56 protein-coding genes and 1 riboswitch (1 of these 57 only partly in view) are annotated in these 55,979 nt (G+C 61.4%); of the genes, 30 read left to right on the top strand and 26 right to left on the bottom strand.

The window, feature by feature from the left end; all coding sequences use genetic code 11:
* Nucleotides 1-87: the 5' portion of a biotin--[acetyl-CoA-carboxylase] ligase gene (locus tag VDP81_RS08835; RefSeq protein WP_323012079.1), read on the bottom strand. The gene continues 795 nt to the left of window position 1, outside the view; the window shows 87 of its 882 coding nt (coding positions 1-87); it begins with the start codon at nt 85-87; the stop codon falls past the left edge of the window.
* Between the two features lie 43 nt (nt 88-130).
* Here VDP81_RS08835 and VDP81_RS08840 point away from each other — a divergent pair, with 43 nt between their 5' ends.
* From VDP81_RS08840 to VDP81_RS08870, 7 genes are all read left to right on the top strand, one after another.
* On the top strand, nt 131-784 hold the full coding sequence (locus tag VDP81_RS08840; protein WP_323012080.1) for an alpha/beta hydrolase: 654 nt from the start codon (nt 131-133) through the stop codon (nt 782-784).
* Nucleotides 785-945: 161 nt separating this feature from the next.
* Nucleotides 946-2,172, top strand: coding sequence for a D-alanyl-D-alanine carboxypeptidase family protein (locus VDP81_RS08845; protein ID WP_416233246.1), 1,227 nt, complete (start codon nt 946-948; stop codon nt 2,170-2,172).
* 9 nt (nt 2,173-2,181) lie between these two features.
* Nucleotides 2,182-2,457 (top strand): DUF493 family protein, encoded by a 276-nt coding sequence (locus VDP81_RS08850; protein WP_322995974.1) that lies wholly within the window; start codon nt 2,182-2,184, stop codon nt 2,455-2,457.
* Between the two features lie 22 nt (nt 2,458-2,479).
* Nucleotides 2,480-3,121: a lipoyl(octanoyl) transferase LipB gene (lipB, locus tag VDP81_RS08855; RefSeq protein WP_322996428.1), complete on the top strand. Its 642-nt coding sequence runs from the start codon at nt 2,480-2,482 to the stop codon at nt 3,119-3,121.
* A 63-nt stretch (nt 3,122-3,184) separates the two neighbouring features.
* A complete protein-coding gene (locus VDP81_RS08860) occupies nt 3,185-4,009 on the top strand; it encodes a formylglycine-generating enzyme family protein (protein WP_322995975.1) in 825 nt (274 codons plus the stop codon).
* Nucleotides 4,010-4,183: 174 nt separating this feature from the next.
* Nucleotides 4,184-5,281 carry a copper-containing nitrite reductase gene (gene nirK, locus VDP81_RS08865; RefSeq protein WP_322995976.1) on the top strand — a complete coding sequence of 366 codons (1,098 nt, stop codon included), beginning with the start codon at nt 4,184-4,186 and terminating at the stop codon, nt 5,279-5,281.
* Nucleotides 5,282-5,413: 132 nt separating this feature from the next.
* Complete coding sequence (locus VDP81_RS08870; RefSeq protein WP_322995977.1) at nt 5,414-5,731, top strand: c-type cytochrome; 318 nt, start codon at nt 5,414-5,416, stop codon at nt 5,729-5,731.
* A 5-nt stretch (nt 5,732-5,736) separates the two neighbouring features.
* Here VDP81_RS08870 and VDP81_RS08875 read toward each other — a convergent pair whose 3' ends face one another.
* Nucleotides 5,737-6,774, bottom strand: a complete 1,038-nt coding sequence (locus VDP81_RS08875; RefSeq protein WP_322995978.1) for a C45 family peptidase — start codon at nt 6,772-6,774, stop codon at nt 5,737-5,739.
* A gap of 7 nt (nt 6,775-6,781) precedes the next feature.
* Nucleotides 6,782-7,648, bottom strand: coding sequence for a MurR/RpiR family transcriptional regulator (locus tag VDP81_RS08880; RefSeq protein ID WP_322995979.1), 867 nt, complete (start codon nt 7,646-7,648; stop codon nt 6,782-6,784).
* Between the two features lie 118 nt (nt 7,649-7,766).
* On the opposite strand from VDP81_RS08880, the gene VDP81_RS08885 reads away from it, so the two are divergent.
* Both VDP81_RS08885 and VDP81_RS08890 read left to right on the top strand, forming a co-directional pair.
* Entirely contained in the window at nt 7,767-9,092 is a 1,326-nt protein-coding gene (locus VDP81_RS08885; protein ID WP_322995980.1) for an aspartate aminotransferase family protein, read from the top strand.
* Between the two features lie 28 nt (nt 9,093-9,120).
* The gene (locus VDP81_RS08890) at nt 9,121-9,648 is read left to right on the top strand and encodes a carboxymuconolactone decarboxylase family protein (RefSeq protein ID WP_322995981.1); all 528 of its coding nucleotides are present in this window, start codon (nt 9,121-9,123) and stop codon (nt 9,646-9,648) included.
* On the opposite strand, the gene VDP81_RS08895 is transcribed toward VDP81_RS08890, so the two are convergent.
* Complete coding sequence (locus VDP81_RS08895) at nt 9,645-10,184, bottom strand: cob(I)yrinic acid a,c-diamide adenosyltransferase (RefSeq protein ID WP_322995982.1); 540 nt, start codon at nt 10,182-10,184, stop codon at nt 9,645-9,647. The genes VDP81_RS08890 and VDP81_RS08895 overlap by 4 nt on opposite strands.
* A gap of 12 nt (nt 10,185-10,196) precedes the next feature.
* Nucleotides 10,197-10,631, bottom strand: a complete 435-nt coding sequence (locus tag VDP81_RS08900; protein ID WP_416233247.1) for a GNAT family N-acetyltransferase — start codon at nt 10,629-10,631, stop codon at nt 10,197-10,199.
* Nucleotides 10,632-10,806: 175 nt separating this feature from the next.
* Between VDP81_RS08900 and VDP81_RS08905 the strand changes: the two genes are divergently transcribed.
* Nucleotides 10,807-11,112 (top strand): copper-binding protein, encoded by a 306-nt coding sequence (locus VDP81_RS08905; RefSeq protein ID WP_322995984.1) that lies wholly within the window; start codon nt 10,807-10,809, stop codon nt 11,110-11,112.
* Between the two features lies 1 nt (nt 11,113).
* Here the strand turns inward: VDP81_RS08905 and hslU are convergent, their stop codons facing one another.
* The 5 genes from hslU to VDP81_RS08930 form a co-directional block, all read right to left on the bottom strand.
* A complete protein-coding gene (hslU, locus tag VDP81_RS08910) occupies nt 11,114-12,445 on the bottom strand; it encodes an ATP-dependent protease ATPase subunit HslU (protein ID WP_323012082.1) in 1,332 nt (443 codons plus the stop codon).
* An 8-nt stretch (nt 12,446-12,453) separates the two neighbouring features.
* The gene (gene hslV / locus VDP81_RS08915; RefSeq protein ID WP_322995986.1) at nt 12,454-12,987 is read right to left on the bottom strand and encodes an ATP-dependent protease subunit HslV; all 534 of its coding nucleotides are present in this window, start codon (nt 12,985-12,987) and stop codon (nt 12,454-12,456) included.
* A 76-nt stretch (nt 12,988-13,063) separates the two neighbouring features.
* Nucleotides 13,064-13,504: an RNA polymerase-binding protein DksA gene (dksA, locus tag VDP81_RS08920; RefSeq protein ID WP_322995987.1), complete on the bottom strand. Its 441-nt coding sequence runs from the start codon at nt 13,502-13,504 to the stop codon at nt 13,064-13,066.
* Nucleotides 13,505-13,582: 78 nt separating this feature from the next.
* Nucleotides 13,583-14,683 (bottom strand): GTP-binding protein, encoded by a 1,101-nt coding sequence (locus VDP81_RS08925; protein ID WP_323012083.1) that lies wholly within the window; start codon nt 14,681-14,683, stop codon nt 13,583-13,585.
* A gap of 97 nt (nt 14,684-14,780) precedes the next feature.
* Nucleotides 14,781-15,251 carry a Fur family transcriptional regulator gene (locus VDP81_RS08930; RefSeq protein WP_322995989.1) on the bottom strand — a complete coding sequence of 157 codons (471 nt, stop codon included), beginning with the start codon at nt 15,249-15,251 and terminating at the stop codon, nt 14,781-14,783.
* A 49-nt stretch (nt 15,252-15,300) separates the two neighbouring features.
* Here VDP81_RS08930 and VDP81_RS08935 point away from each other — a divergent pair, with 49 nt between their 5' ends.
* From VDP81_RS08935 to VDP81_RS08950, 4 genes are read left to right on the top strand one after another with little or no spacing between them, the layout of a single operon-like run.
* Complete coding sequence (locus tag VDP81_RS08935; RefSeq protein WP_323012084.1) at nt 15,301-15,438, top strand: hypothetical protein; 138 nt, start codon at nt 15,301-15,303, stop codon at nt 15,436-15,438.
* Entirely contained in the window at nt 15,429-16,199 is a 771-nt protein-coding gene (locus tag VDP81_RS08940; protein WP_323012085.1) for an ABC transporter ATP-binding protein, read from the top strand. The genes VDP81_RS08935 and VDP81_RS08940 overlap by 10 nt, the downstream gene beginning before the upstream one ends.
* Entirely contained in the window at nt 16,199-17,101 is a 903-nt protein-coding gene (locus tag VDP81_RS08945; RefSeq protein WP_322996429.1) for a metal ABC transporter permease, read from the top strand. Before VDP81_RS08940 ends, VDP81_RS08945 begins: the two co-directional genes overlap by 1 nt.
* A complete protein-coding gene (locus tag VDP81_RS08950) occupies nt 17,098-18,129 on the top strand; it encodes a metal ABC transporter solute-binding protein, Zn/Mn family (RefSeq protein WP_323012086.1) in 1,032 nt (343 codons plus the stop codon). Before VDP81_RS08945 ends, VDP81_RS08950 begins: the two co-directional genes overlap by 4 nt.
* A 4-nt stretch (nt 18,130-18,133) precedes the next feature.
* On the opposite strand, the gene xerC is transcribed toward VDP81_RS08950, so the two are convergent.
* The 5 genes from xerC to VDP81_RS08975 all read right to left on the bottom strand — a co-directional run bounded on the left by xerC (nt 18,134) and on the right by VDP81_RS08975 (nt 22,928).
* A complete protein-coding gene (gene xerC, locus VDP81_RS08955; RefSeq protein ID WP_323012087.1) occupies nt 18,134-19,093 on the bottom strand; it encodes a tyrosine recombinase XerC in 960 nt (319 codons plus the stop codon).
* A gap of 13 nt (nt 19,094-19,106) precedes the next feature.
* Nucleotides 19,107-19,787: a DUF484 family protein gene (locus VDP81_RS08960; protein ID WP_323012088.1), complete on the bottom strand. Its 681-nt coding sequence runs from the start codon at nt 19,785-19,787 to the stop codon at nt 19,107-19,109.
* A 66-nt stretch (nt 19,788-19,853) separates the two neighbouring features.
* Nucleotides 19,854-20,735, bottom strand: a complete 882-nt coding sequence (gene dapF / locus VDP81_RS08965; protein ID WP_416233223.1) for a diaminopimelate epimerase — start codon at nt 20,733-20,735, stop codon at nt 19,854-19,856.
* A gap of 10 nt (nt 20,736-20,745) precedes the next feature.
* Complete coding sequence (locus tag VDP81_RS08970; protein WP_322995994.1) at nt 20,746-21,636, bottom strand: lysophospholipid acyltransferase family protein; 891 nt, start codon at nt 21,634-21,636, stop codon at nt 20,746-20,748.
* A gap of 434 nt (nt 21,637-22,070) precedes the next feature.
* Nucleotides 22,071-22,928 (bottom strand): lysophospholipid acyltransferase family protein, encoded by an 858-nt coding sequence (locus VDP81_RS08975; RefSeq protein ID WP_323012089.1) that lies wholly within the window; start codon nt 22,926-22,928, stop codon nt 22,071-22,073.
* Between the two features lie 228 nt (nt 22,929-23,156).
* Between VDP81_RS08975 and metK the strand changes: the two genes are divergently transcribed.
* Nucleotides 23,157-24,320, top strand: a complete 1,164-nt coding sequence (metK, locus tag VDP81_RS08980; RefSeq protein ID WP_323012090.1) for a methionine adenosyltransferase — start codon at nt 23,157-23,159, stop codon at nt 24,318-24,320.
* A 57-nt stretch (nt 24,321-24,377) separates the two neighbouring features.
* On the opposite strand, the gene VDP81_RS08985 is transcribed toward metK, so the two are convergent.
* A complete protein-coding gene (locus VDP81_RS08985; protein ID WP_323012091.1) occupies nt 24,378-26,033 on the bottom strand; it encodes a methyl-accepting chemotaxis protein in 1,656 nt (551 codons plus the stop codon).
* 243 nt (nt 26,034-26,276) lie between these two features.
* A riboswitch (S-adenosyl-L-homocysteine riboswitch) is annotated at nt 26,277-26,374 on the top strand.
* A gap of 63 nt (nt 26,375-26,437) precedes the next feature.
* On the opposite strand from VDP81_RS08985, the gene ahcY reads away from it, so the two are divergent.
* The 3 genes from ahcY to metF all read left to right on the top strand — a co-directional run bounded on the left by ahcY (nt 26,438) and on the right by metF (nt 29,140).
* Nucleotides 26,438-27,844 (top strand): adenosylhomocysteinase, encoded by a 1,407-nt coding sequence (ahcY, locus tag VDP81_RS08990; protein WP_323012092.1) that lies wholly within the window; start codon nt 26,438-26,440, stop codon nt 27,842-27,844.
* 17 nt (nt 27,845-27,861) lie between these two features.
* Nucleotides 27,862-28,206, top strand: coding sequence for a phage holin family protein (locus VDP81_RS08995; RefSeq protein ID WP_322996431.1), 345 nt, complete (start codon nt 27,862-27,864; stop codon nt 28,204-28,206).
* A gap of 79 nt (nt 28,207-28,285) precedes the next feature.
* A complete protein-coding gene (gene metF, locus VDP81_RS09000; RefSeq protein ID WP_323012093.1) occupies nt 28,286-29,140 on the top strand; it encodes a methylenetetrahydrofolate reductase [NAD(P)H] in 855 nt (284 codons plus the stop codon).
* A gap of 92 nt (nt 29,141-29,232) precedes the next feature.
* Here metF and VDP81_RS09005 read toward each other — a convergent pair whose 3' ends face one another.
* The gene (locus VDP81_RS09005; protein WP_323012094.1) at nt 29,233-29,862 is read right to left on the bottom strand and encodes a 5-formyltetrahydrofolate cyclo-ligase; all 630 of its coding nucleotides are present in this window, start codon (nt 29,860-29,862) and stop codon (nt 29,233-29,235) included.
* 26 nt (nt 29,863-29,888) lie between these two features.
* Here VDP81_RS09005 and VDP81_RS09010 point away from each other — a divergent pair, with 26 nt between their 5' ends.
* From VDP81_RS09010 to murI, 3 genes are read left to right on the top strand one after another with little or no spacing between them, the layout of a single operon-like run.
* Entirely contained in the window at nt 29,889-31,997 is a 2,109-nt protein-coding gene (locus VDP81_RS09010; protein WP_323012095.1) for a transglycosylase SLT domain-containing protein, read from the top strand.
* Nucleotides 31,994-33,238: a hypothetical protein gene (locus VDP81_RS09015; protein ID WP_323012096.1), complete on the top strand. Its 1,245-nt coding sequence runs from the start codon at nt 31,994-31,996 to the stop codon at nt 33,236-33,238. The genes VDP81_RS09010 and VDP81_RS09015 overlap by 4 nt, the downstream gene beginning before the upstream one ends.
* A gap of 26 nt (nt 33,239-33,264) precedes the next feature.
* The gene (murI, locus tag VDP81_RS09020) at nt 33,265-34,065 is read left to right on the top strand and encodes a glutamate racemase (RefSeq protein WP_322996004.1); all 801 of its coding nucleotides are present in this window, start codon (nt 33,265-33,267) and stop codon (nt 34,063-34,065) included.
* A gap of 53 nt (nt 34,066-34,118) precedes the next feature.
* Here murI and VDP81_RS09025 read toward each other — a convergent pair whose 3' ends face one another.
* The 3 genes from VDP81_RS09025 to VDP81_RS09035 form a co-directional block, all read right to left on the bottom strand.
* Nucleotides 34,119-35,306, bottom strand: coding sequence for a class I SAM-dependent methyltransferase (locus tag VDP81_RS09025; protein WP_322996005.1), 1,188 nt, complete (start codon nt 35,304-35,306; stop codon nt 34,119-34,121).
* Between the two features lie 3 nt (nt 35,307-35,309).
* On the bottom strand, nt 35,310-37,037 hold the full coding sequence (locus tag VDP81_RS09030) for a DEAD/DEAH box helicase (protein ID WP_323012097.1): 1,728 nt from the start codon (nt 37,035-37,037) through the stop codon (nt 35,310-35,312).
* A 283-nt stretch (nt 37,038-37,320) separates the two neighbouring features.
* Entirely contained in the window at nt 37,321-37,788 is a 468-nt protein-coding gene (locus tag VDP81_RS09035; RefSeq protein ID WP_323012098.1) for an Lrp/AsnC family transcriptional regulator, read from the bottom strand.
* A 124-nt stretch (nt 37,789-37,912) separates the two neighbouring features.
* Here VDP81_RS09035 and glmS point away from each other — a divergent pair, with 124 nt between their 5' ends.
* Nucleotides 37,913-39,745 (top strand): glutamine--fructose-6-phosphate transaminase (isomerizing), encoded by a 1,833-nt coding sequence (gene glmS, locus VDP81_RS09040; protein WP_322996008.1) that lies wholly within the window; start codon nt 37,913-37,915, stop codon nt 39,743-39,745.
* A gap of 24 nt (nt 39,746-39,769) precedes the next feature.
* Here glmS and VDP81_RS09045 read toward each other — a convergent pair whose 3' ends face one another.
* The gene (locus tag VDP81_RS09045) at nt 39,770-40,675 is read right to left on the bottom strand and encodes a LysR family transcriptional regulator (protein ID WP_323012099.1); all 906 of its coding nucleotides are present in this window, start codon (nt 40,673-40,675) and stop codon (nt 39,770-39,772) included.
* Between the two features lie 116 nt (nt 40,676-40,791).
* On the opposite strand from VDP81_RS09045, the gene VDP81_RS09050 reads away from it, so the two are divergent.
* From VDP81_RS09050 to maiA, 5 genes are read left to right on the top strand one after another with little or no spacing between them, the layout of a single operon-like run.
* Nucleotides 40,792-41,388 (top strand): TRAP transporter small permease, encoded by a 597-nt coding sequence (locus tag VDP81_RS09050; protein ID WP_323012100.1) that lies wholly within the window; start codon nt 40,792-40,794, stop codon nt 41,386-41,388.
* Nucleotides 41,385-42,662 (top strand): TRAP transporter large permease subunit, encoded by a 1,278-nt coding sequence (locus VDP81_RS09055; protein WP_323012101.1) that lies wholly within the window; start codon nt 41,385-41,387, stop codon nt 42,660-42,662. Before VDP81_RS09050 ends, VDP81_RS09055 begins: the two co-directional genes overlap by 4 nt.
* A 53-nt stretch (nt 42,663-42,715) precedes the next feature.
* Entirely contained in the window at nt 42,716-43,696 is a 981-nt protein-coding gene (locus tag VDP81_RS09060) for a TRAP transporter substrate-binding protein (protein ID WP_323012102.1), read from the top strand.
* 44 nt (nt 43,697-43,740) lie between these two features.
* Nucleotides 43,741-44,760 (top strand): fumarylacetoacetate hydrolase family protein, encoded by a 1,020-nt coding sequence (locus VDP81_RS09065; RefSeq protein ID WP_323012103.1) that lies wholly within the window; start codon nt 43,741-43,743, stop codon nt 44,758-44,760.
* Between the two features lie 4 nt (nt 44,761-44,764).
* Nucleotides 44,765-45,409, top strand: a complete 645-nt coding sequence (gene maiA, locus VDP81_RS09070; protein ID WP_322996014.1) for a maleylacetoacetate isomerase — start codon at nt 44,765-44,767, stop codon at nt 45,407-45,409.
* Nucleotides 45,410-45,472: 63 nt separating this feature from the next.
* Here the strand turns inward: maiA and VDP81_RS09075 are convergent, their stop codons facing one another.
* The gene (locus VDP81_RS09075) at nt 45,473-46,603 is read right to left on the bottom strand and encodes a homogentisate 1,2-dioxygenase (RefSeq protein WP_323012104.1); all 1,131 of its coding nucleotides are present in this window, start codon (nt 46,601-46,603) and stop codon (nt 45,473-45,475) included.
* Nucleotides 46,604-46,725: 122 nt separating this feature from the next.
* Between VDP81_RS09075 and VDP81_RS09080 the strand changes: the two genes are divergently transcribed.
* Nucleotides 46,726-47,475 carry an IclR family transcriptional regulator gene (locus VDP81_RS09080; RefSeq protein WP_323012105.1) on the top strand — a complete coding sequence of 250 codons (750 nt, stop codon included), beginning with the start codon at nt 46,726-46,728 and terminating at the stop codon, nt 47,473-47,475.
* Here VDP81_RS09080 and VDP81_RS09085 read toward each other — a convergent pair.
* The 3 genes from VDP81_RS09085 to VDP81_RS09095 form a co-directional block, all read right to left on the bottom strand.
* Nucleotides 47,470-48,009 (bottom strand): cytochrome b, encoded by a 540-nt coding sequence (locus tag VDP81_RS09085; RefSeq protein ID WP_323012106.1) that lies wholly within the window; start codon nt 48,007-48,009, stop codon nt 47,470-47,472. The genes VDP81_RS09080 and VDP81_RS09085 overlap by 6 nt on opposite strands.
* A 130-nt stretch (nt 48,010-48,139) precedes the next feature.
* Nucleotides 48,140-48,733: a phosphatase PAP2 family protein gene (locus VDP81_RS09090; protein WP_322996018.1), complete on the bottom strand. Its 594-nt coding sequence runs from the start codon at nt 48,731-48,733 to the stop codon at nt 48,140-48,142.
* Nucleotides 48,734-48,851: 118 nt separating this feature from the next.
* A complete protein-coding gene (locus tag VDP81_RS09095; protein WP_416233224.1) occupies nt 48,852-50,216 on the bottom strand; it encodes a nucleobase:cation symporter-2 family protein in 1,365 nt (454 codons plus the stop codon).
* 351 nt (nt 50,217-50,567) lie between these two features.
* Between VDP81_RS09095 and VDP81_RS09100 the strand changes: the two genes are divergently transcribed.
* Complete coding sequence (locus VDP81_RS09100; protein WP_323012107.1) at nt 50,568-52,064, top strand: sensor domain-containing diguanylate cyclase; 1,497 nt, start codon at nt 50,568-50,570, stop codon at nt 52,062-52,064.
* Here VDP81_RS09100 and VDP81_RS09105 read toward each other — a convergent pair.
* Nucleotides 52,051-52,650: an FmdE family protein gene (locus VDP81_RS09105; protein ID WP_323012108.1), complete on the bottom strand. Its 600-nt coding sequence runs from the start codon at nt 52,648-52,650 to the stop codon at nt 52,051-52,053. The two genes, VDP81_RS09100 and VDP81_RS09105, sit on opposite strands and share 14 nt — an antisense overlap.
* A gap of 301 nt (nt 52,651-52,951) precedes the next feature.
* Here VDP81_RS09105 and acnA point away from each other — a divergent pair, with 301 nt between their 5' ends.
* Complete coding sequence (acnA, locus tag VDP81_RS09110; RefSeq protein WP_323012109.1) at nt 52,952-55,627, top strand: aconitate hydratase AcnA; 2,676 nt, start codon at nt 52,952-52,954, stop codon at nt 55,625-55,627.
* Nucleotides 55,628-55,979 lie beyond the last annotated feature (352 nt).

A 55,979-nucleotide genomic window follows, 5' to 3' on the forward strand; every position in this document is an offset into this window, starting at 1 on the left:
AAACTGGGGGAGGGCAGCCCGCAACGCCGTCGTCATGTCGGCGGGATCAAGCAGCACTGGGCAGGGGCCGGAATCAGGACCTGTCATATGGTTAGAATGGGGGTTGAAAATTTGATTGGAAATCCGGATCATGAGTTTGCTGACCAAACAATCCACTTTTCAGGGTTTGTCCGGTACGGTTGAATATACCGTGGACTACCCCGAGCAGTCACCTGTTGGCTGGGCGCTGGTGCTGCATCCGCACCCGCTGCATGGTGGCACCCGGGATAATAAGATCGTCACGACGGTGGCGCGCACCTGTGTCCAAAACGGCCTGATGGCCATCCGGCCAAACTTCAGGGGGGTGGGCGAATCCTCCGGAGAGTTCGACCAGGCGGTGGGCGAGACTGCCGATATGCAGGCCTGTGTCCAGCATATTGCACAGACCTGGCCGCAGCTGGCTCAGGCGCCCTGGGTGTTGGCGGGGTTCTCCTTTGGATCGGCCGTAGCCGCCCAATTGTATGCAGAACTCGCGGACCAGAACCAGTCCCTGCCGACGCGGCTCATGCTGATCGGTTGTGCGGTAGAGCGCTTTCGCTATCGGCCTTTGGCGATGCCGCCCGACACATTGATGATCCATGGCGAGCACGACGAGGTCGTGCCGCTGTCCGAGGGGATGGACTTTGCCCGGACGCATCAGTTGCCCCTGACGGTGATCCCGGATGCGGGGCATTTCTTCCATGGCAAGCTCTTGCTGCTGCGCCAGATTGTCCAGGCCCATCTGGCTGGACTGGCTTCCGCCTGATCCGCCGATTTCGGCATGTCAGCCGGGCCGCAAGGTTGCAGTTTTTTGCGTTTTGTCTCGATTTCAGACACAGGCATGGGAATTGTCCCTGGACAGCCTGCCTATAATGGGCCTCACGCCTGTTTCAACTCCCTCATTCAATGACGCCCATGAGCCTTCCTTTGCCAACCCTATGTCGTTTTCGCCTGGCACCATTGGCGCTTAGCCTGGCCTTGCTGGTCCCCGGGGCTGCCTGGTCCGCAGACGCGCCTGCCCAGCCTGATGCGCAAGTGGCCGCCGAAACTGCTGCGCCACCCGCCGCCGTGGGGGTCAGCGCACTGTCCAATATTCCCGCGCCGACACTGGCCGCAAAGGCCTGGCTGACCCTGGATGCCACCAGCGGACAGATCATTGCCGCACAAAACCCCACGATGGCGGTCGAGCCGGCCTCGCTCACTAAAATCATGTCGGCCTACGTGATTTTTCAGGCGCTGGAAAGTGGTCGCCTGAAGCTCGACCAAAAAATCCATGTGTCCGAGAAAGCCTGGAAGACCGAGGGCTCGCGCATGTTCATCGACCCCAAGTCCGAAGTCACGGTGGATGAACTGCTGCAGGGCATGTTGGTGCAGTCGGGCAACGATGCCACAGTGGCGCTGGCCGAAGCCGTGGCGGGCAGCGAATCCGCCTTTGCCGCCCTGATGAATCAGCAGGCCAAGGCGCTGGGGATGAACGGCACCCATTTCGTCAATTCCACCGGCCTGCCCGACCCTGATCACACGACCACTGTCGAAGACCTGGCCGTGCTGTCGCGCGCCCTGGTCCAGGCGTTTCCCCAATATCGTCACTACGATAGCCAAAAAGAATTCACCTACAACAAAATCAAGCAAAGCAACCGCAATCGGCTGCTGTGGGCCGACGAGACCGTTGACGGCCTGAAGACTGGCCATACCCAGTCGGCGGGCTATTGCCTGGTGGCCACGGCCTTGCGGGATGGCCGTCGGGTGGTGTCTGTCATCGTCGGTGCCGGCAGCGATGCCGTCCGTACTGAAAGCAGCTTGAAGCTTCTGAACTGGAGCTTCAAGAACTTCGATACGGTCAAGCTTCTGGACCAGGGCACCCCCGCCGTGGCGGCGCGTGTCTGGGAAGGCGAAATCGATACGGCGGACCTGGGGGTGGAAAAAACCCTGTGGGTCACGGTGCCGCGCGGTCAGGCCGACAATATCAAAACCGAGGCCCGCTATACCCAGCCGCTGATGGCGCCTCTGACCGAGGGCAATAAGGCTGGCACCCTGCTGGCGTCATTGGATGGCAAGCCCCTGAAGGACGTCCCCTTGCTGGTCATGCAGTCGGTGCCCGAGGCCGGATTTTTTGGTCGTCTGGTGGATAAGGTCCGCCTGATGTTCGAATAGGGGCGCGGCATGTCGGAAATCCTGCCTGAGGATTCTCTTATCCAGTATCCCTGCGACTTTCCCATCAAGGTCATGGGACGCGCGCACGATGCTTTCTTGCCCGCCATGGCGGACATCGCACGTGGTTTTGATCCGGGCTTTGATGCAGGCTCTATTGAAGTACGCCCCAGCAACAGCGGCAATTACCTGGGCTTGACGCTAACCGTGCACGTCACCTCGCGCGAGCAGCTTGACGCCTTGTATCGGGCCTTGCATGGTCACGAGCTGGTCTCTGTGGTGCTCTAGGACTCTAGGATAGGTCGTCATGTTGTTGCGTTGTCTGGATCGTCCTGCGCCATACCTGCCGATCTGGCAGGCCATGCAGGACTTCACCGAGCAGCGCCAGCCTGATACGCCTGACGAGCTCTGGCTGGTCGAGCACGCGCCTGTCTATACTTTAGGTCAGGCGGGGTTGGAATCCCACATTCTCAACCCGCACGGCATCCCGGTGGTGCATTGCAACCGGGGGGGGCAGGTCACCTACCATGGGCCCGGCCAGGTGGTGCTGTATACCCTGCTCGATTTGCGCCGTCGTGGACTGTTCGTGCGTGATTTTGTGGCCCTGCTGGAGCAATCCGTGCTGGCGGTGCTGACGGATTTGGGGCTGCCTCAGGCCTGCCGCAAGCCCGGTGCGCCAGGCATTTATGTGCCACAGTCGGCCCTGCTGCAGCCCCAGGGCGATGCCCTGGCCAAGATCGCCGCCCTGGGGATCAAAGTCCGCCGAGGTTGCGCCTATCATGGGGTGGCCCTGAACGTCGCCATGGACTTGACGCCATTTTCCGGCATCAATCCCTGCGGTTATGCGGGTCTGCAGACCGTGGATCTGCGCGCCTGTGGCGTGACGGCGGATGTGGTCACGGTGGGCAAGCAGCTGGCACGCCATTTCATGACGCGTTGGCAGGCTGTTTGATACGCCTCAATACGGGTAAACCCTGTTCAACGTTCAATAGAGAGGTCCTCATGAGGTGCCTCTATGTCTGTTGCCCGATCCGTTTCTCGTCTATTTCACCCCGTTCTGTGCGCGTTCCTGCTGGCGGCTGCATCGGGGGCGGTGCTTGCCAGTGGCGGCCCTGCTGCGCCCGTGATCGAGGTCATCCCGATTCCTGGCGGCACGTTCACCTATCAGGCCGCCGGTGAATTCCTGAATCAGGGGAGTCCTGTGGATGCGCCCCGGATTCAAGGGCAGTTGGCTGATGGGCGCGTCATCATGCGCCGTCAAGTCAGTCAGGCTGAATATGCCCGTTGCGTACAGGCTGGCGCATGCAAGCGGCTGGACAAGGGTTTCCGCCAATTGGTGTCCCCGGACTTGCCCGCAGTGGGGGTCAGTTGGGCGGACGCCACGGCGTATGCCGACTGGCTATCCAAAGAAACCGGGCAGGCCTGGCGCTTGCCGGATTACGCCGAGTGGGTGCGTGCCGCTGCCGATCGCTATCGCGAAGAGGGGGCGCTGCCCTCGGACCCCCAGGACCCAGCGGTGCGCTGGCTGGCCGAATACGAGCGCGAAATCGTGCGCCGTCGAGGTCGCGTCAAGCCAGCTCAGGTCTTTGGACATTTTGGGATGAATGCGCTGGGTATCAGCGATATGGGCGGCAATGTCTGGGAATGGACCAATACGTGTTTTGCCAGCCATAGCGTTGGCGCCTTGCCCTTGGCGCCACGGGAAAACTGCAGCGTGCGCATTCTGGCGGGCGCCCATATCGCCGCCATGCCGGATTTCATCCGGGACCCCCGCAATGGGGCTTGTTCCATTGGCCTGCCGCCCGCCAACCTGGGCTTTCGCCTGGTGCGCGATGCTTAGAACCTCAGAGGGCTTCGGCTCTCTGATTGTTTGCCCAAAATTGCGCCATATCAAGCATTTTTGACAACACCTGAATCTTGTCTGAACGAGTTTGATCTAACGCAACAAGGGTTAACCCTGGGCATGACAAGATGAAAACGTCGAAGCAAACGACGTAACCAAAGGGAGTTGTATATGAAGGTATTTCGTCTGTGTCTGGCAGCCTCGGCGCTGGCGTCCTTATTGGCTGGCGGTGTGGCAGTGGCTGACCCCGCCGATCAGTTGGAACATATCCGTCCTGTGCTGGTTGCGCCGCCCAACGTCATGCAACACGAGCAGGCCACCAAGGCCAAGCCGCGTGTGGTGGAATTCACCATGACGGTAGAAGAAAAACAAATCGTGATCGACGAGGAAAACGGCACCACGCTGCAGGCCATGACCTTTAATGGCACGATGCCCGGCCCCACCATGGTGGTGCATGAAGGCGACTATGTGCAGCTGACCTTGATCAATCCGACCTCGAACACGCTGGAACACAATATCGACTTTCACGCGTCGACCGGCGCCCTGGGCGGCGGCGGTTTGACGGTCATCAAGCCCGGCGAACAGACCGTGCTGCGCTTCAAGGCAGACCGCACGGGTGCCTTTGTGTATCACTGCGCCCCTGAAGGCATGGTGCCCTGGCACGTAGTCTCCGGCATGAGCGGCACGCTGGTGGTGCTGCCGCGCGAAGGCCTGACCGATGGCCACGGTAAGCAGCTGCCTTACGACAAGATGTACACCATCGGCGAATTCGACCTCTACATCCCGAAGGACGAGGACGGCAACTATAAGTCTTACGAGACGCCGCTGGAGAGCTATGGCGATACGGTGGACGTGATGCGCGGTCTGGTGCCCTCGCATGTGGTGTTCAACGGCAAGGTCGGCGCGCTGACCGGCGAAGGCGCCTTGCCGGCCAAGGTTGGCGAGACCGTGGTCTTTGTGCACTCCGTGGCCAACCGCGATACACGGCCCCACCTGATCGGCGGTCATGGCGATTATGTCTGGGATGGCGGGAAGTTCGCCAATGCGCCACTGAAGAACCTGGAGACCTGGTTTATTCCAGGCGGTGCCGCCGGGGTGGCCATGTACACCTTCAAGCAGCCTGGGGTGTATGCCTACGTGAACCACAACCTGATCGAAGCCTTTGAATTGGGTGCGGCAGGCCACGTCAAGGTCGAAGGCAAGTGGGATAACGACCTGATGAAGCAGGTCCAGGCCCCCGGCCCGATCCCGACCGCGGCGAAGCAGTAAGTATCTGCTGTCCCGGCCGGTGATTGCCAAGAAGGCAGAGACCGGCCAGGGACAGATTCACAGGAACAGGCCCGTGGGGCCTGAAGCAAGGACGCCCAAAGCAGAAGCCGACGTCCAGTCTAGGAGCAAAAAATGTTGAAAACCCTGAGCATCGCTGTCTTGAGTCTGGCCATCATGCCTGCCCTGTCCATGGCCAGCGATCCTGGCACCCTGAAGCAGGGTGAAAAGCTGTATAAGTCGTCGTGCGTGGCCTGCCACAGTACGGGTGCGGCCAATGCCCCTAAATTGGGCAATAAAAAAGCCTGGGAACCAATCATTGCCCGCGGTATGGATGAAATGATGACGGTCGCCACCGAGGGCAGGGGCGCCATGCCCGCCCGTGGCGGCACCAAGGCCGACGATGCCGCCCTGCGCGCCGCCGTGGAATACATGCTCAGTCGGGTGAAATAAACCGATCAGTCATCGCCCAGGCGGTGCAGGCCCTGAAAGCTGAAAGCCGCCGTGCGCTGACCCGGCGCATAGACATCCCAGCGCACCGTATCGCCGCTGAAATCCATATCGGCGGTGGCCAGGGTGTTTTCCTGGTCGGTATCGCTGGCCGACAGGCGCAGGATGGGCTCGCTGGCATTGCCCGTATCGGCCAGGATATCCAACGCCGGGGTGTCTTGTTGCAAGAGCTCGTCTCCCCGGGTTTGGCGTTGGTCCGACGACGCAGTAATCACCTGGGGCAGATCCTGTTGGCTGTCATGGATGGCGTGATTCGCGTGCAGTTGGTGCGCCTGGCGGACTATCTGCACGGAGACAGCCTGTTGGCTGAATTCCACGCTGTAGGTACCGGCATGGCCGGGTTGACCCAAGCCCAGGTGAAATGCCCCCATGCGCGGATGCGCATGCAGCAGGGCAATGGCCTGGGCTGGGCTTTGGGTGGCCAGCACAGCCCGGGTCAGCACCATGCGCGGCAGGCCGGTGGCCTGGGCGCGCCGGGCCCGGATATTGTTGACGGTGATGCCCAGCCCTGCCTGGGTGACGGCCAGCGTATGTCCTGGCAAGGACCCCGGATATAAAAAAGAGACAAAACCGGGGGCATCGATCGGCCGCACCCAGCCCAGTCCGCAAGCCCCGGCAAAACCCGGATCGCCATCTTCGTTGTGGCTCAGTCGCTGCGGCGCCAGCACGGTGGTGCAGCCGTCGGGGGCCAGCGCCCAGAGATCGCCCCGGCAGTTCCAGAGAAAAACGTCCTCGTAGGGCAGGCCCAGGCCATCGGCCAGGCCGGCGAGTTCGTGCTGTATCCAAGGGAAATGGCGGTGTACCAGGGCCTGGACAGCCGCCATGGCTTCGTCGCCACGGTACTGCATGATATGCGCCCAGGCGGGCGACTGCAGCAGGTGCCGCTGGCAGGCTGACGCCCCCCAACGTCCTAGCGTCAGGCCGATTTCATAATGGGTTCCGTGGGCTTCGAGCCAGGAGAGTGGGCAGGATGTAGGGGTGGACATAGACGATTTATAGATAGGCGCCGGTATTTTGCAGATGGTCTTCGGCCTGCGACAGGGCGGTGATAGCCGTGTCGCCGCTGCACACCAGCCATTGTTGGGCCAGCATCTCGATCAAGGATTGGATGGCCACGGTGGATGGAAAAAACGAATGCCCCTGCGTGGGGAAAGTGAGAACGTGGTCGGCCTGCAGGGCGATTGGGGCGACCTGGCTGTCGCAGAGCGCCATCACGGTGCATCCATGCGCGAGGGCGGCCTGGGCGACCTGCAGGATTTCGCGGGAATACGGGGCAAAGCTGATCAGCACGACGGTGTCGCTGGCCTGCAGGCGGTGCAGATCAAGGCTGAGTGTGCCGCCCGAGTTATGCAGTAGCTGGATATTGCGGCTAAACAGATTGCACAGGTAATACAGGCTGAACGCGGGGGGGTGGCATGAACGAAAGCCGGCCACCAGCACACGGTCGGCCTGGATCAGATGCTGGACCGCCCGCTGCATGGCCTGGTGGTTGGCAGGTTCCAGTGCCTGCAGGTTATGGGATTGCTGGCGGATGGCATTGTGCCAGGCGACCTGGTCGGGTTCGGGGCTGTCCAGCAAGGATTGCGCCCGCGCTGCATAGCCGCCTGGGCGTTGTTGCAGGTCGCGGGTGAAGACAGATTTCAGGGCGTCCCAGCCGGCAAATCCAAGATGCTGGGCCAGTCGCACCAGCGTGGCTGGCTGCACTCCCGCCAGTAAGGCGAGCTTGCGGGCGGACAAGGTGGATACCTGAGCTGGGTGGTCGATCAGATAGCGTGCGCTTGCCTGGAATTGAGGGCTGAGCGCAGTGAACTGGGACTGGATATGCTGGATCAGTTCGTCGGGGGAGTGTGGGGTAGACATGACAGAAACCGATACGGATGACTGGAATAGGTTTGATCTAAGTGTTTCATGATATATGATATTAGAAACGCTTGTTGAGTAATATTTTAGGGCTGCCATGCAAGCCAAGAGATCAGATATGACCCATGTATTTCATCGTAATCCCCAGCATACGCTGAAACGTGCCGTGCGCGGGCAGGGGATTTCCCTGTTTGACGAGGACGGCCGTGCCTATCTGGATGCGTCGGGCGGCGCGGCTGTTTCCTGCCTGGGGCATGGTCATCCAGAGGTGATTGCTGCCATCAAGGCCCAGCTCGATCAGGTGGCCTATGCGCATTCGTCGTTCTTTACGACCCAGGCCTGTGAAGACTTGGCGGATTTTCTGGCGCAGCGTGCGCCAGAGGGGCTGGAGCATGTGTATTTCGTTTCCGGGGGGTCCGAGGCTGTCGAGGCCGCGCTGAAGCTGGCCCGTCAGTATTTTGTGGAAAAAGGCGAGCCCGAGCGCAGCCAGTTCATCGCCCGCCGCCAAAGCTATCACGGCAATACGTTAGGTGCCTTGGCCATTGGCGGCAATGCCTGGCGGCGCCAGCAGTTCCTGCCCTTGCTGGTGCCTGCGCACCATGTGTCGCCCTGTTATGCCTATCGCGATCAGCGCGCCGATGAGAGCGAGGAAGCCTATGCCCAGCGTCTGGCCGACGAGCTGGACGCCATGATTCAGTCGGTGGGGCCGGGGCGGGTGGCGGCGTTTGTGGCAGAAACCGTGGTGGGCGCCACAGCGGGCGCGGTGGCACCGGTGCGGACTTATCTGCAGCGCATTCGCGAGGTCTGCGACCGCCATGGCGTCCTGCTGATTCTGGACGAGGTCATGTCCGGCATGGGGCGCACGGGCCATTTGTTTGCCTGCGCCGAGGACGGTGTCGCTCCTGATATTCTGACCATCGCCAAGGGGCTGGGGGCTGGCTATCAGCCGATCGGCGCTATGCTGGCCAGCCACCACATATACAGCACCATCGCCCAGGGCAGCGGATTCTTCCAGCATGGTCACACTTATATGGGCCACGCCACGGCTTGCGCTGCCGCCCTGGCCGTGCAGCAGATCATCGAACGCGACCACTTGCTGGATAACGTGCTGGCACGCGGCGAACAGCTGCGTGCGCGCTTGCACGAGATCTTCGATGAGCACCCGAATGTCGGCGATATCCGGGGGCGGGGCCTGTTTGTCGGCGTTGAATTCGTGCAGGATCGTGGCACCAAGGCGGTGCTCGACCCTGCGCTGAAAACCCATGCCAAGCTTAAAAAACAGGCCATGGAAAACGGCCTGATGATGTACCCCATGGGCGGTACGATCGACGGTGTGCATGGGGATCATGTCCTGCTGGCCCCGCCGTTTATTTGCACGGCGGCGGATATTGACGACATTGTCGCCCGCCTGCAGCGCACGGTTTTGCAGGTGCTGCCCGCTTGAGGCGCTTATTATTTCCCGGAGAACTGAAATGGCTAGATTGCCTTATGCCGACCTGAGCCATGGTCCGGCGGCGGACTTGGCGCAACGTATCGTTGCCGAACGCGGCAGTGTGTTGCATCTGTATCAGATGTTGTTGCATAGCGCCCCCGTGGCCGAGGGCTGGCTGGGGTATCTGACCGCGATCCGTCAAAAAAGCAGCCTGAATGGCGCCCTGCGGGAACTGGTCATTATGCGTATCGCCCACCTGAACCGGGCGCCCTACGAGGCTGACCAGCATGCCCCCATTGCCCTGCGCGAGGGACTGCGCCAGGATCAGTTGGATGCCCTGGTATTGCCGCAGGTGCCGCAGGCTTTATTCAATGACGCACAGCGTGCCGTGTTGGCGTATACCGATGCCATGACCTTGTCTGTGCAGGTGCCCGATGCGGTGTTTGCGGCCGTGAAGCCGATTTTTTCAGCGCAGGAACTGGTCGAACTGACCGCCACGATTGCCGCCTACAACATGGTGTCGCGGTTTCTGGAGGCCCTGCAGGTGCATTCCGAGGATGCGCGCTAGCGTTCCCACAGCACATCGCCGACACCGGCGGCGCGGTTCAGATAGCGTGCCAGCACAAAGCAGAGGTCGGACAGGCGGTTCAGGTAGTGCAGCACGGGCGGGTTGATCGCGTCTTGATGCGCCAGCGTGACTACGGCGCGTTCAGCGCGGCGGGCCACCGTTCGGGCCACGTGCGCCTGGGCGGCGGCTGGGCAGCCCCCGGGCAGAATGAATTCCTGCAAAGACCCCAGGGCTGTGTTGTAGTGTTGCAGTGCCTGGTCCAGGCGTTGGGTGTGCGCGTCCGACAAGGCAGTCCAGCCTGGGATGCAGAGCTCTCCGCCTAGATCGAACAAGTCATGCTGGATGCGTTTGAGCAATGCGTCTACGTCATCCGGCAGCGCATGGGTGCGCCACACGCCAATCGCGCTGTTCAATTCGTCCACGTCGCCCAGTGCGGCAATGCGTGGGGCGTCCTTGGGCACCCGGGTCTTGTCACCCAGGCCTGTGGTGCCGTCATCCCCAGTGCGGGTCGTGACAATGGAAACGCGTAGGGACATGGATGGCTCCGGTCAGTCTTGGCTAGCCAGGCGTTGCAGTGCATCGCCGGTTATCCGCACGACGCGCCAATCCTCCAGGATCTCAGCGCCGTGGTGTTTGTAGAAGTCGATGGCGTTCTGGTTCCAGTCCAGTACCACCCATTCAAAACGGCCGCAGCCCAGTTCCACCGCCATGGCTGCCAGGTGCTTCAAGACCCAGCCGCCCAGGCCCCGACCCCGGTGCGCGGGCGAGATATAGACGTCCTCCAGATAGAGACCACGGCGGTCCAGAAAGCTGGAGTAGTTATGAAACCACATGATGTAGGCGATGGGCGTATCTGGCGCTGCTTCGGTGGTGATGACCAAGGCGTGCGCCGCAGGTTGCGGGCCAAAAAAACTGGCCTGCAGGCTGGCGTGGCTGGCCTTGAATATATCGGTCAATTTTTCAAAGACCGCCATTTCCATCATCAGATCGTGGATGGCGGGGATGTCAGATTCCGTGGCGGGTCTTAGGGTGTAACCAGAGATGGGGATAGGCAAGATGAACTCGATTTCGCGTTATGCTGGACAGTGACGATGATGGCATTCTCGGCCCCGCTTGTCGGGCAGGATGCTGGATAAGAATCAGACAGGAGTGTATCGCATGCGTTTTCATGCCTATCAGGGGGCTGCGCTGGTGCTGGCGGCGGTGGCATTGCCTGCGTCGGTGGTGGCGCAGGAAATGCCCGTGCAGGCGCAGGCCAGCGGGCAGGTTGTGCGCCTGACGCCCGCCGAGGGCAAGATCGCTATCCGCCATGGGTCTATTTCCAAGCTCGACCTGCCTGCCATGACGCTGGTGTATCACCTGGACCCGGCTTTGCTGGTTGGTATCGCCGTGGGCGACCAGGTGACGTTTACGGCCCAGCGGGCCAACAATCAGTACCAGATCGTGGCCCTGAAAAAGCAATGAATTACAGCACGTAGCGGGCCAGATCCTGGCTGCCGACGGTTTCCGCGAGTTTTTCGTTGACATAGTCGGTGTCGATGACCACGGCTTGCTCGCCAGGGTTCGACGCATCGAACGACAGGTCTTCCAGCAGTTTTTCCATGATGGTATACAGCCGTCGGGCGCCGATGTTCTCGTTGCGTTCGTTGACTTCGAAGGCCAGCTCGGCCAGGCGGCGGATGCCGCTGTCGGTGAAGTCCAGGATCACATCCTCGGTGGCCATCAAGGCGCAGTATTGCTTGGTCAGCGAGGCATCCGTCGAACTGAGGATGTGCACGAAGTCCTCAGTGCTCAGGGAATCGAGTTCGACCCGGATGGGGAACCGGCCCTGTAGTTCGGGGATCAGATCTGAAGGCCGCGACAGGTGAAAAGCGCCGGAAGCAATGAACAGGATGTGGTCGGTCCGGACCATACCGTATTTTGTGTTGACGGTGGTGCCTTCGACCAACGGCAGCAGATCGCGCTGCACCCCCTGGCGCGATACGTCCGATCCGCCGGTTTCCTGGCGGGTGGCGATTTTGTCGATTTCGTCCAGAAACACAATGCCATGCTGCTCGACCAGCGTGACTGCCTGGGTGCGCAAATCGTCTTCGTTGACGCGGCGGGCGGCTTCTTCTTCGCACAGCAGGCGAAAGGCTTCCTTGACGGACAGCTTGCGGGATTTTGTTTTGCCCTGGGACAGGCCGGCGAACATGCCGCGCAGTTGCTCGGTCATTTCCTCCATGCCGGGAGGGGCCATGATTTCCATGTGGGCCGGGGCCTGGGCGATCTCGATGTCGATCATGGTGTCGTCCAGTCGGCCTTCGCGCAGGCGCTTGCGGAATTTTTGGCGCGTGTCGTTTTCCTCGCGCTCGGGTTCTCCGTGGGCGTTGCGCGGCGGGGGCAGCAACACATCCAGGATGCGGTCTTCGGCTGCGTCCTCGGCCTGGGTGCGGACCCGGCGCATTTCGGTTTCCCGGGTTTGCTTGACGGCGACTTCGACCAGATCGCGCACAATGGTATCCACATCGCGGCCCACATAGCCGACTTCAGTGAATTTCGTGGCCTCGATCTTGATGAAGGGCGCATGCGCCAGGCGCGCCAGGCGGCGGGCGATTTCGGTCTTGCCCACGCCGGTGGGGCCGATCATCAGGATGTTCTTGGGGACGATCTCATGGCGCAGGGGCTCGGCCACCTGCTGGCGGCGCCAGCGGTTGCGCAAGGCCACGGCGACGGAACGCTTGGCCTTGTCTTGGCCGACAATGTGCTTGTCCAGTTCCGACACAATTTCTTTTGGAGTCATGGGGGTGGCAGACATGGCAGGCCTTATAGCGTTTCGACGGTGTGGTTCAGATTGGTGTAGATGCACAGTTCCCCGGCGATTTCCAGGGATTTTTTGACGATTTCGGCGGGCGTCATGTCGGTGGCATCCAGCAGGGCGCGCGCAGCAGACTGCGCATAGGCCCCGCCCGACCCAATGGCGGCAATGCCGTGTTCTGGTTCCAGCACGTCGCCGTTGCCGGTCAGAATCAGGGTGTGTTCGTGGTCGGCCACGATCAGCATGGCTTCCAGGCGGCGCAGCACGCGGTCAGTGCGCCAGTCTCGAGTCAGCTCGACGGCTGCGCGCATCAGGTGGCCCTGGTGTTTTTCCAGCTTGGCCTCGAAGCGTTCTTGCAGGGTAAAGGCGTCGGCAGTGGCCCCGGCAAAGCCGGCCAGGACTTTATCGTGGTACAGGCGACGGATTTTGCGGGCGGTGCCCTTGATGATGATGTTGCCCAGGGTGACCTGGCCGTCGCCGCCTAGGGCGACGTCATTGCCGCGGCGTACGCAGACAATGGTGGTAGCGTGAAATTGTTCCATGGTGATCTCTTGGTCCAAGAGCATGAACATGGGGGTGGAGCCGGATTAAACAAGAGGGGCTTGATGCCCCTCTTGTTTAATCCCCGTACAGCTTTTGGCGCATTTCACGCCGTTCCTGGGCTTCCAGGGATAGGGTGGCGGTGGGACGGGCCAGCAGACGGGCCACACCAATGGCTTCGCCGGTTTCTTCACACCAGCCGTATTCGCCGGAGTCGATGCGGGAGATGGACTGCTGGACTTTTTTCAGCAGTTTTCTTTCGCGGTCGCGGGTACGCAGTTCCAGGGCGTGTTCTTCCTCGATGGTGGCGCGGTCGGCCGGGTCAGGCACGTATTGGGTTTCGCGCAGATTTTCGGTGGTGGCGCCTGCGTTGGTCAGGATTTCGTGTTCGAGCTGGTGCAGGCGATCACGAAAGAAGGCCAGCTGGGCATCGTTCATGTAGTCCTGTTCGGACATTGCCAACAGTTCCTGTTCTGTCAGGGGCTTGGCCGATGGTTTGGTGCTGGATTTGCTAGCCATATTGTGTCCTTTTTTATGTGCCGAGGCTGGTCGTCCGCATCCCGTATATGCAGCGGGGCAGTGCGGGGTGGGCGGTGGTCAGGCCAGGCATTGTTCGAGCCCCTGAGTAAAGATGTCTTGAGGCAGTTTACGGCCGATGAATACCAGTCGGGTATTCGGTTTTTCACTGGCTTTCCAGGGGCTGCCGGGTTCGGCGCCCATCATCATGTGCACACCTTGGAAGATCATGCGGCGATTGATGCCTTTGATGTAGAGGATGCCTTTGTAGCGTAGAAGGTCCGGACCGTAGACCTGGACGATGCCACCCAGAAAGTCTTCCAGGCGTTCCGGGTCGAAAGCTTTATTGGAACGGAACACGAAGGCGCCGATCTCGTCGCTGTGATGGGCGTGATGGTGATCGTGATGGCAGCTGGGACTGCATTCGTGGTGGCCGTCTTCGTCGTCGTGCTCATGATCGTGGTGGTCATGGTGCGCGTGGGCGTGCTCGTCCTGGTCGGCCAGAAATTCCGGGTCGATATCGAGGATGGCATCCAGGTCGAAGCCGCTGACATCCAGCAGGGTGTTCAGGTCGGTCTCGCCGAAATGCACGGACGTAATCGAGGCGCGGGGGTTGATATGAATCAGCCGCGAGCGCAGGGCTTCGTAGTCGGCCTCGTTGACCAGGTCTTTTTTGGAGATCAGGATGCGGTCGGCAAAGCCTACCTGGCGCTGGGCTTCTTCCTGGCGATCCAGGGTGGCCATACCGTGTTTGGCATCCACCACCGTGATGACGGCGTCCAGCCGGTAGGCCTCGGCGATGTCGTCATCCATGAAGAAGGTCTGGCACACTGGGCCGGGGTTGGCCATGCCGGTGGTCTCGATGATGACGCGGTCGAACTGGATGGCGCCGGCCTGCCGACGGCTGGCCAGGTCGTTCAGGGTGCGGATCAGGTCGCCGCGCACGGTGCAGCAGACGCAGCCGTTCGAGAGTTCGATGATCTGTTCGTCGCGGTCTTGTACCAGCACGTCATTATCGATGTTTTCTTCGCCGAATTCGTTCTCGATGACGGCGATGCGCTGGCCGTGGAATTCGGTCAGGATGCGGCGCAGCAAGGTGGTTTTACCCGCCCCCAGAAATCCGGTCAGGACAGTGACGGGGATCATGGAGTCAATGGATTTGTCTTGGTTTGCGGCATTCATGGATAAGACCTCTGGGTGTGCTGTCTCTGTGGTCTATTGCGCTTGGTACTTGCCAAATAGAAAAGAGACAGCATGCGATTACATCATAGGCCGGGGTTTAGGGCAAACTTGTCGCTTGGCACCGCGTGCAGATGGCGCGCAGCTCGGTTTCGTGGCCGGCCAGGGTAAAGCCCGCCTGGGCCACGCAATCCGCCAGGCGCTGACTAAGATCGGGGTCGCTGAGTTCAGCCACACTGCCGCAGCGGGTGCAGACGATCAGCAGGTCGTGGGGTTCGCCCCCTGCGTCGCTGCAGGCGCTCCAGGCGCTGATGGCATCCAGGCGGTGGATCAGGCCTTGTTCGGTCAGAAAATCCAGGGCGCGGTAGACCGTGGGCGGCGCGGCACCGGGCTGGGCGACGCGTAGCGCATCCAGTAGTTCGTAGGCCTTCATGCTGCCGGGGTGGCGCAGCAGGGTCTCCAGGACCAACTGACGCAAAGGGGTCAGGCGGATACCGCGCTGTTCGCACAGGGCCTGGGCCGTTTGCAGTTGTCGGGAGATGGCCGTCGCACAATGTGTATGGGCTGTCATGATGGTTATGTTATAACATAACAATTCTTTTTCGCGCATACAGGCCTCCATGCCGCCATTTTCCCCTCGCTCCGATCGTTATCGGGGATCTTCCTTATTGTTGTCGGCGGCCCAGCGCATGCGGCGTGCGGCCGTGGTCGTGCTGCTTTTGTGGCTGCTGACCGGCTGGGCTTTGCAATGGTGGTAGGGGGGGCGGCATCCGCAGGGCAGTCGGGTGCTGGCCAGCAATCCGGTGTTGCACCTGCCATCGAGCTGCGGCAGGTCTGGTTGGGCTGGCACGACCGCATTGCTTTGCGCGATGTCAGCGGCCATTTCACGCAAGGGTCGCTGACCGCGCTGGTGGGGCCGAACGGGGCGGGTAAATCCACCTTGCTGAAATCCCTGGAAGGGCGGCTCAGTCCCCTGCGGGGGCAGGTGTGCATCCGCCCGGATCTGGCGCGCAGCCTGGTGTGCCTGCCGCAGTCGGCCGAGCTGGATCTCAGCTTTCCCATCAGCACGTTCGACCTGGTTGCCCTGGGGGCCTGGCACCATCTGGGCGCCTGGCGCGGCATGGACGCCGCTGGCCTGGAGGCTGTCGAGGCCGCACTGGAGGCCGTGGGCCTGGCCGGGTTCGGCCGTCAGCCCGTGGATACCTTGTCGGGGGGGCAACTGCAACGGGCTTTGTTTGCCCGGTTGATGCTGCGCGATGCGCAGGTGATTCTCCTGGACGAGCCATTTGCCGCCGTGGACCGTGCCACCACGGATGATTTGTTGGCTTTGCTGCATGCGTGGCATGGCCAGGGGCGCACCATCGTGGCGGTGCTGCACGATCTGGACATGGTGCGCCAGCATTTTCCGGAAGCCTTGCTGCTCGGGGGGCAGGTGGTGGACTGGGGGCCGACGGATCGCGTACTCAGTCCTGCCAACCTGCATTTGGCCCGCCACTTGTGCGTGGGGGGGATGGCATGATGGGGCTATGGGACTTTCTGGTGCAGCCGTTCATTGATTTCGGCTTCATGCGCCGGGCCTTGGCGGGGTCCTGGGCCTTGGCGTTTGCCGCCGGGCCGCTGGGGGTGTTTCTGGTGCTGCGGCGCTTGAGCCTGATGGGTGATGCCATGGCGCATGCCATCTTGCCGGGGGTGGCGGTCGGTTTTCTGACGGCGGGGCTGTCCATGACGGCCATGACCATCGGCGGGCTGCTGACGGGCATCATCGTGGCCTTGTTGGCGGGCCTGGTGTCGCGCCTGACCCCGCTGCGCGAAGATGCCAGCTTTGCGGCCTTTTACCTGGTGTCCTTGGGGCTGGGGGTGTTGCTGGTTTCGCTCAAAGGGACGAATCTGGACCTGATGCACGTGCTGTTTGGCACGGTGCTGGGCCTCAGCTCTGCGGCACTGGTGCTGGTCACGTTGGTCAGCAGCATTACCTTGTTGACCCTGGCGGCCATGTTCCGGGTGCTGGTGGCCGAATGCCTGGACCCTTTGTTCCTGCGGGCCGAGGGCCGTGCAGGCGCCTGGGCGCATATGGGTTTCCTGCTGCTGCTGGTGCTGAATCTGGTGGCGGGATTTCAGGTGCTGGGGACGCTGATGGTGGTGGGCATCATGATGTTGCCGGCCACGGCGGCACGCTTCTGGGTCCGGTCGGTGGGCGGGCAGATGGTGCTGGCGGCGATTCTGGGGGCACTGGCCTCTTATGCCGGGCTGTTGATGTCGTACTACCTGGATCTGGCGGCTTCGCCTTCCATTATTTTGGCTGCCGGAGTCGTGCATTTTGTCTCGGTGGGGCTGGGGCCCCATGGCGGGCTGCTGCAGGCCCTGCGCCGGTCGCGTGCGCGGCGGACTCAACTATCGCAATCCCTGGAGAAAGCGCGATGAAGTTTAGGATTTCAATCGGTTCCCCCTTGGTGGGGCTGCTGCTGGCTTTGCTGTTTACCCTGACGCTGCCCGCGCAGGCGCAGTCGTCGCAGCCTGCTGTGCTGCAGGAGGCCATATCGGCGCAGTCCACGCCTCCTGCTGCGCCGCTGCGCGTCGTGGCTTCGTTTTCGATACTCGCCGACCTGGTGCGCGAGGTCGGCGGGGAGGATATCCGCCTGGACGTGCTGGTCGGGCCCTTGCGCGATGCCCATGCCTTCGAACCAGGCCCGCGCGATGCCCAGGCATTGGGGGCGGCCCAGGTGCTGGTGGTCAACGGCCTGGGTTTCGAGGCCTGGCTGCCGCGCCTGCTGGAGGCCTCCGGCTTTCGGGGGGATACTGTGCTTGCGTCGCAGGGCGTGGTGCCGCGCCGGCTGGGGGTGGCCCATGATGATCAGGATCAACAGGATGGCAGGCCTATCGATGCGTCCGGTGCGCACCCGGCAGGCAGCGTCGACCCACATGCCTGGCAATCTCTGGCCAATGGCGTGCAGTATGTGCAAAATATCGCCCAAGGCCTGGCACAGGCCGATCCTGCGCATGCCTCCGCATATTTTGCGCGGGCCGATGCCCTGATTCGCCAATTGCGCAAGGCGGATGCCCAGTGGCGCGGCCAGTTGGCGCGCATCCCGGCGGATCAGCGGGTGCTGGCCACGACGCACGATGCTTTTGGCTATCTGGGGGATGCCTATGGCATCCGCATTCTGTCTCTGGTGGGGGTGTCCACCGAGGCGGAACCCTCGGCGCGCGCCATGGCCGATCTGCTGCAGCAGATTCGCAGCCTGCATGTGCGGGCTATTTTTCTGGAGCAAGGCAGCAGCTCACGCGCCTTGCAGCAACTGGCCGATGAGGCCGGGGTGGCGCTGGGTGGGACCTTGTTTGCCGATACCCTGGATCGGCCCGGCCAACCAGCCGACAGCTATCTGGGCATGTTCCGCTGGAATGCCCAACAGATGCTGCAGGCCATGATGGGCAAAGAACCCGAGTCGTGATCGTTCAGGTTTTTTTACGTTTGGCCCGCGGGTGGGCCTGATCGTAGCTGGCGGCCAGATGCTGGAAGTCCAGCCGGGTGTAGATCTGGGTGGTCGCGATATTGGCGTGCCCCAGCAATTCCTGCACGGCGCGCAGGTCTTGGGCGGACTGCAGCAAGTGGCTTGCAAAACTGTGCCGCAAGCTGTGTGGGTGTACATGCAACGGCAGGCCGGCCGCCTGCGCCAGGGACTGCAACTGCAGCTGCACCACCCGGGGCGTGATGCGCTGGTGGCGTCTGGTCCCCAGAAACAAAGCCGCCTGGGTGTCGGCATCGGGCTGGGCGGGCAAAAACTCTGATCGCACGTCCAGCCAGGCCTGCAGGGCCTGATGCGCCAAGTGGCCCATTGGCACGGCCCGGGTCTTGCTGCCTTTGCCGCGCACAATCACTTCATTTTCCTGCAGGTCTATCCAGCTATGAGACTGATAGCCGCCTTGTCGCAGGGGTTGGCAATCCAGCCCCACCAGTTCGGACACGCGCAGGCCGCAGGCATACAGCAGTTCGAACATCGCCATATCGCGTTTTTCAACGGGCGTCTGGGCCGGGGGCAGTTGCGTGCGATCCAGCAGGGCCTGGGCCTGGTCCACCGACAAGGCTTTGGGCAGGCTGTGGGGGATGCGCGGTGCGCGCACCCCCTGGGCCGGATTGCGCGACAGTTGGGCGTCCGGGGCGCGCCATTCAAAATAGCTGCGCCAGGCCGACAGTGTACGGGCCAGACTGCGCGCCTGTTGGCCGCGGGCATGCAGCTGACCGATGGCTTGGCGGATCTGATGTTCTTGCAGCGCGTCCAGCGGCGTATCGGCAAAACAGGCCTGCAAGGCATGCAGGTCGTGCCGATACGCCGCGATGGTGTGGTCCGAATAACGCTGCTGGATGCTGAGCTTGGCCAGCCAGTCTTCGATCCGTTGCGTGTCGTCAGCCGACATGAGGCCGACCGCGTCAGGCAACCTGGGGCGTGCGCTGGGCCAGCCGCCCCAGGGCCGCCCCCGCCAGGGCGGCGATCTGGGCCAGAAAGTCGGTAGCCATGTCGCTGGTATAGCGTTGCGTGTCGGCCGACCCTAGCACCAGCAGGCCAATGGGAGCGGGGTCATGCAGCGTGCGCAGCGGCAATATTGCCAGCGAAACGGGTTCGATGGCCAGCCAGGCGGCAGCTTCCTGGCCCTTCAGGGGGCCGCAGTAAGGCTGGTTCAGGTCGGCGGCATACTGGCGGATCTCCGGGCTCACATCCTGGGCGAATTCACTGTCCTGCAGCATATCCAGGCCCCAGACCCGCAGGGCAACTGCATCCAGATCGAACTGATCGCCCAGACTGCGAATGATGTGGCCGGGGATCTGGCTGGCATCCGGCTCGGCCAGCATGCGGGCGCACCAGTGCATCAGCGACTGGCTGATGCGTTCGTTGCCGCCCGCGTGTTGCAGCAGTTGCATCAGCCGATGCTCGTGTTCCTTGATGCGGTTGCGCAGCGTCATGATCTGGCGCTCGCCTAGAGAAATCGCCCGACCCTGATGGGGGTGAGGCACGCTGAGCGTGGCGAATACCTCGGCGTGATCCTCGAAAAACTGAGGATTCTGGCTGAGAAAGCCGGCCACCGCCTGGGGGGTGAGGGCGTCTGGGCTCATGGTGTGATTCCTTCTGGGCAATGCAGCCGGGTGTGCGCGGCTGGTGTGGCGGAAGAAAACATAGGCTTATCCCTTGTTTTCCAGTGTGTGTGCGACCAGGGCGTCGATGTCGACCTGGCCTTGAAAAACCGTGGTGGCCGGACCCTGCATGCGCAGGGATTGCCCGTCCCAACTGATCTGCAGAAGTCCGCCACGGGTCTGGACCTGCACCGGGCTGTCCAGCAGACCCTGGCGAATCCCGACGATGGCGGCGGCGCAGGCGCCTGTGCCGCAGGCCAGGGTTTCACCCGCGCCGCGCTCGTAGACCCGCAGGCGAATCGCGTGGCGCGTCATGATCTGCATGAACCCGACATTCACGCGCTGGCGAAAGCGCGGATGGCGCTCGAGGGCGGGGCCGATGCGATTGACCGGATAATCGTCCAACTGCTCAACCTGGAGCACCGCATGTGGATTGGAGATCGCCGCGATTGAGAACCAATGCGTGTCGTCGCCCAGGTCCAGTGCGTACTGGGTGTCTTGGCCCACCGGACGTGTGGCCAGGTTGTCGGCGTCGAAATCCAGTTGCTGTGGGGTAAATCCGGTGCTGCCCATATCGACGGCTACCTGGCCGTCCGGGGACTCGTGCAGCACGATCAGGCCGGTGGCGATTTCAGCGCGCAGGGGATTGCGTCGGGACAGGCCGTGTTCGTGTACAAAACGCACAAAGCAGCGCGCTCCGTTGCCGCAGTGCTCGACTTCGCTGCCGTCGGCATTGAAGATCCGGTAACGAAAATCAGCGGCCGGGTCCAGCGGGTCTTCGACCAGCAGAATCTGGTCGGCGCCAATGCCAAAATGACGATCGGCCAGTGCCTGTGCACGTTGTGGCGTCAGCGTAATCGGTTGTCGCACGCCGTCCAGCACAACGAAATCGTTGCCTGCGCCATGCATTTTGGTGAAATTCCAGAGCATGCTGTGGTCTTTAATAAAAGCCGACCTGCCCTTCGGGCCGGGTCTTGAATCGGCGGTGCACCCAATAGTACTGGGCGGGGTCCGTCCGGATTTCGGTCTCGATCAGGTGATTCAGCCGCGCCGTGGCGCTGATCGGGTCATCGTCCCCAGGGAAATCCTGTACCGGCGGGCCGATAGTGACCTGGTACTGACCGGTATCGGGGTCCAGCCGACTGATCACCGGGACGATGGTGGCATCCCAATTGGCCGCAATTTGGGCGGCTGACAGCAGGGTAGCGGCCGGCACATTGAAAAAAGGCACAAAGGCGCTGCCCTGGCGACCAAAATCCATGTCTGGCAAATAATAAACCGGGATGCCCCGGCGCAACTGCCGGATCAAACCGCGCACGCCGTCGTGGCGGCTGATCAGATGCACTTGATTGAAGCGTCCGCGCCCCTGGCGCACGACTTCATCCACATCGGCGTCGCTCTGGCGGGTGTAGAGCGTGGCGGATTCCTTCAGGAACAGCGTCAATCGGGTGGCGGCGGCATCCAGGGCGATAAAGTGCGGGGCAAACATGATGATGCGGCGCCCTTGCTCCAACAGGGTCTGCAGGTGTTGCTCGCCGGTGAGCAGCACGCTGTCCATGATGCGCTGTTGGGTGCCGAACCAGCATAGGCCGCGATCCACAAAAGACTGGGCCAGCAAGTGAAAATGGCGCTGCGCCAGGACGTTACGCTGATTTTGCGACAGTTCCGGAAAACAAAGCGCCAGGTTGACGCGCACGATGTGGGCACGGGATCTCAGCAGGCGTGGCAACAGCCAGCCCAACACGCGGCCCCAGCGCAGCCGCGTGGGCGTGGGGCAGCGGCCAAAATAGCCCAACAGCGCCCGGATCAGCGGTTTTTTATCAAATGCCATGATTTGCGCATTGTAGGCCTTCGTCTGCTCTGTATGAAGCATCTCTCAGTGCGTATTCTGAGGGGACAGGCTTCTTCTGAGGGAAGGCCGATGGTGGGCTTTCTTTGGGGGGATTCTGGCGGTGGGTTTTCTTTGAGGGAGTGGGTTTTTCTGATGAGGGGCTTTCTTTGATGCGGGGGCTGTGGTGGTTGGCCTCATCGTTGCACTGGCCATGAAACGGGACAGGTCGCAATTTGGCGGCTTCGCCGGGTTTGGTGGAGCCTAACACCACATACTCGGCGTAGCCGCCAAATTGCGACCTGTCCCCCCAGCCCCCTCGAACAACGATGAAGCCTGCCAAAAGCACCCGCAACACAAAGCACCCGCAACACAAAGCACCTGCATTACAAAAGAACCAGCAATACAAAGCACCATCACCCCAATAAAGCCAGCAATCACCCCCCCGTTTTTTCGTCCGGATGCGGCGGCGCATCATCCGGTTCCTTGTAACGGTTGTAGCTCCAGAGATATTGCTCTGGAAATCGCCGAATCAAGGTCTCCATCGCCTGATTGATGGCCAGGGCCAGGGCCTCGGGCGTGTCGGGCAGCGGTTCGGGCAGGCGCAGATAGTGGATGCGCCAACCTTTGCCGCCTGGCAGGCGCTCGCCAGCTGTCAAAATCACGGCAACGCCGGTCTGCAAGGCCAGGCGGGCCGCCAGCGTCATGGTCAGGGCGTATGCGCCGAAAAAAGGCAGCCATAGGCCATCGCCTTCGCGCGGGACCTGGTCGGGCAGCATGCCGACCGCCTCGCCGCGCTTCAGCGCACGGACAAAATCGCGTACTCCTTGGCGGTTGGCGGGGACGGCGCGCAGATTGTGCATGTCGCGGGCAGACTCCACGATGGGGTCCAGGCGGGGGCTGCGCGAGGGGCGAAACATCACGGTCAGCGGGCCATGCTGGGTCAGGTGGCGGGCAGTGATCTCGAAGCATCCCAGGTGCGGGGTCAGATACAGCACCCCTCGACCCTCGGCCAGCGCGGATTGCACAATGGCTTCCTGGTCGCTGTGCGTGATGGCCAAACATTGGCGGGTGCGCCACCAGACCTTGGGGATTTCGCCAATCATGGCGCCGGACTGTGCGGCTGCCCGGCGGTAAAACGCGGGGCTGTCATAGCCTGCGCGGCGGGCATTGGCCTGCAGCCGGTGCCGATAGCGGCCCGGAAACAGATAAACAGCCAAACCGATCAGGCGGCCCGTTGCCTGTAGCCAGGACAGTGGCAGAAAAGCCAGGGAACGAACAAGAAACAAAAGCATGAGGGGGGCAATATCCCTGTTGGTTTAGGTATTCTGTGCGAGACGGGGGTATTTTCGCTTAAAATTGATGGGATCGCTGAGTTAACCGACAACTTGCGGAGCGATCCCCGCGCCGGTTCTGGTGCGGTCTAAACCGCTAAAGCGTCGCGCCCCGATACATCCAGAGGTGCAACGCGTTTCGTTCAACCTCACACCGGGCATTCCGGTGTTCATACAGGACGTATCGCTGTGGCAAACAACGATTTTCTTTTTACCTCGGAATCCGTCTCCGAAGGTCACCCCGACAAGGTCGCCGATCAGATCTCTGATGCGATTCTCGACGCCTTGCTCGAACAAGACCCGCATTCCCGGGTCGCGGCCGAAACCCTCTGCAACACCGGGCTGGTCGTGCTGGCGGGCGAAATCACTTCGCGCGCCAATGTCGATTACATCCAGGTGGCCCGCGACACCATCCGTCGCATTGGCTACGACAACACCGATTATGGGATCGACTACAAGGGCTGCGCCGTGCTGGTGGCCTACGACAAGCAATCCCCGGATATCGCCCAGGGCGTGGATCGCAACCCCGAGGAAATCCTCAACCAGGGTGCGGGCGACCAAGGCCTGATGTTCGGTTATGCCTGCGACGAAACCCCCGACTTGATGCCTGCCCCGATCTGGTACGCCCATCGCATCATGCAGCGTCAGGCCGAACTCCGCAAGGACGGTCGCCTGCCTTGGCTGCGTCCGGACGCCAAATCCCAGGTCACCTTCCGCTACCTGGACGGCAAGCCCGCCGAGGTCGATACCGTCGTGCTGTCCACTCAGCACCATCCGGATATTTCACAGGCGGATATTCGCGACGCCGCGATTGAGCACATCATTCGCCCGGTGTTCGCCGACGGCCTGCTGACCGACAAGACCAAGTTCCTGATCAACCCTACGGGCAAGTTCGTCATCGGCGGCCCGCAGGGCGATTGCGGCCTGACCGGGCGCAAGATCATCGTCGACACCTACGGCGGGGCCTGCCCGCATGGCGGCGGCGCGTTCTCCGGCAAGGACCCCTCCAAGGTCGACCGTTCCGCCGCCTATGCCGCGCGCTATGTGGCCAAGAACATTGTCGCCGCCGGCCTGGCCCGCCAGTGCCAGGTGCAGGTCAGCTACGCCATTGGTGTGGCCGAACCCATCAACATCACGGTCTACACCGAAGGCACGGGCGTGATTCCCGACGATCAACTCGCCCGTCTGGTGCGCGAGCACTTTGATCTGCGCCCCAAGGGGATTATCAATATGCTGGACCTGCTGCGTCCTATCTACACAAAATCCGCCGCCTATGGTCATTTTGGCCGCAGCGAACCGGAATTCAGCTGGGAAGCTACTGACAAGGTCCAGGTACTGAAGGCCGCTGCCTGATGTACTAGCTGGACCCCCCTAGGGCCGCCGCGCACCCGTAAGGGTGCGCTGTCGTTTCTACGACCAGGCCAGGGCCAGCTCGCCTGTTCCCGCGATGGCGGGACGTGGCGCCGCGATTATCTGAGTGGTCGTGTCGGGATAAGGCGGCGCGGTGCTGTCACCAGCCGGTTCATTCAGCGTGAACCGACTCAGGGTCGCCACCAGGGCGCGTGACTGAGTCTGTTGCAAGGCGGTCGCTTGCGTGGCCTGCTGTACCAAGCTCAGGTTTTGCTGGGTGATCACATCCAGGTGGCTGACCGCCTGGCTGACCTGATTGATGCCGTTGGCCTGTTCCAGCGACGCATCGGCGATCTCATTGACCATGGTCTGTACCTGATTGACGGATTGGATGATGGCGTGGATGCTGCTGCCCGCTTCATCGACCAAGCTGGCGCCGTGATCCAGCTGGGCGACCGAATGCTTGATCAGTTGCTCGATGTCTTTGGCTGCGTCGGCAGAACGCTGTGCCAGGCTGCGAACTTCGGCGGCGACGACGGCGAATCCCTTGCCGTGGGTGCCGGCGCGGGCCGCTTCTACGGCGGCATTCAGGGCCAGGATATTGGTCTGGAAGGCAATCGTGTTGATCAGGTCGGTGATGTCGGTGATTTTTCTGGACCCCTGACGCACTTCGTGCATGGTCGCCACGGCATGGCCGACGGTGCTGCCGCCGGTTCTGGCGGCGGCGACGGCTTCGGCGGCGAGTGTTTTGGAACGTTCTGCGTTGGCGGCGTTCTGCGCCACCGTTGCCGCCAATTCCTCCATTGAGGCGGCAGCTTGCTGCAGCTTGCTTGCTTGTTCGTTACTGCTGTTGGCCAGACGCAGGTTGCCGTCGGAAATCTGGTGTGAAACCTGGGCAATGTGCCCAGCATGGTCTCGCACATCTTCGACGGTTCGGTGCAGCCCTTGCCCGATGCCATTCAGGGCCAGCAGGAGTTCCCCCAGCTCGTCGCTGCGCAGGACGGTGGTGTGGGCAGTCAAATCGCCTTGCGCAAGCCGCTGTGCCAAGCGCACGCCTTCGTTCAGGGGGCGTTTGATGGCGCAATACAGCTGCCATAAGGCAAGCATGCTGCAGGCGAGCAAGGCGGTGATTGCCGCTATCGCTAGAATGTGGGCATGCCGGTTGTCTCGGCTGGCCTGCTCCACCGATTGGGCGTAGCGCCCAGCCTGCATGGTGTCGAAATCGTCGATGGCCTGTGCGATATCAGCCGAGGCTTGAGCATATTGCTGACCAAAGATCATGACCTTGGCCAGCAAGGCATTGGGCAGCGCCACTTTGATGCCGCCCTGCCCGTCGTCCAGTTGCCCGCTGGCGGTGTTGATGGCGTTGACCTCGGTCTTGCCCAGTTCAACGAGCTGGGCATGTGCGGACTCCAGCCGTGCCATTTCCTCAGCGGTGAAGTCCAGTTGCCTGAATCGGTCCAGCATGGGGCGTTGCACACCATTTTGGTCGGGTGCCCGTCCGTGCAGAATATTCGTCAAGTGTTGGTAGTTTTCCTGAAATTCGGGCTGTTCGCTGGAGACAAAGGCCATGACGTCCCGCGACATCGCCTGGATCAGGTTTTTGTACTCCGTCGCAAACTGCGTGGCTTGGTAGCGCTTGGACTCGATGGATTTTAAGTGATCAATACTTTGGGTGAGGTGCTGCAGGGCGCCCAGCACCAGCAGTGACAACATCGTCAGGATGATTAAAAAAAAAGATGAAACCTTTCTTTAGAGTGAGGGTTTTTTTCATGGCCGCGTGATGTCCGTGTCCTGGTTGATCGGTGCGGTGATGCCGCCCGTGGTCGCAGGCGAATTATTGCAATGCAACATTACCGTTTCGTGTCTATTCGTTATCTTGGCAATCCACGAGCCAACCATGAACAGGAGCCGAAGCAGGGCGGGAGATCTTGCCTGTCTGGGTTACAATAGTCCTCCTTTCCTGAGGGGCGCTGCACCGGCCCTGCCGGCCACATGGGCCGCTTCAGCAGGCCGCCAGGCTCAGGAACCTTCTTTACGAACGGCGCCCATCGTTGTCCTGTGCGGACAGGGGTGGGCGTCCATCGCTTTCCGGTCAGCACAGGCTCTACAGGATCAGTATGAGCACTGCACACGACTACGTCATCGCCGACATCTCCCTGGCCGATTGGGGCCGCCGCGAACTCGCCATTGCCGAAACCGAAATGCCGGGTCTGATGGCGACGCGCGAAGAATTCGCCGCTGCCCAGCCCCTCAAGGGCGCCCGCATTGCAGGCAGCCTGCACATGACCATCCAGACAGCAGTCCTGATCGAAACCCTGACGGCACTGGGGGCCGAGGTTCGTTGGGCTTCATGCAATATCTTTTCCACCCAGGACCATGCGGCGGCAGCCATTGCGGCTGGCGGCACACCGGTATTTGCCGTCAAGGGCGAATCCCTGGAGGACTACTGGCAATACACGCATCGCATCTTCGATTGGCCAGGCGAACAGGCCAATATGATTCTGGACGATGGCGGCGATGCCACCTTGTTGTTGCACCTGGGTGCCAGGGCCGAGACCGATGCTTCGGTGATCAGCCAGCCTGACAACGAAGAAGAACGCGTGCTGTTTGCCGCGATCAAAGCCCAACTGGCCCAAGACCCCACCTGGTATTCCACGCGTCTGGCACAGATCCGGGGCGTGACCGAGGAAACCACGACTGGGGTGCACCGCCTGTATCAGATGTCGCAGCGCGGCGAACTCAAGATCTCCGCCATCAACGTCAATGATTCGGTCACCAAGTCCAAGTTCGACAACTTGTACGGCTGCCGCGAATCCCTGGTCGATGGCATCAAGCGCGCCACCGACGTCATGGTGGCAGGGAAAGTCGCCATCGTCTGCGGCTTTGGCGACGTGGGCAAGGGTTGTGCCCAGGCCCTGGCCGCCCTGCGCGCGCAGGTCTGGGTCACCGAAGTCGACCCCATTTGCGCCCTGCAGGCATCCATGGAAGGCTACCGGGTCGTTGACCTGAACGACCCCGATGTCGTCGAGCAGGCGGATATTTTCGTCACGGCCACCGGCAACTACCATGTCATCGACCGCGACCACCTGTACCGCATGAAGGACCAGGCCATCGTCTGCAATATTGGTCACTTCGACAGCGAAATCAACGTGGCTTCGGTGGAAGACCTGCAATGGGAAGAAATCAAGCCCCAGGTCGATCACATCATTTTCCCTGATGGCAAGCGCGTCATCTTGCTGGCCAAGGGCCGCCTGGTCAATCTGGGCTGCGCCACGGGTCACCCGTCGTTTGTGATGTCGGCATCGTTCACCAATCAGACCATCGCCCAGATCGAACTCTTTACGCGGGGCGATCATTACCAGACTGGTCAGGTGTATGTGCTGCCTAAGCACCTGGACGAAAAGGTCGCCCGCCTGCACCTCAAAAAGTTGGGTGTGAACCTGTCCACGCTGTCACAAAAACAGGCCGACTATATCGGTGTGCCCCAGCAGGGGCCCTTTAAGTCGGATCATTACCGCTATTAATCACCTTAAAGGACGTCATCATGCTATTGCTCGTTTGGATTCTGAACGCCGTGGCCTTGCTGGTTGTGGCCTATCTGCTGCCCGGCATTACGGTGGCGTCCTTTGGGTCGGCCCTGATTGCCGCCTTGGTGCTGGGCTTGCTCAACACCGTGGTCAAGCCCCTCTTGATTCTGCTGACCTTGCCGTTGACCGTGGTCACCCTGGGGCTGTTCCTGCTGGTGCTCAATGCCTTGGTGTTCTGGTGGGCGGGTTCTATCCTCAAGGGTTTCCAGGTGGAAGGGTTCTGGTGGGCCGTGATCGGTGCCATCATTTACAGCCTGGTGTCGGGGGCGCTGGCCAGCCTGCTGCTGCCTTCGGTCTGATTGCCTGTCTGCAAGGCACCAGCCGCGCTGATTTTTGTATTTCCAGCCCCGTCTGCGGGGCTGATTTTCTCTGGATATCATGCCAAACATAGCCCCCTCTCGGACCTCGGTCCTTAGTCTGGAGTATTTTCCCCCCCGCGATATCGCGGCCCAGGAACGTCTGGTGCGCTCGGCGAAACGTCTGGCGGCCCTGAATCCAGCGTATGTCAGTGTCACTTTCGGGGCCGGGGGATCAACCCGTGCCGGCACCGTGGATACGGTGCAGATGCTGCGCAACCTGGGCACGGATGTTGCCCCGCACTTGTCTTGCATCGGGGCCACCCGGGATGATTTGCGTGTCATCCTGGACGATTACCGTGATCGAGGCATCCGCCGTTTGGTTGCGCTGCGTGGCGACTTGCCGTCCGGGATGGGTGGCGATACCGGCGATCTGCACTATGCCAGCGAACTCGTGCGCTTTATTCGCGAGCAGTACGGCGATGCCTTTCACATCGAGGTCGCCGCCTATCCGGAAATGCACCCACAGGCCGAGAGCGCAGATCGGGATCTGCAGTATTTCGTCCAAAAAGTGCAGGCTGGTGCCGATGCCGCGATTACGCAGTATTTCTTCAATCCGGATGCCTATTTTGATTTTGTGGATCGGGCACTGGCCAAGGGCGTGGACATCCCGATCACGCCGGGCATCATGCCGATCACCAATTACACCCAGTTGGCGCGGTTTTCATCCATGTGCGGGTCCGAGATCCCGCGCTGGGTGCGTTTGCGGCTACAGGATTTCGGCGATGACAAAGCCTCCATCCGCGCTTTTGGGATGGATGTGATCACGCGGTTGTGCGCGCGCCTGCTGGAAAACGGTGCGCCGGGTCTGCATTTCTATACCTTGAATCATGCCGATGCCGTGGTGCAGATTGCCGAGAACCTGAACCTGAGTTGAGCTGAGCTTGCACCGGATCGTCGGCTGTGTACGCGCTGTAAAAAAAGCGTGCGCAGGATTTCGGGGATTGATGACAGATCCGGCGCGGAGAATTACAGGTCTGGCGCGGGAACAGGCCAGCCCTTGTCGGTCAGGATGCCATCCAGCGGGATGTCGTGGGACGCCGGGCTGTAGGGTTCGGCACTGATGTCTCCGGTGGCCCAGGCGATGCCGATGGCGGTGAAAGTATGGCCGCTGGCCCGCAGGGCGGCCAGGGTGCGGTCATAGTAGCCGCCGCCATAACCCAGGCGGTCGCCGTGGCGGGTGTAGCCCAGGGTGGGCACTAGCACCACATCGGGCAATGGGGCAGCAGGGCCGCAGGATTCCTGGATGCCATAGGCGCCGGCCCGCATGTCGGTATCCGGCGTCCACAATCGGAAGCTCAGGGCCGTATCCGGGGCAGTGACGACGGGCAGGGAGACGCTCAGGGTTTCGTCGTCGGCCCATTGGTGCAGCAAGGGCTGCAGCGCGGGTTCGTCGGGCATGGACCAGAATGCCGCAATATGGCGGATGTCGGGGCGCCCGGCCTCAAGCAGGCGGGTACGCTGGCTGGCCAGCCAGGTATACAGGCGTCCACGGATCAATAGGGCGCCGCGGCTGCGTTCGGTGGTGGTCAGAGCCTGGCGGCCTTGTTTCAGTCGCTTGCGCAGGGCGACTGCGTTATCCTGTGCGTTCTTATTCATATCGTATGTGCTGGTGGGGTAGCTAGATGGGCTTGGACATTCTACGGGATACGGCTGTGCCTGGTCAGGGTCGCCGGGCAGAAGCATTGTTGCTGCGCGGACGGGTACTGGCTTGGGGGTTGGTGGCGGCGCTGGGCCTGGCGGGCTGTGCGGCGGCGCGGGCGCCCTCCGATGCCGAGACGCAAGCCGGCGAGGCTGCTGTGCCGGTCAGCCAGGTGCTTGCCAAGGCCAATGCCAATGCCGGAGTAATCGCGCCGGATGTCCCGACCTACGTGCCGCCCGTGGTGCCGCCGGCCGCCAGGCAAGCCGTGGTTGACGCCTACGATGCTGTGCAGAAACGGCGCTGGGGCGATCTGGCGCGTCTGGTGCCTGTGGCGGCAGCAGACCCTGTGCTGGGTCAGTATCCGCGCTATTGGTTGCTGCGCAACCAGGTACAGAACCGCACTTTGCCGGTGCCCGATGCCGAGGTGCGGCAGTTCCTGGTGGATAATCCGGGCACCTATCTGGAAGATCGTCTGCGCGCTGATTGGATTATCGCGCTGGTGCGGGCGGGCAACTACGAACAGGCCCGGCGGATCGCCGTCCCATCCCGTCCGTCATCATCCCTGCAGTGCGCCTTGCTGCTGGCGCGGCACATGGCCGATAAGCGCGTCAAGGCCGTTGAGGTCATCGATGCCTTCGCGCCCAATCCCGATTGCTGGGGGCTGCTGGACCAGGCTGCCAACGACCATGTGCTCAGCCGCAACGAACTCAACGCACTGTTGCGCAATACCATGGAGTCCGGTCGCGCCAACGAGATCAATCGCATGGCGGCAGTGGTGTTCGATGATGATGCCATGGTGCAGTTTGCGGCCCTCATGAAGAACCCGCGCAAATGGCTGGAATCCCGCAGCCAGCCACGTCCTGGCACGGATACCGAACTAGCCGCCATTGCCTTGTCGCGTCTGGCGCGCAGCGATGACCGCCTCGAAGCCGCCAAATATGTGCAGGATCAATGGGCTGCCCGCATGCCGAAAGCCGACATGGAATGGGTCTGGGGCCAGTTTGGCCTGGTGGCAGCCCTGAATGTGGCCCCCGATGCTGCGCGCTGGTATCGTCAGTCAGGCCCTGTTCCCATGACGGATTACAACCATGCCTGGCAGGTGCGTGCCGAATTGCGTGCCGCCCCGATTCAGTGGAATCGGGTGGCCGATGCCATCCGCAAAATGACCTCGCTCCAGGCCGATGAGCCTGTTTGGCGCTACTGGTATGGGCGTGCGCTGGCGGCCCAGGGCAACGGCAAGGCCGCCCAGCAGTATTTCCAGTCCATCCGCTCGGATCTGGGTTTCTATGGCCAGCTTGCCGCTGAAGAACTGGGCGGTCTGCCTAGCTTGCCGCCCCAGCCGGCGCCCCTGGACCCCGCCTGGGTGGCTCAGGCCCGCAGCAATCCGGGACTACAGCGGGCGGTGGCCCTGTTTGATCAGGGCTGGCGACGCGAGGCCGTACCCGAGTGGAGTTTTGCCTTGCGCGGCATGTCGGATACCCAACTGCGTGGGGCGGCCGAGTTCGCCCGCAACGAGCATATCTACGATAGGGTGGTGAATACCTCCTTGCTGACCAAAAACGAGATCGACTTCAGCCAGCGTTTTATCGCTCCCTTCGAGGGCCGGGTGGCGGCCCAGGCGCGGCAAATCAATCTGGACCCGGCCTGGGTGTATGGCCTGATCCGTCAGGAATCGCGGTTCATCACGGATGCCCGCTCGCGCGTCGGGGCGTCGGGCCTGATGCAGCTGATGCCGGCCACGGCTAAGCACGTAGCCAAAAAAATCGGCATGAAGGACTTCAAGCCTAGTCAGGTCAACGATTTTGATACCAATACGGTGCTGGGCACCAGCTATATGGACATGGTGCTGCAGGGCTTGGGGGGATCACAACTGCTGGCCACAGCCGGGTATAACGCCGGGCCGGGCCGTCCAAAGCGCTGGCGTTCCCAGCTGCAGGCACCCGTCGAGGGTGCGATTTTTGCCGAGACCATCCCGTTTACCGAAACGCGCTTGTACGTTAAAAACGTCATGTCCAATGCCGTCTGGTATTCCATGCTGTTCAATGGTCGGCCTGAATCCCTGAAGGCCCGCCTGGGCATGGTCAATCCATGACGGATGCCGCCAGTCTGCCGCCAGCGCCTGATCGGGGATTTGACCCCCAGGACCCTGCCATTGCTGGTCTGGAGGTCTACCTGGTCGGCGGCGCCGTGCGCGACCAGTTGTTGGGCTTGCCTGCGGGGGATCGGGATTGGGTGGTGGTGGGGGCTACGCCGGAAATCATGGCGGGCCGGGGCTTTACCCCGGTGGGCGGGGATTTTCCCGTGTTTCTGCATCCGCGCACCCACGAGGAATACGCCTTGGCCCGCACCGAACGCAAGTCGGGCCGAGGCTACCATGGCTTTGTCTTTCATGCGGGACAGGATGTCACGCTGGCAGATGATCTGCAGCGGCGCGATCTGACCGTCAATGCCATCGCCCAGACGCCCGATGGCCGGTTGGTAGATCCGTTGGGGGGGGGCCAGGATGTGCAGGCCAGGGTCTTGCGGCATGTCGGGCCTGCATTTACCGAGGACCCGGTGCGCTTGCTGCGGCTGGCGCGTTTTGCCGCCCGCTTTGCCGACTTTTCCATTGCGCCGGAAACGCTGGCCTTGTGTCAGGCTCTGGTGCGGGATGGCGAGGTCGATGCGCTGGTGCCGGAGCGCGTCTGGCAGGAATTTGCCAAAGGCCTGATGACGCCGCGCCCTGGTCGCATGCTGGATGTATTGTCCGACTGTGGGGCGCTGGCCCGGGTCGCCCCTGGTCTGGTCTGGGATGCTTCCGTGGCGGTGGGCTTGGCGCGGGCGGCAGCGCGGGGCCTGTCCCTGGCGCAGCGTTATGCCCTCTTGTGTCGCGCCTCCACGCCGGATCTGCAGGATCATCTGCGCGCACCCGCTGCTTGCCGGGATTTGGCGCGCTTGCTGCCTGGGATGCTGGCACAGCTGGGCCTGATGGTCGTGGCAGATGATCCGTTGATGGCGGCGGCCTTTGGCCTGACGGAAGCTGGCGCTTTTTCCGCAGCGACTGCAGCCAGTCCGATTGTGGTTGCTGGTCCGCAGGCCTGGCTGGCCTTGTTCGAATCCTGTGATGCCATGCGCCGCCCCGATCGTTGTCTGACCTTGCTGGCTGCCGCCGCCTGTGTGATCCGGGGGGTGGATATTGCCGTCTGGGAGCACCGCCTGCAGGCAGTGCGTTCGATCGATGCCGGGGCAATCGCCCGCGAGGCAGGCGGCGATGCCGTTCGTATCCGCGAGGGCCTGCGCCAGGCACGCTTGCGCGTATTATCTCTTCCAGGGGGCATTTCTGCCCCAGCTTGATCGCTTCTGGTGATCCTACTTTGACTATGCCCGCCACCCTCGAGGACAAGCCCGTCCTGGTTTTTGATTCCGGCATCGGAGGCTTGACCGTCCTGCGTGAAGCCCGGGTTCTGATGCCGGAGCGTCGATTCGTCTATGTTGCCGATGATGCGGCTTTCCCCTATGGCAGCTGGGCGGAAGACGCACTATGCGAACATCTGCTGGAATTACTGGGGCGTCTGCTGCAGGATCACGCGCCTGCGCTGTGCATCGTGGCCTGCAATACGGCCTTTACCATTGCGGGGGGGGCGTTGCGTGCGGCCTATCCGCAGGTACCGTTTGTCGGGACTGTGCCTGCCATCAAGCCTGCTGCTGAACGGACGCGTTCGGGTCTGGTGTCGGTGCTGGCTACCCCCGGAACGGTGCAGCGCGACTATACCCGAAGCCTGATCCGATCCTTTGCCGCGCGTTGCCGGGTGCAGTTGGTCGGCTCGGATCGCTTGGCGGGCATGGCCGAATCCTATATGCGCGGCCTGCCGATTTCCGATGCGGAAATCGGTGCCGAGATCAACGATTGTTTTGTCTGTGATGGCGACGCCCGTACCGATATCGTGGTGCTGGGGTGTACGCACTATCCATTTCTGGCCAATGTATTTCGACGCCTGGCCCCTTGGCCGGTGGATTGGCTGGACCCTGCCGAGGCCATTGCGCGGCATGCGCGCAGCCTGCTGCCGCTGGATGGTCAGGCGCTGCATCCGCAGACGCCTGACCGCGCACTGTTTACCCAGGGGACGCCGGATTTTTTGACGCGCCGCCTGATGAACAGCTTTGGGCTGGTGGTCGATTGAATGGATATCCAGGGTGTTTTGTCGTGCCCTGGGCCTGCGGGCCTGTCGTCGGACTACAGGCTATCCCGGCGGTCGCCGCGTGTAAAGCCCAGCAGGGGGCCATCGATGTCGCGGCCAATGGCCAGCACCTTGAAGAGCTCGCCCATTTCGGCTTCGGAGAGCAGAGTATTCAAGGCAGTCAGTTGCTGCGCCCGTTCGGCGGTTTGCTCGCCAGGGGCGTGAATCAGGTTCATCAGTCCCGTATTCATCAGAAATCGTGCCTGAGTGGCATAGCCCAGCACGTCCAAGCCGCCGTCCAGGGCAGCATCGGCCATGGCGGTGAAGTCTACGTGGGTGGTGATGTCTTGCAGTCCGGCCAGGATCAGTGCCTGGTCGTGTGCGTGATGGCGGAAATGGCACATTAACGTGCCTTGTATGCGCTGGGGATGATAGAACTCGGCCTGGGGAAAGCCATAATCGATCAGCAAAGCCGCACCGCATTGCAGCCAGTGGCCCAGGTCGCGAACCCAGGCTTCGGCTTGCAGATTGATTTCCGATTGATAGCCCGGCAAGGCGGGCATGCGGGCTGCAATCAGATCGGCAGTATCCGCAGATGCCGGGCGCAGTGCCCAGGCAAAGGGGATATCGGGGGTATTGTCCACCTGTGTGTTGGCGGTCACGCCCAGCACGTGGGGAGTGCCAGATTCATCCCAGCAAAACAGCGTGGCGGGCATGGCATCCAGCACTTCATTGGCCAGCACGCATCCGTTGAAATTGGCGGGTGTCTGATCCAGCCATTGCACCTGGCTGCCCCATGGGGCGAGCCGGGTCTGTTGGCGGGCACGCAGATCGGCCGATAATTCCAGAATCTGATAGTCCACCTGATGACCCAGTGCTTGCAGGGCTGGGATCAATGCGGCAGCCAATGCGCCTGATCCAGCACCGAATTCCAGTACCGTATTGCTGTGGCTGGCTTGCAGGATCTGTGCTATTTGGGGGGCCAGGGATTGGCCAAACAGCGGGCTGATTTCCGGGGCGGTGGTGAAGTCGCCATCCCGATGAAACTTGATGCTGCCCGCGCTGTAATAGCCCAGGCCGGGCTCGTACAGGGCTGCCTGCATCCAGGCTTCAAAAGACAGCCAGCCGCCTGCATCCCGGATGCGGTCCAGCAGCATGGCCTGCACGCGGGCGCCATGAACACAGGCGTCTGCGTCAGGCGTGGGCAGGCCAGCCGGGATCTGGACGGCAGGCGGGGCGATCATTACTTAGGCAAAGCGGGGGCGCGGGGCGGCTTGAGTGCTGTGCTCTGGCCGGGCTTGGCGCTTGAAGCCGGGCTTGGCGCCCGCTTTGCTGTCTGCACGCGGGGCGAACTTGCCTGGGCCCGAACGGCTGTCTTGGCGGCGGGAATGACCAGCGCGGGCAGCGTCGCTTGCGCCGAATTCGCTGCGATGTGCTGGGCGGCTACGTGCCGGGCGCGTATCGCCGCCGTCATCGGTGCGGGCTTCCCAGGGCTTGCGAGGAGCACCTGCGAAACCTTCGCGTTCCTTATGCCAGGGTTTGGCGCCACCGGCAGAAGCGTCGCGGTCCTTATGCCAAGGCTTGGCGCCACCGGCAGAGGCGTCGCGTTCCTTATGCCAGGGCTTGGCGCCACCGGCAGAGGCGTCGCGGTCCTTATGCCAAGGCTTGGCGCCACCGGCAGAGGCGTCACGGTCCTTGTGCCAGGGCTTGGCACCACCCGCAGAGGCGTCACGGTCTTGCTGCCAGGCCGCTGGCTTGCGGCCTTGGTATCCGCCACCCGGTTTGCCGTGTGCTGGCTTATGGGTAGGACGGTCTTTCCAGGTGGGGCGCACGGATTGGCGCGGCTCCAGGCCGGGGATGATGTCGGTGGGGATGGACTGACCGATGAATTGTTCGATGCGACGGATCTTGTGGCGTTCGGAGGCGACCGCCAGGGTGATGGCCTGGCCATCACGTCCGGCGCGACCCGTGCGGCCAATCCGGTGCACGTAGTCTTCGGCCTGCATGGGCAGGTCGTAGTTGACGGCATGGGTGATGGTTTGCACGTCGATACCGCGAGCGGCAACGTCGGTGGCGACCAGCACGCGGACCCGGCCATTTTGTACCAGACCCAAAGTGCGGGTGCGTTGGCGTTGGTTCATGTCGCCATGCAGGGCGGCAGCGGAAAAGCCTTCTTCGGACAGATGTTCGGCCAGATCGTCGGCGCCGCGTTTTGTGGCGGTGAAGACAATGGCCTGATCCAGGCTGGTGTCACGCAGCAGGTGGTCCAACAGGCGCAGTTTGTGGGCGCGATCATCGGCGTACAGCAGATGCTGTGTGATATTGCTGTGTTTTTGGTGGGGTGCCGCGATCTCGATGCGCTCAGGATCATGCATCAGATTGGCGGCCAGCTTTGCCACCGTGCCATCCAGCGTGGCCGAGAACAGCAGCGTCTGGCGGTCATTCGGGGTGGCGCCGACAATCGTCTCGATGTCTTCGATGAAGCCCATGTCCAGCATGCGATCGGCTTCGTCCAGCACCAGGGTCTGTACCGTGGACAGGTTGACGCGGCGTGCCTGCAGGTGATCAAGCAGACGGCCTGGGGTGGCGACCAGCACGTCGACGCGCTTGGCCAGGGATTTGAGTTGGGCACCGTAAGGCATGCCGCCGACCACGGTGGCGACGCGCAGGCCGTCCAATTTCTTGCCATAGGCGCGGGCGGCATCAGCCACCTGCATGGCCAGTTCGCGGGTGGGGGTCAGCACCAGCACCTGTACCCCACGGCCGCCGGGGCCGGTGCTGTGGCTGAGATGCTGCAATGAGGGCAGCATGAAGGCGGCGGTCTTGCCGCTGCCGGTCTGGGATGACACCATCAGGTCGTGGCCTGCCAGCGCTTTGGGGATGGCGGCAGACTGCACCGCAGTTGGCGTGGCAATGCCCTGTTCGTTAAGGGCGGACACGAGCTTGGGGTCGAGCCCCAGAGAGTCGAAAGACATGAGTTTCCTTGGCCCGCATAGAGTGCGGACGATGTGCTGCGGGGCGCTGAAAATGGCCCCGTCGGGTTATTGCTGCGGATGTCTGCCGCGCAAGTCAGTCGCATGTGCCGACCGGATCAACCCAAATAGCGCATCGTGTGGGCAAAAGCATGGTGAAAACCATGTTGCCTTGGGTGGTCCATCGCGTTATTGAAAACAGCGTATATCGGGATCACCAGACGCCAAACCAAGGTCAGGAGGTCAGAAAACAAGCAATCCAAGACTATATCATAGGGATTAACCCTTAGCGAGTAATTTCAATGCTTGTGTCGAATTTACGGCAATCTGTGGCGAAAAAGCTGCGGACGTTGCGGACTCGGGGATCTCCGGTCAGGCAGCGCAGCGCCAACGCCTGATAGGCCGCCATGTCGGCTACCTGGGCGATCAGAACGAAGTCGGGGCCGCTGCTGACCCGATAGCACTGCCGGATGGCGGGCTCGGCCAGCAGCTTGGCCTCGAAGGCATCGGCCTGGGCAGCGCCCTGGCCATCCAGCGAGACCTCGATGATGGCGGTCAGCCCTGTGCCCATCAAGGCAGGGTCCAGAATGGCGACGCGGCGCTGGATGTGACCGGATTGCACCAGTTTGCGTACCCGGCGCAGGCATGTCGGGGGCGAGGCATGCACGCGTGCGGCCAGGTCCTGATTGCTGATGGCGCAGTCATGCTGCAGTTGATTCAGGATGCGCAAATCCAGGTCGTCCAGCTCAGTCATTGAAATATTATTTCATTTATATTGAGTAATGAAATTATAATTCATAAGAACTTATAAAATGAAATCTTATTTCTTCTGATTCGGGACACAATACTAAAAATCAGTCCAAGCCAGGAGCTTCTCTATGTGCGGTATCGTCGGCGCAGTGGCGCGTCACAACATTGTTCCTATCATGCTGGAAGGCCTGCGCCGTCTGGAATATCGCGGATACGACTCCTGCGGGGTGGCCGTACACACGGGGACCGGCCTGCAGCGCGTGCGCAGCACCCAGCGGGTGGCCGAACTCATTGCCCAGGTGGATCATGATCAGGTCCAGGGCCTGACCGGCATTGCCCATACGCGTTGGGCGACGCATGGTGCGCCGGTCACCCATAATGCCCACCCGCATTTTTCCGGCCCGGAATCCGGTTCGCCGCGCATTGCGCTGGTGCATAACGGCATCATTGAAAACCATGATGTCTTGCGTGCCGAGCTGCAGGCGCTCGGCTACGTGTTCCATAGCCAGACCGATACCGAGGTCATTGCCCACTTGGTAGACCATCTATACGACGGGGATTTGCTGGCTGCCGTGCAGCAAGCCGTTCGACGTCTGGATGGCGCCTATGCCATTGCCGTGTTTTGCGCCCAGGAACCCCATCGCGTGGTGGGTGCGCGCCAGGGCTCGCCCCTGGTGGTGGGCTGCAGCGATCAGGGCAATTATCTGGCATCGGATGCCCTGGCGCTGGCAGGCACCACTGACCAGATCATGTACCTGGAGGACGGCGATGTGGTGGATCTCCAGCTCGCGCGCGTCTGGGTCAGCGATGCCCAAGGCAATCCGGTGGACCGCCCCGTGCATACCGTCCAGGCGCATACCGGCGAGGCCGAACTCGGCCCCTATCGCCACTTCATGCAAAAAGAAATCTTCGAACAGCCGCGTGCGGTGGGCGATACCCTGCAGGGGATCGACGCCATCATGCCGGAACTCTTTGGCGACGGTGCGTACGCAGCCTTCAAGGCGATTGATCGGGTGTTGATCCTGGCTTGCGGCACCAGCTACTACGCGGGCCTGACCGCGCGCTATTGGATCGAATCCCTGGCCGGCATTCCGGTCAATGTGGAAATCGCCAGCGAATATCGCTACCGCACCAGCGTCCCCGATCCGCGCACGCTGGTGGTCACCATCTCGCAGTCCGGCGAGACCGCCGATACCCTGGCCGCCTTGAAGCACGCCCGCCGCCTGGGCATGGAACATACCCTGACCATCTGCAATGTCGCGACCAGCGCCATGGTGCGTGAATGCAAATTGGCTTTCATCACCCGGGCCGGGGTCGAAATCGGCGTGGCCTCCACCAAAGCGTTCACCACCCAGTTGACCGCCCTGTATCTATTGACCCTGACCCTGGCGCAGTCCCGGGGCCGACTGGACGATGCCGCCGAGCAGCAGGCCATCAAGGCCTTGCGCCACTTGCCGTCTGCGATTGCTGCGGTGCTTGCGCTGGAACCCCAGATCATTGCCTGGGCCGAGCGCTTCGCCAGCAAGGAAAACGCCTTGTTCCTGGGGCGTGGGATGCATTACCCCATCGCCCTCGAAGGCGCCCTGAAGCTGAAGGAAATCAGCTATATCCACGCCGAGGCCTATCCCGCCGGCGAACTGAAACACGGCCCGCTGGCACTGGTGACGGACGCCATGCCGGTGGTGACGGTGGCGCCGCACGATGAGCTATTGGAAAAACTGAAATCCAATATGCAGGAAGTGCGCGCCCGAGGGGGCGAACTCTACGTCTTTGCCGATGCTGATTCCCAGATCACGGCGACTCCGGGCATGCATGTGATCCGTATGCCCGAGCACTACGGCAAGCTATCCCCCATTGTGCACACCATTCCCTTGCAATTGCTGGCCTACCATACCGCCTGCGTGCGGGGGACCGATGTGGACAAGCCGCGCAATCTGGCCAAAAGCGTGACGGTGGAATAAGTCCAGGGGGGCTGGCCGCGCCGACTAGATCCCCCATTCGCGCTGGCCGACGTGCTCGTGCAGGTATTGCACAAAGGCCTCGGCGGCTGGCGACAGGCTGGCGTGCTGACGGCTGTAGATGAAAAACTGCCGACGGATTTCCGGGTCGTGCAGCAGCCGCATGCGCAGGCCGTACAGGTCCACCAGATGCTGGGCATAGGGCAGGCCGGCGGTCACGCCCAGGCCTGCATTCACCATGCTCAGGGCCGTGCTCATGAAAGTCACCTCGTGGCTGGGCCGCACGGGGGTGATCGAGGACTGCTTCTGCAGGTCTATCGCCAGTTGATCCGTGAATTGCCCCTGCAGCACGATCACCGGATGGCGCATCAGGTCGGCCCAGCCGATTCTTTTCAGGCTGTCCAAGGGGTGCCCCGGCGGGAAGACTGCCATGAACGGCAGATCGAACAGCGGATCGGCGACCACGTCCGATAGCCCTTCGCGGGACGGACCGATGCTGATATCGACCTCGCCGCGCACGGCCTGTGCAATGGCGCTTTCGACGGCGCAATCCATCAGATGGATCTGGATGTCGGGATGTGCCTGCCGAAAGCCGGCGATGACCTCCGGGATCAGCGTGCTGGCCATCAACTGGGGGGCGGCAATGCGGACAATGCCTCGGCGCAGGCGCTTCAGGTTGTCAATATTATCCAGCGCACCGTCCAGGTCGCGCAGCACCCGCGTGGCCACCGAATGAAATTCACGGCCTACCTCCGAGAGCTGAATGCGCCGCGTGCTGCGGTCCACCAGCCGGACGCCCAGTTGGGTTTCAAGCTCTTTGATCAGCCCGCTGAGGGCGGATTGCGTGATGTGCAGGGATTCGGCTGCCCGTGTGAAGCCGCCGGTACGGGCCAATGCCACAAAGGCGCGCAACTGGCGCAAGGTCACATCCATCACAATTCCTTATGAATCAATGGTAAAAAACTGTTTGTATGATAGCTGGAAACCGCTTCTAATGACTGGCACAAGGAGACAAATGATGCATAAAAAATATCACACAGGGCACCAGCATGCTTGATCGTGCCGCTCATCTGATCACCCGGGGGTTCGAAATACTGATTGTCATCAGCTTGGCAGTCATGGGGGTGTTGGTATTTGGCAATGTCGTGCTGCGCTATGCCTTTAACTCCGGCATTGCCATCTCCGAGGAACTATCCCGCCTGTTGTTCGTGTGGCTGATTTTCCTGGGCGCCGTGCTGGCCTCTGCGTATCGCATTCATATCGGCTTTGATTCTCTCCAGCAGGCACTCAGCCCTCGCTGGCGCCGGGTGCTGCAGATCTGTAATGGCGTGCTGATCCTGATTGGTTGCGCGATCTTCATCGTCGGGGGCTGGGATCAGACCTTGATCAATCTGGGCAACAGCTATCCGGTCATGGGGATTTCCTATGCCTGGCTGTATGGGGTGGCGCTGGTGTTCGGGATTGCCCTGATTTTTCCGGTGTGCAATAACCTGCGGCGCGCCATCCGGGGGACGGACGAAGGCCTGACCGAGGACCTGTCCGGGCGCATCGAAGCGCTGGCCGAACGGATGGAGCATGACGCCGACGCGCGCTCATCCAGTGATAAACCTGCCCGGCATGCGGCCGGACCAGGAGACCGGCCATGACTGCCATCGTCTTTATTACCTCATTGCTGGGCCTTATTGCGATGGGGCTGCCGATTGCGTTTGCCCTGATGTTCGCCGGGGTGGCGCTGATGCTGCTGACCGGGCAGTTCGATGCCCAGATCGTGGTGCAAAATGCCATTGCCGGGGCGGATAATTTTGTGCTGATGGCCGTGCCGTTCTTCATTCTGGCAGGCGAGTTCATGAATGCGGGGGGGTTGTCCAAGCGCATCGTCGAGATGGCCAGTGCCTTTGTGGGCCATCTGCGTGGCGGTTTGGGTTATGTGGCGATTTTTGCCGGGATTCTGCTGGCCAGCCTGTCGGGTTCGGCCGTGGCCGATACCGCTGCGCTGGCGGCCATTCTGGTGCCGATGATGCGCCAGGCGGGCTATGACCCTGCCCGGGCCTGCGGTCTGATGGCGGCCAGCGGCATTATTGCGCCGGTGATCCCGCCTTCCATCGGCTTTTTGATTTTTGGCGTGGTGGCCAATGTATCCATCACCCGACTGTTTTTGGCCGGCATCGTGCCTGGCATCATGATGGGTCTGGTGCTGATCATTGCCTGGTGGATCGTGGCACGGCGCCAGCAGGTGGCCGTGTCTCCCCGGGTGCCTTGGGGCCGTCGCCTGCGGCTGCTGGGCCGCGGGGGCTGGGCATTGATGCTGCCGGTCATCATTATCGGTGGCTTGCGCTTCGGGATCTTCACCCCGACGGAATCTGCCGTGGTGGCCGCCGCCTATGCCTTGTTTGTCGGCCTGGTCGTGTATCGGGAACTCGACGGCCCCAAAATCTACGAATGTCTGTTGTCCACGGCGCGCACCACTTCGGTCGTCCTGTTGCTGGCATCCCTGGCCATGGTGGCGTCCTACATGATTACGATCACCGATATTTCAGGGCAAGTCGGCGAGAGCCTGCAGGGGCTGTCCGAGCATCCGATGATCCTGATCGCGGCCATGATGTTCGTGGTGTTCCTGGCTGGCATGGTGCTGGACTTCATCCCCATCGTGCTGATCTTCACGCCCGTATTTTTGCCCATCGTCCGGGCTGCCGATATCGATCCCGTGTATTTCGGGGTGATCTTCATCATGAACTGCTCGATTGGCATGATCACCCCGCCGGTCGGGGTAGTCCTGAACGTCGTCAGTTCGGTGGGCAAGGTCACCTTGTCGCAGGCAGCGCGCGGGATCATGCCCTTTTTGCTGGCCTTGATGGCCTTGCTGATTTTATTGATTCTTTTCCCGGCATTGGTGACAGTGCCAGCCCAATGGTGGCGTTAATGCCCGGCCAATCGCCGCAGCAGTCGCCCCGATCATCATCCCAGGAGACAACCATGAAAATCCGTACAACTTTGCTGGTGGGCCTGATGGCCGCCGCATTATCCGGCACCAGCTGGGCCGCCGTCACGGCAAAATTCGCCGTGACGCTGCCTGAAAAATCCCATCAGGGCCAGGGGGTGGCCAAGTTCGTCGAACTCGTCAAGGACAAGAGCAATGGTGATATCGTCATCAAGCCCTATTACAGCGGCGCGCTGGGCGATGACGTCAAAGTCACCTCGGCCCTGCAAGGCGGCACGATTGAATTCACCGTTCCCCAGACCACGACCCTGACCGGCATGGTCAAGGCCTACGAAATCCTGGATTTCCCGTTCTTGTTCAAAAACGCCGAACAGGCTGAAAAAGTCCTGGACGGGCCAGTGGGCCAGCGTCTGCTGGAAACCCTGCCAGAACACGGCCTGATTGGCCTGGCCTACTGGGAAAACGGATTTTTCAATGCCACCAACAGCAAGCACCCGATTGCCAAGGTCGAGGACTTCAATGGCCTGAAATTCCGCTCCATCCAGGCAAAAATCACCCAGGAAACCATTAAGGCCCTAGGCGCCAATCCCGTCCCGCTGGCCGTGCCCGAGCTCTATACCGCCCTGGAAACGCACACGATTGATGGTCAGGGCACGCCCAATGCCGTGATTGCCGCCCTGAAGCTCGATGAAGTCCAGAAATACCTGTCCCTGACGGGCCATAGCTATGGCGCTTTCATCCCCCTGGCCTCCAAGGCCTTCTGGGACAAGCTCACCCCCGAGCAGCAGAAAATCATCCAGGACTCCGCCATCGAAGCCCGGACGTATCAGCGTCAGGTCGCCCGCGCTCAGTCCCAGTCGGCTCAGGAAAAAATGGCCAAGAACGGCATGCAGGTCAACGAGGTCTCGGATGCCGAACGCGAACGCATGAAGCAAAGCGTCCAGCCGGTCTGGGATATGTTCGTGCCGCAAGTAGGCGAGGATCTGTTCCAACAAGTCCAGGCACAGCTGAAGTAATCCCGCTGCAGCCCCCTCTACTCAGTTTTTATGGAAAGTCTGACATGAAGTTTGCCACCCTGAAAAACCAGACCCGCGATGGTCGCCTGGTTCTGGTCTCGCGGGATTTGTCCTGCTGCGTTGCCGTGCCTGATATTGCGCCTACCTTGCAGGCTGCCCTGGACGATTGGGATGCATGTCAGCCTGCCCTGCAAATCGCCTATGACCGATTGAACGCAGGGACCCACGAGGGGGCTCAGCCTTTCGATCCGGCTGCCTGCCATTCGCCGCTGCCCCGGGCCTATCAATGGGCCGATGGCTCGGCGTATCTCAACCACGTCGAACTCGTGCGCAAGGCCCGCAACAGCCAGGTGCCGGAATCATTCTTCAGTGATCCGCTGATGTATCAGGGGGGCTCGGACAGTTTCATTGGCCCGCGCGACCCGATTGTGGTGGCCACCGAAGACTGGGGCATCGACATGGAAGCCGAAATCGCGGTGATCACCGGCGATGTCCCCATGGGCGCCGATCCCCAGCAGGCAGAAGGCGCGATTCGTCTGCTGATGCTGGTCAATGATGTGTCACTGCGCGGCCTGATTCCGGGCGAACTGGCCAAAGGCTTCGGGTTTTTTCAATCGAAGCCCGCCAGCGCGTTTTCACCGGTGGCCATTACCCCAGACGAACTGGGTGCGCACTGGCACGACGGCAAACTCCACTTGCCCCTGCTGGTCGATCTGAATCAGCAGCCGTTTGGCTGCCCCAATGCCGGTCAGGACATGACGTTCAGCTTTCCCCAACTGGTCGCCCATGCCGCCCGGACGCGCCAGTTGGCGGCGGGGACGATTATCGGTTCGGGGACCGTGTCGAACAAACAAGGCGGCCTGCATGGCTCCAGCATCCGCAATGGCGGGGTGGGGTATTGCTGCATCGCCGAGGTCAGAATGTACGAGACCATCGAAACAGGGGCACCTGTGACACCCTTCATGCGCTTTGGCGATCAGGTCCGCATCCGCATGACTGATGAGCATGGCCAGGACCTGTTCGGCACCATTGAACAGACTGTCGTGCGCTACCAGGGTGCCTGAAGCCATGCGCACACTCTATTCCTACTTTCGCAGTTCTGCGGCGTATCGCGTGCGAATTGCGCTGGCGCTGAAAGGCCTGGAATATGATGTCGTCCCGATCCACCTGCTGAAAGACGGGGGTGAACAGCTCGGGGCGGCCTATCTGGCCCGCAATCCTGAAGGCCTGGTCCCGGCCTTCAGCGAGAATGACCATACTCTTAGCCAGTCCTTGGCGATCATGGAATACCTGGACGAGGTTTACCCCGAGGTCGCGCTGCTGCCTGCCGCACCGGCAGACCGTGCGCGGGTGCGGGCCTTGGCCTTGTTGGTGGCCTGCGATATCCATCCACTGAATAATCTGCGCGTGTTGCGCTGGCTGGCTCACAACTTGAAGGTCGATCAGGCCGCGCGTGACGACTGGTATCGGCATTGGATATTGACCGGCTTCCAGGCCTTGGAAACCCGCTTGCAGGCTGTGCAGACCGGGCTGTTTTGCCAGGGCGACCAGCCCGGTTTGGCGGATTGCTGCCTGGTGCCCCAGGTGTATAACGCCAAGCGCTATCACATTGATGTGTCTGCCTGGCCGACGATTGCCCGGATTGCGACGCATTGCAATACGCTGTCGGCGTTTCAGGCGGCCCATCCGGATCAGCAGCCGGACGCCGCTTGATATCAATCAACAAGCCAGACGCCGCCTGATGACAGGCGGCGTCTGGCTTGTTGGATCAGCGTTTTATTCTTTCCACGAATCAATATATCCCGGCACCTTGACGCTCTCGGTGCTGGAGTCCAGTACCAGCGGGTAGCGCGAGTCGATCATCACGGCGACCTCGTCGGTGTACTTGCGTTCGCCCTGATTGTTGGCGGCAGCAGCGGCGTAGGCCTTGGGGTGGGGACCATGATGGAAGCCCGAGGGATGCAGGGTGAACATGCCGGGTTTGATGTTGTCGCGGCTGAAGAAATTCCCCTGGTGATAGAAGATCGATTCGTCGAACTCATCATTGTTGTGATAGAAGGGCACCTTCAGGGCGCCGGGGTCGCTTTCGATGGGGCGCGGGGCGAATGTGCACACGATGATGTGGTTGGACAAGAAGGTCGCATGCACGGTGGGCGGCAGGTGGTAGCGATCGGATAGCAGTTCGCGGATGTCGCGCCAGTTCAGCTTCACAGGCACGCAGTCGCCATGCCAACCAGCGGCATCCAGGAAGTTGTACGGGAAGGTCACCGTGGTGACTTGCTGGTTGCGTTTGGCGCGTACGCGGGTTTCGTTTTCGCTGTATTGGTCTTTGAAAGCCTCGTCGATCTTCGGGGTATCCAGCACGGCCAGGTCGAACTGTGCATGGTGGCCGAGGATGCCGCGTTCGGGCAGCAGGAACAGGTCCTCGGTGGCTTCGATGGTCAGGACTTCGTTGCGGCAGGTGGTCTCCAGCCGCCAGCTGGTGCCGCGTGGGATATTGATGTAATCGCCCTCGCGATAGCTCATGTGGCCATAATCACAGAAGAATTCGCCTTCGCCCTTGTGGAAAAACAGAATCATGTCGCCGTCGCCGTTGCGGGCCAGGTCCGGCATGGATACGTCGAATTTCCAGAAGCAGACCTGGGTCTGGGCATTGGACATGAAGCGCCGGGCCTTCCAGGGGCAGGGGGCGCTGTCGTCCATCAGGTTCAGGTCCAGCAGCGTCAGCTCCAGGGGGCCTTCCCATTTCGTCCAGCCAGTGGGCTTGTGGGTGTGCAGAATATGGCTGGCCGGCCCGAAAAAGCCGTTGCGGCCATGTTCGCGCTCGTACAGGCCTTCGGGGATGTCAGCGTGTGCCTGGCGGGTGTAGACGCCTTCCATTTTTGGAAAGGTGATGTATTTTTTCATGAAGGTCTCCGGGGTGTTATAAATAGAGTAACGGCGTTATGAAAACAACAACTCTAATCTAAATGAGGGACATTCATGAGTCAAACGATATTTATTGATAGATTGATCGGCCTGGCTTCTGGATGCCGGGTTTTTCTGCTGGGCGCCCGATCCGCATGAGCCCCGCGACTGAAATTCCTGGCATTCAATCCCTGGAACGCGGGCTGGCCTTGTTCGATTTGCTGGCTCGCCAGGAGGCTCCGTGCGGGCTGTCGGATTTGGCGCGCCAGGCGGGCATGCACCGCGCCAAGGCTTATCGTTATCTGGTCAGTCTGGTGCGTGCCGGCTGGGTGCAGCAGGATGCTCATGGCAATTATGGCGTCGGGTCTGCCATGCAGACACTGGCCGTCACTTGGCTAAGCCGACAGGATGCGCTGCAACTGGCCAGAAACGCTGCTCGGGAACTGGCCCAGTCGCTGGGCCAGACCTGCTTTGTGTCTGTTTGGGGGCAGGCGGGGGCGACTGCCGTGCGGGTGTATCAGCCCGATCGGGCTGTGTCCGTGAGTGTGGCCGAAGGCGCGGTGCTGGGCCTGCAGTCCTCGGCCACCGGGCGTGTGTTCGCCACCTGGGGAAACACCCCATCGGCACCACTGCCGCTGGAGATGCAGCAGAAAATTCGCATGGATGGCTTGGCCGCCATCGAGGGCGAGCACGTATCCGGCATCAATGCCCTCAGCGCCCCGGTATTTGATGGCCAGGGCCGACTGGCACTGGCCTTGACCCTGGTGGGGCCGGCGTCATCCCTGCTGGCTGATGCCGACAGTCCGGCCGCTGCCGAATTATGGCAAGCCGCCCGCCGGATATCTGAAACGCTAGGTTGTCCGGGATTATGAGCGTGCCGGCAGCATGCGGCGTAGGGTGTTGTCGCGGCTGATGTAGTGGTGCTTCAGGGCCGCCAGGACGTGCAGGCCAATCAGGCCGTAGCCGATGTTGGCGATCAGCTTGTGGGCACCGATCACGCTGGTGGCCAGATCCTTGTTTTCAGTGGTCAGGGCCGGCAGCGGAATGCCCCAGATGCTCGGGCTGCCGCCAAAAGCACTAATGGCAAACCAGGCCAGCAGGGGCAGGCCGATCAGCATGGCATACAGCGCTATATGCATGAGCTTCGCCAGCAGGTTTTCCCAGGGGGCCGGTGCCGGATAGATTGCAGGCGCATGCTGGAAGATACGGGCCACCAACCGGATGGCGGTCAGTGTCAGGATGGTCAGCCCGCAGGAAGAATGCAGCATCTTCATGGTGGCGTGGGTGCTGCTGTCCTTGGGAAAGAAGCCTTTTAATTCGGCCATGGCATAGACCACGATGATCAAGAGCAGGGTCAACCAGTGCAGGCCGATGGACAGGCGGGAATATTGGCTAGGTGCGGACATGAAAGTCTTCCTGGATACGTCGGGGAATGAAAATCCTGCCATCATTGCCCACCAAGCATGAACCGTAGATGAATGGCCTGGTGCGCTGTGTTGGCAGGCCACGAAGACCACGCCGTTGGAACGACTCGTTTCAGGCGCGCAGCCATCCCTTGCGGATGGGCCAGGCAAAGACCAGACGGTAGGGGATCTCGATCAGGCTGCGCAAGCCCGGCACCAGTTGTCGACGCAAGGGCAGGCACAGCAGGGCGGCCAGGATCGCATTCAGCGCAGCCCCCGCCATGTCCAGGGGCCAGTGGACGCCCATGTAGATCCGTGCCCAGGCCACGGGCAGCCCCAGCAAGGCAAGCAGGCAGGCTGCACGCCGCCGCGCCGGATGCAGCCATAGGCCGGCACACAGCGCCCAGATGAAGCTCAGGTGGTTGCTGGGAAATGACGCGGTGGGCTTGTGGGGCATGTACTGGTGGCCGATGCCGACGACAAAAGGCCGAGGGTGAAACCAGAATTTTGCGATCAGCCAGGACAGCAGCATGGCGACCGCCGCAGTCAGCACGGCCTGAACCAGCGCATCACGCCCTGCCGCGTCAGCGCGCAGCCAGTTCAGGCCCAGGTATAGCGGGAACACATACACCAGGCCATTGGCCAGCCAGCGTCCCAGCAGCAATCCAAGGGTGCTGGGGTCGGTGGCATTGATCCACAGAAACAGGGTCTGGTTCAGGTGTTCCATCGTAGTCGGCGGCGGCGGGCGAAAAGCGCAGCATAGCACTGTCTGCGGGCATCCAATGTCCTGCACGCCGGGCCTTTTTCCTGGGCTTGCAGGCAGGGCATTGGGGGCCGTGCCGTCCTTAACGGGCGTGGCCCGTGCCGGCGGAAAATACGGAAGGCTTTTCCGGTGTGCCGCGCTTGATGTGATTGAACAGCAAGTTCAATGTGATCGCCATGATGGCCGCAGAGCTGATGCCGGAATGGAAAATCGTGGACACCCAGGCCGGGAATTGGCTGTAGAACTCGGGGGCGGCAATCGGGATCATGCCGAAACCCACCGAAGTCGCAACGATGATGAGGTTCATATTGTCTTCGTAATCGACCTTGGCCAGGGTGCGGATGCCACTGGCGGCCACTGTGCCGAACAGCACCAGTCCAGCGCCGCCCAGCACTGCCGCCGGTACGGTGGCAATCAGGCGGCCCATCACCGGCAACAGGCCCAGCACCAGCAAAATAATGCCGCTGGCGGCCACGACGAAGCGACTTTTTACGCCGGTCACGGCGACCAGACCGACATTTTGCGCGAAAGCGCTTTGGGTAAACGAGCCAAAGATCGGCGCCACCACGCTGGACAGCATGTCGGCACGCAGCCCATCGCCCAGTCGGCGGGAGTCAATCGGTGTTTTGATGATATCGCCGACCGCCAGAATGTCGGCGGATGTCTCCACCAGGACCACCAGAATCACGATGAACATCGACAGGATGGCGGCCGGGTGAAACTCGGGCAGGCCAAAGTGAAAAATAGTGGGCAGGGCGACAGTGGGACCATTGAACAGCTGGGAAAAATCTGTAAGACCGGCTCCCCAGGCAATCAGGGTGCCCAGCACCATGGCCAGCAAGATCGACAGGCGCGAGATGGTGGCATTGCCCAGCTTGCTGAGCAGCAATACGATCAGCAGGGTAACGGCAGCCAATCCGATGTTTGCCGTGCTGCCAAAATCTGCCGCCTTGGCATTGCCGCCCATGGACCAGTGGGCGGCAACCGGCATCAGCGACAGGCCGATGGTGGTAATCACCGATCCCGTCACCAGCGGTGGGAAAAACCGGATGATTTTTGAAAAGACCGGGGTGATCAACAGGCCCAGCAATGATGCCATCATGACTGCGCCAAACACGGAAGGCAGATCGCCCCCTGAACTCAGAATGGCCAATATGGTGGCCACGCTGGCAAAGGAAACCCCTTGCACCAGGGGCAGCTGACAGCCAAAAAAAGGAATGCCCACGGTCTGAACCAGGGTCGCCAGACCGCCCATGAACAAGCAGGAAGCAATCAGAATGCCGATTTCGGTGGAGCCCAACCCCGCTGCCTGCCCGACGATCAAGGGCACTGCAATAATGCCGCCATACATGGTCAGTACATGTTGCAATCCGTATAGCACATTGGCGGGCAGTCCCAGACGTTCGTCCTCTGGGCGTTGAAAGCGTGAGCGGTATTGGGTGTTCAAGGCAGTCTCCATCCTGATATGTCGCCGGGGCCGCCGGTCAAAAAGAGGGGCGCCCGACGAGGGGCTTCAGTGCAGCTTGGCCGTGTGGGACGGTTGACTGGGGGCAGAGACCTAGTCGATGTCGTCTCAGGTTGGCTGCTGGGTCAGCCTGTCCTCGGCTCTGGGGGTTATTGTGAGCCCTGTCGGGATATTTGAGGTACAGGTCCAGTCATAGCCTTTATCTGGATTTTCTTATACCAAATAAAGTCCATAGGTATTTTTGCTGGGTTTTTTAATTCCATAATCCTCTGCGGCAGTGACAAAATAATGTCACCATGCAAGTTTCGATCCCATTGAATATTTGGTTTGTGCATGCAATATCCTGCCCCTGTTGACTCGCTATCCGCCGCTCTGGACACTCGTGATCTGGATCTCTTCGAGTCATCTCCCATGGCCTGCTGGCTGGAAGACTACAGCGCGCTTTTTGAGCGTTTTCAGCAGTGGCGGGCCGATGGCATCCAGGATCTTCGCGCCTGGCTGCAACAGGATCGTCGGCGCTTGACCGAGTGTGCTGACTTGATCCGGGTGCTGCGGGTCAATCGCCGGGTGCTTGAACTCTATCAGGCTGAAACCCTCGAACAGTTGTTGGCGCACTTGAGCAGTGTCTTTCGCGACGACATGCTGGACGGACTTCTGCAGGAACTCGATCAGCTATGGCAGGGCAAGTCAGAATTCCAGAGCCTGACCGTCAATTATGCTTTGACGGGGCAGAGCCTCGACTTATCGCTGAAGGGTGTGGTGTTGGCGTCCGCTCAACGGCCATGGGATCGGGTGCTCGTCACCATGGAGGACATCACCGGGCTTCAGGCGTTGCGCCGCCAGGCCCAGGAAAGCGCCCGCGACGCCCGCGAGTTCTTTGAACAGGCCCCCGTGTCCTTGTGGGTAGAGGACTTCAGCGCGATCCGGGTGCTGTTTGACGAACTGCGGCATCGGGGGGTCACAAATTTCCGCACGTTTCTGGATGTGCATCCGGATTTTGTTGGCCGCTGCCTGCAGGAACTCCGGGTGTTGGACGTCAACCGCTATACCCTCAAGCTATTCCAGGCGATTTCGCAGGAAGATTTGCTGGATCACCTCGACGAGGTGCTCACCCACGAAGCCTACGCATCATTTGCCGAGCAGTTGATCGACCTGTGGGATGGGCGTTTGCAACACCAGCGCGAGGTACAGAACAACTCACTGAGAGGCGATAAGCTGTACCTGCACCTGCAACTGTCGGTATTCCGGGGCTGTGAGCAGGACTGGTCCAAGGTCCTGATCTCGCTGACGGATATTACTGCGCGTAAAAAGGCCGAGGCATATCTTGAATACCTGGGCCAGCACGATATCCTGACCCAACTGAAAAATCGGTCTTATTTTGTCGACGAGCTGGCGCGTCAGACCCGCAAGCGCACCGCCCCCATTGCGTTGATTGCCCTGGACATCAATAACCTGAAATACACAAATGACTCGTCGGGCCATGCCGCAGGCGATGATTTGCTGCGCCGCTTTGGCGAGGTCCTGTCGAAGGCTGTCGATGCGCCCGGCATCGCGGCCCGCATTGGCGGGGACGAGTTCATGGTGCTACTGCCAGGCAAGGACCTGGAACTCGCCCAGGGCCTCTTGAATGATATCCGCGCCCTGATTGATCTGAACAACCAGTATTACAGCAATAACCACGCCTTGAGCGTATCGGCAGGCCTGGCTGTATGCCAAGATGTGGCGGAGCTGGAACACGCGATGCGGCAGGCGGACCAGGCCATGTATGCCGATAAGCAGGCGTACTACCTGGCTAACCGCCGCCGCGAGACCGACTCTACTGGATCGTGATCAAGCCCGGCTGGTCAGCGGACTCCAGGATGCGGCGCACGCGATCCTGCCAAACTCGGCCGAATTCCTGTTTTTGTGTATCGTTGGCCTGACCGGACAAGATTTGTTGCAGCAAGGGCATGGCATTAGGGGCGGACGGCACCGCCTGGGCGCTGTACGAGACAGCTACGCTGGCACCCGTGTCGCGACGGGTAAAGCGGATTTCGCCCGGTAGGCTTTGGTTGAAACGCAACAGATTGCGACGGTCGTGCTGTCCTGCCAGCCCCTTGAAGCCCGTGTCCGTGGTTGAGCCCGTCACCAGGCTGACGACATTGGCGATCACGCCTGTGACACCATTGGTGGCGCTGTCCGCGAACTCCACCAACACATTGCCGCGCTCGGGGATAGAGTCCGGATAGAGCGCCTGCAGGCCTTTGACGGTCATCAGCCAGGCACCGGCCACGGTGGGGCAGGAATGCCCGGCCAGACGCACGGCGTCTTCATAGCCGTACTCGATCTGACCATCATCGGACACACCCAGCAATTGGGCCAGTGGGTCATGCAGGGTGATGCGAGGTGCTTGCGTGAAAAATTCGGGAAACGACATAATGGATGCTCCTGATGAAACTGCTTAGTCTTTAGTTTAGGCAGGCTGTCGTTGTCGTGTTGATCTGAATGCTTTAGGCATTGATAAGCATCAATGACAGCGAGTCGATTGTGAGTTCCCGGATTTTGTCCTTGCTGTGACCGTGGTTCCTGCTGCCGCTGGCCCGGCAAATGTCCCCATAGCGCCCGTGGCGGGATACAGACCATGGCGGGAATGCGTGTAAGATTGACCGATACTGGTCGGTTGGGTTTGTCGATGAAGCCCCGCTGGCTTCAATTTCATCGATCCCCGGAGGACTGCAATGGCTCATCCCAATAGTTTCGGCGCGCGAGCAACCCTGGATGTGGGGGGGAAACCCTACAGCATCTATAAATTGGGTGCCCTGAAGGACCACGGCCTGGATCCTTCCCGCCTGCCGTACGGGCTGAAGATTCTGCTGGAAAACCTGCTGCGTACCGAAGACGGTGGCGATGTCACCGCCGATGATATCCGTGCGCTGGCATCCTGGGACCCAGACGCCCAGCCCAACCGCGAAATCTCCTTCACCCCGGCACGCGTGATTTTGCAGGATTTCACCGGGGTGCCTGCGGTGGTGGATCTGGCCGCCATGCGCGAGGCCATGCAGACCCTGGGGGGCAATCCCGGACGCATCAATCCCCTGGCGCCCGTGGAACTCGTCATTGATCACTCCGTGATCGTGGATGATTTTGGCCACAACGATTCCTATCGTCGTAACGTCGAAATCGAATACCAACGCAACGTCGAGCGCTATAAGTTCCTGCGCTGGGGCCAGACCGCCTTTGATGATTTCCGGGTAGTGCCGCCCAGCACCGGCATTGTCCACCAGGTCAACCTCGAACACCTGGCGCGGGGGGTCTTTACCCGCCAGGTCAATGGCCAGACCGAAGCCTATCCCGACACCTGTGTGGGTACCGACTCCCACACACCCATGGTCAATGGCCTGGGGGTGGTGGCCTGGGGGGTAGGCGGCATCGAGGCCGAGGCCGCCATGCTGGGCCAACCGATTTCCATGCTGATTCCGCGTGTGGTGGGCTTTAAGCTATCCGGCGCGCTGCCCGAGGGCACTACCGCCACCGATCTGGTACTGACCATCACCGACATGCTGCGCCAGCACGGCGTCGTGGGTAAGTTCGTCGAATTCTACGGTTCCGGCGTCGCGGCTGTGCCGTTGGCCAACCGCGCCACCATCGGCAACATGAGCCCGGAATACGGCTCCACCATCTCGATTTTCCCCATCGACGACGAAACCCTCAGCTACATGCGCTTTACGGGTCGCTCCGACGAGCAGGTCGCCTTGGTCGAAAGCTATGCCAAGGCCCAGGGCCTGTGGCACGATCCGGATCACGAACCCGTCTACTCCGAACGCCTGGAACTCGATCTGGGCACCGTGGTGCCCTCCATCGCTGGCCCCAAACGCCCCCAGGATCGTATCCTGCTGTCCGAATCCCTGCCGTCTTTCCGCAAATCCCTGGCGGCCTTGCCGGGTTCGCCCACTTCCAACCCGGCCCCCGTGCATATGCCGGGCGGGATCGATTTCGAGATCGACCACGGCGCCGTGGCGATTGCCGCCATCACTTCATGTACCAACACCTCCAATCCGGCCGTCATGATGGCCGCCGGCCTGTTGGCCAAAAAAGCCGTCGAACGCGGCTTGCACCGCAAACCCTGGGTCAAGACCTCCCTGGCGCCCGGCTCCCGCGTGGTTACCGACTACTACGAAAAATCCGGCCTGATGAAATACCTGGAGGCCCTGGGCTTCAATCTGGTGGGTTATGGCTGCACTACCTGCATCGGTAACTCTGGCCCCTTGATCCCCGAAGTCTCCGAAGCCGTGCGCGCCAACGATCTGGCGGTCACTTCGGTGTTGTCCGGCAACCGCAACTTCGAAGGCCGCATCCACTCCGAAGTCAAAATGAACTACCTGATGTCGCCGCCGCTGGTCGTGGCCTACGCGCTGGCCGGGTCCATGGACTTCGATCTGTATAAAACCCCGCTGGGTCAGGATCAACAGGGCCAGGACGTTTATTTGCGCGATATCTGGCCCACCAGCAAAGAAATCCAGGACGTCATCCAGTCCTCGATCACAGCCGATATGTACAAAAAAGGCTACTCCGACGTCTTCGCCGGTACCGACGCCTGGAAGGACCTGCCCACCCCCGAAGGCAACCTATACCGCTGGGACGACACCTCCACCTACGTGCGCAACCCGCCGTATTTTGTGGGCATGCGCCGGGACCCGGACCCCGTGCACGATATCCGGGACGCCCGCGTCCTGGCAAAGCTGGGCGACTCCGTCACCACTGACCATATCAGCCCGGCCGGCTCCATCGCCAAAGACTCGCCTGCCGCGCAATACCTGCAGTCCCAGGGCGTCCTGCCCAAGGACTTCAACTCCTATGGCTCGCGCCGTGGCAACCACGAAGTCATGATTCGCGGCACCTTCGCCAACGTGCGGCTGCGCAACCAGATCGCCCCCGACACCGAGGGCGGCTGGACGCGCGATTTCACACAAGACGGTGCCCCAGTCGCCACCATTTTCGATGCCTCCCAGAACTACCAGAAGGCCGGGATTCCGCTGGTCATCCTGGCCGGTAAGGAATACGGCTCCGGTTCCTCGCGCGACTGGGCAGCCAAGGGCACGGTACTGTTGGGCGTACGGGCCGTCATCGCCGAATCCTACGAGCGCATCCACCGTTCCAATCTGATCGGCATGGGGGTCCTGCCACTGCAGTTCCCCGAAGGCAAGAACGCCGATTCCCTGGGCCTGCGCGGCAAGGAAACCTTCGAAATCACCGGCATCGAAGCTTTCAATGACGGCAAGACCCCGACAACCGTGCGCGTCAAGGCCGGCGACGTGGAGTTCGATGCCCTGGTCCGCATCGACACCCCCAGCGAAGCCGCCTACTACCGCCATGGCGGGATTCTGCAATACGCCATCCGGCAACTGCTGAACTAAGCCACCCGCGCACCCGCGCTGCCACAGACAACAGGCCCCTTGATGGGGCCTGTTGTCTTTCAGATGGTGCCTGTGTAATGCCAAGAAGCTGCAATGTCACGATGCTGTGGATACAGCAATACAGCAATACAGCAATACAGCAATACAGCAATACAGCAATACAGCAATGCAGCAATACAGCAATGCAGCAATGCAGCTATGCCAAAACGCTCGCATAAGCCTGACGGCAGCCCGCACAAAGGCGGGATGGAAGGGCGCCGTTGGAGGCCGTCGGTCGGGAGCTCGGGATTGGGGAGGCAAGCGCGCCACCGTTCAAGCGGGACGTTTGTGAACAGTCCGGGGGACTGTTCAC

Origin of the sequence: Castellaniella sp. (genome assembly GCF_034675845.1) — a bacterium.
In the GTDB taxonomy this organism is placed as follows: domain Bacteria; phylum Pseudomonadota; class Gammaproteobacteria; order Burkholderiales; family Burkholderiaceae_B; genus Castellaniella.

Coding starts and splice junctions, on each gene's coding strand:
- VDP81_RS09045 (WP_323012099.1), bottom strand. CDS start 40,675: ATGGATGTGACCTTGCGCCAGTTGCGCGCCTTTGTGGCATTGGCCCGT.
- VDP81_RS08960 (WP_323012088.1), bottom strand. CDS start 19,787: ATGAGCCCAGACGCCCTCACCCCCCAGGCGGTGGCCGGCTTTCTCAGC.
- acnA (WP_323012109.1), top strand. CDS start 52,952: ATGGCTCATCCCAATAGTTTCGGCGCGCGAGCAACCCTGGATGTGGGG.
- VDP81_RS09080 (WP_323012105.1), top strand. CDS start 46,726: ATGCCGGGTTTTTCTGCTGGGCGCCCGATCCGCATGAGCCCCGCGACT.
- hslV (WP_322995986.1), bottom strand. CDS start 12,987: ATGGAACAATTTCACGCTACCACCATTGTCTGCGTACGCCGCGGCAAT.
- VDP81_RS08870 (WP_322995977.1), top strand. CDS start 5,414: ATGTTGAAAACCCTGAGCATCGCTGTCTTGAGTCTGGCCATCATGCCT.
- VDP81_RS08975 (WP_323012089.1), bottom strand. CDS start 22,928: ATGCTTTTGTTTCTTGTTCGTTCCCTGGCTTTTCTGCCACTGTCCTGG.
- glmS (WP_322996008.1), top strand. CDS start 37,913: ATGTGCGGTATCGTCGGCGCAGTGGCGCGTCACAACATTGTTCCTATC.
- VDP81_RS08880 (WP_322995979.1), bottom strand. CDS start 7,648: ATGTCTACCCCACACTCCCCCGACGAACTGATCCAGCATATCCAGTCC.
- VDP81_RS09030 (WP_323012097.1), bottom strand. CDS start 37,037: ATGTCTTTCGACTCTCTGGGGCTCGACCCCAAGCTCGTGTCCGCCCTT.
- VDP81_RS08885 (WP_322995980.1), top strand. CDS start 7,767: ATGACCCATGTATTTCATCGTAATCCCCAGCATACGCTGAAACGTGCC.
- nirK (WP_322995976.1), top strand. CDS start 4,184: ATGAAGGTATTTCGTCTGTGTCTGGCAGCCTCGGCGCTGGCGTCCTTA.
- dapF (WP_416233223.1), bottom strand. CDS start 20,735: ATGCTCTGGAATTTCACCAAAATGCATGGCGCAGGCAACGATTTCGTT.
- VDP81_RS08890 (WP_322995981.1), top strand. CDS start 9,121: ATGGCTAGATTGCCTTATGCCGACCTGAGCCATGGTCCGGCGGCGGAC.
- VDP81_RS09065 (WP_323012103.1), top strand. CDS start 43,741: ATGAAGTTTGCCACCCTGAAAAACCAGACCCGCGATGGTCGCCTGGTT.
- VDP81_RS08930 (WP_322995989.1), bottom strand. CDS start 15,251: ATGACAGCCCATACACATTGTGCGACGGCCATCTCCCGACAACTGCAA.
- VDP81_RS08860 (WP_322995975.1), top strand. CDS start 3,185: ATGTCTGTTGCCCGATCCGTTTCTCGTCTATTTCACCCCGTTCTGTGC.
- VDP81_RS08925 (WP_323012083.1), bottom strand. CDS start 14,683: ATGAATGCCGCAAACCAAGACAAATCCATTGACTCCATGATCCCCGTC.
- VDP81_RS08985 (WP_323012091.1), bottom strand. CDS start 26,033: ATGTTGTCACTGCTGGTGCTGGGCGCCCTGCAGCACCTCACCCAAAGT.
- VDP81_RS09015 (WP_323012096.1), top strand. CDS start 31,994: ATGACGGATGCCGCCAGTCTGCCGCCAGCGCCTGATCGGGGATTTGAC.
- xerC (WP_323012087.1), bottom strand. CDS start 19,093: ATGTCGGCTGACGACACGCAACGGATCGAAGACTGGCTGGCCAAGCTC.
- VDP81_RS08940 (WP_323012085.1), top strand. CDS start 15,429: ATGGTGGTAGGGGGGGCGGCATCCGCAGGGCAGTCGGGTGCTGGCCAG.
- VDP81_RS08875 (WP_322995978.1), bottom strand. CDS start 6,774: ATGTCCACCCCTACATCCTGCCCACTCTCCTGGCTCGAAGCCCACGGA.
- VDP81_RS08945 (WP_322996429.1), top strand. CDS start 16,199: ATGGGGCTATGGGACTTTCTGGTGCAGCCGTTCATTGATTTCGGCTTC.
- ahcY (WP_323012092.1), top strand. CDS start 26,438: ATGAGCACTGCACACGACTACGTCATCGCCGACATCTCCCTGGCCGAT.
- VDP81_RS08970 (WP_322995994.1), bottom strand. CDS start 21,636: ATGGCATTTGATAAAAAACCGCTGATCCGGGCGCTGTTGGGCTATTTT.
- VDP81_RS09075 (WP_323012104.1), bottom strand. CDS start 46,603: ATGAAAAAATACATCACCTTTCCAAAAATGGAAGGCGTCTACACCCGC.
- VDP81_RS09025 (WP_322996005.1), bottom strand. CDS start 35,306: ATGATCGCCCCGCCTGCCGTCCAGATCCCGGCTGGCCTGCCCACGCCT.
- dksA (WP_322995987.1), bottom strand. CDS start 13,504: ATGGCTAGCAAATCCAGCACCAAACCATCGGCCAAGCCCCTGACAGAA.
- VDP81_RS09055 (WP_323012101.1), top strand. CDS start 41,385: ATGACTGCCATCGTCTTTATTACCTCATTGCTGGGCCTTATTGCGATG.
- VDP81_RS09050 (WP_323012100.1), top strand. CDS start 40,792: ATGCTTGATCGTGCCGCTCATCTGATCACCCGGGGGTTCGAAATACTG.
- VDP81_RS09005 (WP_323012094.1), bottom strand. CDS start 29,862: ATGAATAAGAACGCACAGGATAACGCAGTCGCCCTGCGCAAGCGACTG.
- VDP81_RS08850 (WP_322995974.1), top strand. CDS start 2,182: ATGTCGGAAATCCTGCCTGAGGATTCTCTTATCCAGTATCCCTGCGAC.
- maiA (WP_322996014.1), top strand. CDS start 44,765: ATGCGCACACTCTATTCCTACTTTCGCAGTTCTGCGGCGTATCGCGTG.
- VDP81_RS09010 (WP_323012095.1), top strand. CDS start 29,889: ATGGGCTTGGACATTCTACGGGATACGGCTGTGCCTGGTCAGGGTCGC.
- VDP81_RS09090 (WP_322996018.1), bottom strand. CDS start 48,733: ATGGAACACCTGAACCAGACCCTGTTTCTGTGGATCAATGCCACCGAC.
- VDP81_RS08905 (WP_322995984.1), top strand. CDS start 10,807: ATGCGTTTTCATGCCTATCAGGGGGCTGCGCTGGTGCTGGCGGCGGTG.
- VDP81_RS08895 (WP_322995982.1), bottom strand. CDS start 10,184: ATGTCCCTACGCGTTTCCATTGTCACGACCCGCACTGGGGATGACGGC.
- VDP81_RS08840 (WP_323012080.1), top strand. CDS start 131: ATGAGTTTGCTGACCAAACAATCCACTTTTCAGGGTTTGTCCGGTACG.
- hslU (WP_323012082.1), bottom strand. CDS start 12,445: ATGTCTGCCACCCCCATGACTCCAAAAGAAATTGTGTCGGAACTGGAC.
- murI (WP_322996004.1), top strand. CDS start 33,265: ATGCCCGCCACCCTCGAGGACAAGCCCGTCCTGGTTTTTGATTCCGGC.
- VDP81_RS08935 (WP_323012084.1), top strand. CDS start 15,301: ATGCCGCCATTTTCCCCTCGCTCCGATCGTTATCGGGGATCTTCCTTA.
- VDP81_RS09060 (WP_323012102.1), top strand. CDS start 42,716: ATGAAAATCCGTACAACTTTGCTGGTGGGCCTGATGGCCGCCGCATTA.
- VDP81_RS09085 (WP_323012106.1), bottom strand. CDS start 48,009: ATGTCCGCACCTAGCCAATATTCCCGCCTGTCCATCGGCCTGCACTGG.
- VDP81_RS09035 (WP_323012098.1), bottom strand. CDS start 37,788: ATGACTGAGCTGGACGACCTGGATTTGCGCATCCTGAATCAACTGCAG.
- VDP81_RS09105 (WP_323012108.1), bottom strand. CDS start 52,650: ATGTCGTTTCCCGAATTTTTCACGCAAGCACCTCGCATCACCCTGCAT.
- metF (WP_323012093.1), top strand. CDS start 28,286: ATGCCAAACATAGCCCCCTCTCGGACCTCGGTCCTTAGTCTGGAGTAT.
- VDP81_RS08950 (WP_323012086.1), top strand. CDS start 17,098: ATGAAGTTTAGGATTTCAATCGGTTCCCCCTTGGTGGGGCTGCTGCTG.
- VDP81_RS09100 (WP_323012107.1), top strand. CDS start 50,568: ATGCAATATCCTGCCCCTGTTGACTCGCTATCCGCCGCTCTGGACACT.
- VDP81_RS08900 (WP_416233247.1), bottom strand. CDS start 10,631: ATGATGGAAATGGCGGTCTTTGAAAAATTGACCGATATATTCAAGGCC.